A 57,671-nucleotide genomic window follows, 5' to 3' on the forward strand; every position below is an offset into this window, starting at 1 on the left:
AGTGTGCCAGATCACCCAGCTCATCTTTGCTATTGGTATGAATACGGGCGGTTAAATCACCATCCTCTTTTGCCAGGCTTTGCAGCGAGCGAATCATACTGCTCAGGCTATTCTGAATACCGCGTGCTATTGGAAAAGCCGTACCAAATAACACCAGTGTGGTAATAATGCCCATGACAATACCGACAGTGATCAGGGTGCCGGCTTGTTCACTGGCATCATCAATTGATGTGGTAAATTGGCTTAGCTTGGTATTGCTGAATTGGCTTAGTAAGCGGGCGGTATTGTCATAGTCTGAATTCATTGCGGCAGAGCGCTGGGCCAGTGTGCTGAAGTCTGCAGTGTTATTAATCATTTGCTCAGAAACACTGTAAGCAGCCTGATAATAAGCATCAAAACTCTGCTTTATGTTGTTAATGTCACTGGCGTAATCATTATTTAACCGGCTGATGTTGTTCAGTGCTTCGGTCAGTGAGCCACGAAAGGTAGCTGCGCCAGCCAATGCCTCGCTATCTCCGGTTGTTACAGCGCTGGCCAGTGAGTCTTTTACCCGCTCAAGCAGTACCTGCGCATGCTGGGATGCCTGTAACACCGGAAACTGAATGTCACGGGTTTGTTCCAGCGTTTTAACGTTATTGAGCGCAGTTATGCTGGCGAGTATAAGATAGATAACGAAACTGAGAGTACCAATGACAGGGATTAAATAGATTTTTTTCGCGATAGACAGACGTCGTAACACATCCATACAGCATGCCTCTGTAAGTTTGAATAATTATTATGAGAGTATGTTTTGCGCAGTATAGTGCTTTATTAATGTAAATGCTTGTAGTTGTTGGCGTTCATAAGGGTAAAAATAAAAGGCCCGGCTAAGCCGGGCCTTCATGTATGTTATTTCTTCGCACGTTCAAATGAGGTCATGATTTCAGCTTTGGCGGCTTCAGCATCACCCCAACCGTTTACTTTCACCCACTTACCAGCTTCCAATTCTTTATAGCGTTCGAAGAAATGCTGAATTTGCTTTTTCAGCAGTTCGTCTACGTCGTTAATGTCTTTAACATGGTCATACAGTTTAGTCAGTTTGCTTACCGGTACGGCAATGACTTTAGCATCTTCGCCTGACTCATCAGACATAAACAATACACCAACCGGGCGGCATTTGATTACTGCGCCTGGTACCAGCGGGTATGGTGTTGGTACCAGTACGTCTACCGGATCACCATCAAGCGATAATGTCTGGTTAACAAAGCCATAGTTACATGGATAGAACATTGGTGTTGCCATAAAACGGTCAACCCACACGGTGCCGGTGTCTTTATCCACTTCATATTTAATCGGGTCGGCATTGGCCGGGATTTCAATAATGACATTGATTTCTTCTGGCAGGTTCTTACCTGCCGCTACATCACTTAAGCTCATGGCCTGGTCCTTTAGTTCGTTAAAATCGCTTCGAAAAAGTGGCGCTTATTATAGCGCCGCAATTAAAAATGGCTATCGCTGATGATAAGCGACACAGCTTTCTACTTCATGTTTTGAGCCCAGAATGACGGCAATGCGCTGATGTATGTCAACCGGCACGACTTCCATGATACGCTCATAGCCGGTAGAGCTTGCACCACCGGCCTGCTCTACCAGAAAGCTCATTGGGTTGGCTTCATACATTAGCCTCAGTTTATCCGGTTTGTTTGCATCTTTGGTATCGCGCGGGTAAGCAAAGATACCGCCACGGCATAATACACGGTGCACATCACCCACCATGGCGGCTATCCAGCGCATGTTATAGTTTTTACCACGCGGGCCATCTTTACCCAGCAACAGATCACTAATATACGCCTGCATCGGTGCCTGCCAGAAGCGTTGGTTGGACATGTTAATGGCGAACTCGGCGGTATATTTCGGTATGGTGGCTTGCTCTTCGGTTAACAGAAAACCACCATAGGTTTTATCCAGCGTATAAATGCGGGTGCCTTTGCCAGTAGTTAATGCCAGCATAGTTGACGGGCCGTAAAGCACATAACCGGCTGCCAGCTGTGCGGTGCCGGGTTGCAAAAACATGCTGGCATCGGCGGCGTCTTTATCAGCCGGTGCAGGCAGAATCGAAAAAATGGTGCCGATTAAACTGTTGATATCAGTGTTAGACGAGCCATCAAGCGGGTCAAACGTCACCAGGTACTTACCATTTGGATTACCGGCGACGGTGTCATCTTCTTCTTCCGAGCTGATGGCTTTTACCACGCCGGTTTCCAGAATGACTTCTTTTAGCAGTTCATTAGCAATAACATCGAGTTTTTTCTGCGTTTCCCCTTGAATATTCTCGCCAAGGGTAGAACCTAATACACCAGCCAGTTCTCCCTGACTTACGCGGAACGAAATTTCCCGGCAGGCTGCCAGTATGGTCTTAATCAGTGATATCAGGTCGCTGTCGACTCCATCCTGCTGTAGTACTGGCGAGATGCGGCGCATGTGATAGGTTCCTTATCTGTTATTGTGTTACTTAAGCTGCAGAGGCTGGCGTAGTTTAATGAATTTCTGTGTAAATTGCAGTTGTTACTGCCAACAAGTTCGCATTTGCTACAATGGCGGCGGTTAACTTTCAGGATTTGATATGCATATTCATATTCTCGGTATTTGTGGCACCTTTATGGGTGGTATTGCGGCTATTGCCAAGGCGCTGGGGCATAAGGTAACAGGCTCAGATGCAAACGTTTATCCGCCGATGAGCACCCAGCTTGAGCAGCTGGGCATCGAGCTTACACAGGGCTGGGATCCGGCACAGCTGGAGCCGGCTCCCGATCTGGTGATTATTGGTAATGCCTTATCCCGCGGTAATACCGCGGTAGAGCATGTGCTGAATACTAACTTACGCTATACCTCCGGCCCGCAGTGGCTGGCCGAGCAAGTGCTGCATGACCGCTGGGTGCTGGCGGTGTCGGGTACTCATGGCAAAACAACTACCAGTACTATGCTGGCATGGATCCTGGACTATGCCGGGCTCAAGCCCGGTTTTTTAATCGGCGGCATCCCACAGAATTTTGACTGTTCTGCCCGGCTTGGTGAATCGCCATTCTTTGTTATCGAAGCCGATGAATACGATACCGCATTCTTTGATAAACGCTCTAAGTTCGTGCATTACAGGCCACGTACGCTGGTAATTAATAATCTGGAATACGATCATGCAGATATTTTCCCGGATTTAGCGGCGATTCAGCGCCAGTTTCATCATTTGCTGCGGATGGTACCGGCAAATGGTCTGGTGCTGGCACCTGAAGATACACCGGCAATTAAACAGACACTGGATATGGGCTGCTGGAGCGAACGGCAAAGCTACGGTAATGCCTGGACAGCAGAGCTTTTGCAGACTGATGGTAGCCGCTTTGCGCTCTACTATCAGCAGGAAAAACTGGGCGAGCTGAGCTGGCAGTTAAATGGCCAACACAATGTTGATAATGCGGTGATGGCTATCGCCGCGGCAAGGCATGCAGGTGTGCCGGTGGCAATTGCACTGGAAGCCTTGGCGCGTTTTGTCGCGCCGAAACGGCGGATGGAGCTAAAGGCAGATATCGCAGATATCAGGGTATACGACGATTTTGCCCATCATCCTACGGCAATCAGCACCACTTTACAGGGCATCCGCAATAAAGTGGGGGGTAAGCGTGTACTGGCAGTACTTGAACCACGCTCCAACACGATGCGTATGGGCGTACATCAGGCGGCACTGCCACTGGCGCTGGCGTTGGCTGACCAGGTTTATTTGTATGAGCCGGCGAATGCCAATTGGTCGCTGGACGCTCTGGCCAGAGCCCTGGCGCCCAAAGCCAGCTTAAGCCGTGATATTGACGCACTGGTGCAGCTGCTGGCCGAACAAGCTATGCCCGGAGACAGCATTGTAATCATGAGCAACGGCGGCTTTGGCGGTATTCACGACAGGCTTATCGGTGCGCTATCGGCAAAATGGGAGCACAAATGAGGAGCGAAAAACAGATCACGCTGGCATTTAGCGGAGCCTCTGGGGCTCCCTATGGCTGGCGTTTGCTGGAGCTGTTGCTGGCGCAGGGCATAAAAGTACATTTGCTTATATCCAGCGCGGCCAGAGTCGTGTTTGCGACTGAGCACAATATTAAGCTACCTGCAGCACCGGAGAAGTGTACTGAATTTCTACAACAGCATTTTGGCTGTGATAAAACCTTATTAAAGGTGTATGGCAAAGACGACTGGTTCTCACCGGTGGCGTCGGGCTCTGCGGCGCCACGGCAGATGGTGGTATGCCCCTGTTCAACCGGCACAGTGTCGGCCATTGCCACAGGTGCCAGCGATAACTTAATCGAGCGGGCGGCGGATGTGGTAATAAAAGAAAAAGGCCAGTTAATACTGGTACCACGGGAAAGCCCGCTCAGTGCCATTCATTTGGAAAACATGCTGAGTCTGGCCCGGCTTGGCGTCACTATTATGCCAGCAGCGCCTGGTTTTTATCATCAGCCACAGCAAATCAGTGATTTAGTCGATTTTATGGTGGCGCGTATTTTAGATCATTTACAGGTGCCGCATCAGTTACTTAACCGCTGGGGTTACAGCGGTGAAACAACACAGACAGGAGAGTAACATTGAGTTTAGCCTTGGATATTACCGGCCTGCATAAGGTGTATAAAAGCGGAACAGTTGCGCTTAGTGGTATAGATTTACAGGTCAGGCAGGGCGATTTCTTTGCGTTGCTGGGGCCAAACGGCGCTGGTAAAAGTACCACTATTGGTGTGATTAGCTCATTGGTCAATAAAACCCGTGGCAAGGTCAGTGTTTTTGGCTTTGACATCGACAGCCAGCTGGAGCAGGCCAAAAGCCAACTTGGGTTGGTGCCTCAGGAGTTTAACTTCAACCAGTTTGAAACGGTGCTGCAGATAGTGGTGAATCAGGCTGGTTACTATGGTGTACCGAAGAAAATAGCCATTGAGCGTGCAGAAAAGTACCTCGGTCAGCTTGGACTGTGGGAGAAACGTCACGCCAGAGCCCGCGAGCTCTCCGGCGGCATGAAACGGCGGCTAATGATTGCCAGGGCCTTAATGCATGAACCTAAGCTATTGATCCTTGATGAACCTACCGCAGGCGTAGATATTGAGCTTCGCCGCTCGATGTGGGAGTTTTTGCGCACCATCAACCAGCAGGGTGTGACCATCATTCTGACAACGCACTATCTGGAAGAGGCAGAAATGCTGTGTCGCAATATCGCTATTATCGACAAAGGTCAGATCATTGAAAACACCACGATTAAAGCATTGCTGGCCAAGCTGACGGTGGAGACTTTTGTGCTGGATTTAGCTGATGTGCCGGCTGATCTGCGTTTAGATGAGTTCAACTGGCGGGCGCTGGATGACCATAGTATTGAAGTGGATGTACAGAAAAGTCAGGGCTTAAACCCCATTTTTAGCCAACTTAGTGAGCAGGGTATAAAGGTGTTATCAATGCGCAACAAAGCAAACCGGCTGGAAGAATTATTTGTCACCCTGGTTGAACATGGCCGCGGAGGTGCAAAATGATCAAAGCCAATTACATGGTGGCGCTAAAAAGCATTCTCGACAAAGAGACCAACCGTTTCTTGAGAATTTGGGTGCAAACCCTGGTGCCACCTGCTATTACCATGACACTGTACTTTGTGATTTTCGGCAGCCTGATTGGCTCTCGTATCGGCGACATGGGTGGCTTTAGTTACATGGAGTTTATTGTTCCCGGCCTGATTATGATGTCGGTGATTACCAATTCGTATGCTAACGTGGCGTCGTCTTTTTTCAGCGCTAAGTTTCAGCGTAACGTAGAAGAGCTGCTGGTGGCACCGGTACCTAATTACATCATTGTGCTGGGCTTTGTGGGCGGTGGTATGGCGCGTGGCATGCTGGTGGGGCTTATCGTGACAATACTGTCGCTGTTCTTCGTGACTATTCAGATCCATAATCTGGCGGTGATAGTGATTACTGTCACGCTGACATCTATGTTGTTTGCACTGGGCGGCCTGATTAATGCTGTATACGCCAAAACTTTCGACGATATCAGCATTATTCCGACCTTTGTGCTGACACCTCTGACCTACCTCGGTGGCGTGTTTTACTCATTAACACTGCTGCCGGGCTTCTGGCAGCATGTTGCCGCGTTAAACCCGGTGGTGTATATGGTAAATGCGTTCCGCTACGGCTTTTTGGGGGTGTCCGACGTCAGCCTGGCATTGGCGTTGACGGTCGTTGTTGGCTTTATCGTTGTATTATTTAGTTTTGCCATGTATTTAATCAACCGTGGTATAGGTCTGCGCAGCTAACTGGCACTACGTTCAGGTATCACTTGCTTGACTATTTTTTTGCAGACATTTTTCGGCGCTTGCAGTAAAGTGAGCGCCTTTTCCCGGCCGTTTTAGTAACTGCTAAATCAGTTTGCAGAGTAATAACAGCATGACAGAATCGAGTAAAAGACAGGCAACCGCATCAGAAGAGGCGCTATGGCGCATCTTTACTGTACCTGAAGCGCCTGATTCTACGCTGAGTATCATCGAGCAGAATTTATCGCAGAACCTGGCCGGTTTTCTGCGCGAAAGTATTGTTGCGGTTGAAAAGCCATTATGGCAAATCGAACGTGATTTTCAGGCACATCAGATCCCACAGATGCCTAACTTTGTGTCAGATTATGCCGAAAGCCTGATGCAGAAACTGGTCGCGCATTCGGTACATACCGCCGCACCAAGTTTTATTGGCCATATGACATCGGCGCTGCCGTATTTCGTACTTTCACTGTCGAAGATGATGGTGGGGCTGAACCAGAATCTGGTAAAAATTGAAACCTCAAAAGCCTTTACGCCAATGGAACGGCAGGTACTGGGAATGATGCACCATCTGGTGTATGGCGAGGGCGAAGGCTTCTATAAAAAGTGGATGCACAGTGCGAATCATTCGCTGGGGGCTTTTTGCTCCGGCGGCACTATTGCCAATATCACTGCACTTTGGATAGCACGTAACCGCCTGTTAAAAGCCGACGGTGACTTTAAAGGCATTGCCCGCGAGGGCCTGTTTAAAGCGATGAAGCACTATGGCTATGATGGCCTTGCTGTACTGGTGTCTGAACGCGGCCACTATTCGCTGGGTAAAGCGGCTGACGTATTAGGTATAGGCCGCGAGTCGCTGATTTCTGTAAAGACTGATGCCAACAACAAAATTGACACTGCGCTGCTGGCAGAAAAAATGGCTGAGCTTAAAGCGGCGAATATTCGCGTGCTGGCCATTGTCGGTGTGGCGGGTACTACCGAAACCGGTAACGTTGACCCTTTGCATCAGCTGGCCGACTTAGCAGAACAGTATCAGTGCCATTTCCACGTAGATGCAGCCTGGGGCGGTGCGACCTTATTGTCGGACAAATACCGTCACCTGCTAAGTGGTATAGAGAGAGCCGATTCCGTAACTATCGATGCTCACAAACAAATGTATGTGCCGATGGGGGCTGGGATGGTGGTATTTAAACACCCATCAGCAGCACATGTGATTGAGCATCATGCAGAGTATATTCTGCGTAAAGGCTCAAAAGATTTAGGCAGCCAGACGTTAGAGGGCTCGCGCCCGGGTATGGCGATGCTGGTGCATGCCTGTTTGCAGGTTATTGGCCGAGACGGCTATGAAATACTGATTAACCGCAGTCTGGAAAAAGCCCGTTATTTCGCCACGCTTATAGCGCACAATATCGATTTTGAACTGATCACTGAGCCAGAGCTGTGTTTATTGACATACCGCTACGTGCCGGCTCAGGTGCAAAAAGCGATGGCGGCTGCTGATGCGGAGCAACTGCAGCGTTTTAACGAATTGCTCAATGGACTGACCAAGTTTATCCAGAAACGCCAGCGCGAAGAAGGTAAATCTTTTGTCTCCCGCACCCGCCTGACACCTGCTCGCTACAACCGTCAGGAAACAATAGTATTCAGGGTGGTACTTGCTAACCCGCTGACAACAGAGCAAATTCTGCACGATGTATTGGTCGAGCAAGACCAGATAGCGCAACTGGACAAAGAGTTTTACCCCAAGTTGCTGCAACTGGCGAAAGAGCTGGCCGCGTAACGCTATGATAAGCAAAGCACAGCTGTTTTCTGTTGCCGTTGTGCTCTGTGTGGTGTTATCAGGCTGGTTTTGGCATAACAATACCCCGCCTGTCAGTTCAATTGATGCTGACATAGGCAAAGATACCGCTGACCTCACTCTTGATGTTGCCGATGACGTTGCTGAACACGGCGAGGCCCCGGTTACTCCGGCAAATGAAGAACCAGCTCTGGCAAACGACATATCTTCTGACTCTGCGCAACAGTCTGTACAACTGGAATGTGAAGATATCCAGCAGCAGATTAACTCCCACCCGGCAGCAGAAGAGTTTCGGCAGTTTAACCAGAGTTTATCGTCCGAGTTAATTGACAGTTACTACGAGCAGCTGAATATGGACGAGCTTTTGGCAGAAGCCCAGACCGCGAATGTATCGGCCATGCGGATGTTGTCTGAAAAGTATCTTCGGTATGCTCAATTTCAGAGTTATAGCGAACCGGATAAAAATCTCTTTGATGAAAGACTTAAAGACAGATCGGCGCTGGCCCAGTCGCGTTATTGGAATGAGCAGGCCGGGTTACATGGTTACGTCGGTGCTTTTTTCGGCTTTGCTTTCACCTATGGCATTGAAATTTCTGAATTAACACAGCAGCTAAATGAATCACCCGAGCTCGAAAGTGAGCTGGCAGTACAGATAAGGGATTTGGAATATCAATTAGCGGCTTATATGCAGTTAGCTTTTGATGTGATGCCGCAGTTAACCGAAATATTGTTGCCGCTGGAAATGCAAATAAAGCAGTTGCAGGCCGGAGGCGCCAGCGGTCCGCCATTTGAGCCACAGGAATATGAGCAGAGATATCAGGATCTTTATGCGCAGTGGCAGTACAAACGGGCACAGCTTGGCTTACCTCCTCAGTTTGAGTTTTCATTGACGCCGGGTGTCAGGCAACTGATGGCGTTGGAGAAACAGTTGTACAACTGCTATCGCTAGTTTGTTCTGAGCTAAGTAACAGGCTATTATCCAACCACACTGTTACAACAGCGGACTCTTTTTATGCGTAATTTATTGTTTACCCTGCCTTTACTGCTGGCACTGACTGGCTGTCAAAGCGCCTACTATTCAGCAATGGAGAAAGTTGGCGTACATAAACGTGACATTTTGGTCGACCGGGTAGAAGAAGCCCAGCAATCGCAACAGGATGCCCAGCAGCAGTTTAAATCGGCACTGGAGCAATTTAGCAGCCTGATCAAATTTGACGGCGGTGATTTACAGCGTATGTACGAAGCGACCGACAGCGAATATCAGGCATGCAACAAAGCGGCTGAAGACGTCAGCGCCCGCATTGACAGCATAGAAGCGGTAGCGGATGCGCTGTTTGATGAGTGGGAGGATGAGCTTGAGCAATACAGTAATGCTAAGTTAAAGCAAGACAGTGCCAAAAAGCTTGCCGAAACCAAACGACAATATGCCAGCTTGCTAAAAACGATGCGCCGTGCAGAGCAGACGATGCAACCTGTGCTGTCATCACTTAAAGATAATGCTCTGTACTTAAAACATAACCTGAATGCTAAAGCGATAGGGGCGTTAAAAGGGGAGTTTAATTCAGTGCAGAAAGACATTAACCTTCTGATCGCTGAAATGAATAAAGCGATTGCACAGTCGGAGCAATTTGTTGCAACGTTAAAGCAATAGTGAAAGTGATTTGGAATACCGAAAGTAACATAAAAAATGCTGATGGAGGAAAGCTTATGTCAGGTCAGGGGTCAGGGGGCAATGTTATTGCCGCGCTATGTAATGTATTTATTCCGGGTTTAGGACAACTGGTACAGGGCCGTATACTGGCTGCTATCCTGTTCTTTGTAGTTTGTGCTGCAGGTTATGCGTTGTGGTTTCTGGTGGTACCGGCGATCGTTGCCGCTATCGCACACTTATGGGCCATTATTGACGCGGCAAAATTCAGAGCCACCTTATAACAGGTGGCTTTTATTATCTTACAGCGCTGTTGTCTCTGCGGTTAAGGCCGCTGACAGTGCTTGCTGCGCTGCCAACTCGTCCTGTGATAATGCTGTATGCTCAGTGCTGTGATGATTTAATTTCTGCAAAAACTCATTAGCCAGCACCAGGTTAGCGCTCAATAATAATAACGTGGTTAATACTACTTTTTTCATTAGTCTGCCTCCTGCAAAACGCAGTCTCATTGCACTGGTAATACAGTTAGCAGTAGTCGTGCCAAAAATAATAAGTTATAAATATCAATAAGTTGGCGTGTTCTTGCGGATGGCGCAGCGTCTCGGTAGGCTGGCTGCTGTCGCTAATTGGCGTCACTTAGCGACAGATATTTAAGAATGTTATTTATATCAAAAACTTAGGCTGTCACTGTTTAGCGACAACCTACATTGTTTAAACCTCAAGGTTGTCTATCAGACGCGTTGTTCCCAGCCAGGCAGCCGCCAGAATGACTTTTTCCTGCTCTGCTTTAGTGGCCAGCGTTAAATCATGCCGGTCTGAAATATCTATATAGTCCGGAGTAAAGCCAGCCTGTGTCAGTTGTTGTCTGACCTCAAATTCCAGCGCACGGTAATCGTGATTACCGGCCAGAATGGTGTTACGTAGCTGTTGCAACAATTGATACAGCTTCGGTGCCATCGCACGTTGTTCAGCGTTTAAATAACCATTACGCGAACTCAGTGCCAGACCGTCACTGGCACGCTCTGTTGGTACACCGATAATATCAATAGGTAGTGACAAATCCGTCACCATCTGGCGGATAATGGCCAGTTGTTGATAGTCTTTCTGACCAAAACAGGCAACATCAGGCTGTACCAGGTTAAACAGTTTACAAACAATCGTAGAGACGCCTCTGAAGTGGCCGGCCCGGCTTGCACCACAATGCAGATCACCAAGTTTGGGTACTTCAACAAAGGTCTGAGCGTCCAGACCCCGTGGATACATCATTTCCGGGGTAGGGGTAAACACGGCATCTGCACCATGCTGCTGCAAACCAGCACAATCTGCTTCCAGCGTGCGCGGGTAGCTGGCTAAATCTTCGTTTTTGCCAAACTGCATCGGGTTTACAAAAATACTGACAATGACTTTGTCGGCGCGTGTTTTAGCCACATCGACCAGTTGCAGATGGCCGTTATGCAGGTTGCCCATAGTGGGCACGAACGCAATGCGCAGGCCATTTCGACGCCAGCTGTTAATTTGCTGGCGAAGTACATCGATACTGGAAATTAAGTTCATGGGTATTAAAAGCTATGTTCGTTAGCAGGGAAAGCCTGGCTTTTTACTTCGCTGACATAGGCTGCAATGGCACTTCTGATCTCGCCGGTTTGCGCCAGATAGTTCTTCGAGAACTTAGGTATATAGCCGCTGCTGATGCCAAGCAAATCGTGCATCACCAGTACCTGACCATCAGTGACGTTGCCGGCGCCAATACCAATAACAGGTATGTTCAGGGCCTCGGTAATACGTTTAGCCAATGCAGTTGGAATGCACTCAAGAACCAGCAGCTGGGCGCCAGCCTCTTGCAGGGCTTTTGCCTGCGCTACCATAGCATCGGCAGCTGCATCAGTTTTACCCTGTACTTTATAACCACCAAAAACATGCACTGACTGTGGTGTCAGCCCCAGGTGACCGCATACCGGTACGCCACGTTCTGTCAGGGCCTTTACTGTGGGCAGCAGAAAATCTCCGCCTTCCAGTTTAACCATGTTGGCGCCGGCCTGCATCAAAGGTACAACATTCTGCAACGCCTGCTCCAGCGTGCCGTAACTCATAAACGGCATATCGGCAATCACAAAGGCATCCGGTGCACCTGAGCGAACTGCACGGGTATGGTAGGCGATATCGCGCACTGTTACCGGTAACGTATCGCCATGCCCCTGTAGCACCATGCCAAGAGAATCGCCGATTAATAAAACTTCAACGCCTTGCTCGGCAAATAATTTAGCGAAACTGGCATCATAAGCTGTCAGCATGCTGATTTTATTACCTTGTTGTTTCATTTTCTGTAATACAGCAGTGGTGATCTTAGCCATTTTTATCTCATCTGACCATTAACGCAGGTGGCGCAAGATGGCACAAAGTGCCCTCAGCTGCAACTGCTTGGAAGTTTTTGCAAGCCGTTTAACGGAACTTGCGCAAGTAAAGAAGATAGTACAGTACCATCGGGTAACTGAAGTAGTGGTGCAATTTCATAAAGCGGATACAGCACAAATTCACGCTGATGCAAGCCGTAATGAGGCACGGTTAACCGCGAGCTGTTAATTACCAAGGTGCCGTACAGCAGAATGTCTAAATCCAGCGTGCGTGGCCCCCAGCGCTCAGCTTTACGCTGACGGCCGTGCAGTTGCTCTATCTGCTGTAGCGCATCTAACAAAGCTTCGGCTTCAAGCGTAGTATCCAATGCGGCAACAGCGTTGACGTAGTCGGGCTGATCCTGCGGCCCCATCGGTTTAGAACCGTATAAGGAAGATACTGCTATCAACTCAGAGCACGGTAGCTGCTGCAGCGCCCTGATAGCCTGCTGCAGTTGTTGTACCGGTTGGTTCAAATTGGCACCCAGGCCAATATATGCGCGTACTGTATCCATTACTCGGCTGTACGTTTGCGTTTATAGCTGCGCCGGCGCCGCGGGCCTTTATCTATGCCTTCTTTACCTAACTGGCTGATCAGTGCCAGGCGGTCGTTTTCATCCGCAATCTGGAAACGCTCCCACCAGACAGCAAGCTCTGTCAGGCTGCTGTCATCGGCCTGAGCCAGAGCACGTAATTGCAGAAAGTCAAAGGCACCACGAAATTTCGGCTGCTCAAGCAGTTTGAACGCCCTACGGCCAGCACGCTTAGTCAGGCGGTTTTGCAGGGCCCAAATATCACGCATTGACAGCGTAAAACGCTTAGGAATGGCGATAGTGCGTGTAACATCGTCCAGCACTTCTGTCATTGCAATGTTCATGGCGTCTATTTCGCTTAACCCGTCAGTCACCAGTGCCTGGCTACGAAGTTCTACCGGATACCACAGCAAAGCCGCGAAAATAAACGCTGGTGTGACGGGTTTATCTGCGTCGACTCTGGCATCGGTGTCCTGCAGAGCTTTGGTTGCCAGCTGAAATGCTTTGCCTTCGGGTTCTTGTTTTAATAGCTTATCCAGTTGCGGCAGTAATTGCTTTAATACGCGCATATCACGCATCAGCATAAAATTATCAAAGGCTTTACCGGCAAGCAGCAGTTTCACCAGCTCATCAAACAGCCTGGGCGCCGGAATGTTTTTCAGCATTACGGCCAGCTGTGGTATTGGCGCTGCAGTGGGTGGGGCTATATGCATATTCAGCTTGGTAGCAAAACGGATAGCACGTAAAATTCGCACCGGATCTTCACGGTAACGTGTTTCCGGATCGCCAATCAGTTCTATTTTGCGCTCAGCTATAGCCTGGGTACCATTGGCAAAATCGTATACAGCAAAGTCATTTACTGAGTAGTACAGCGCGTTAATGGTAAAGTCACGCCGTTCGGCGTCTTCTTCAATAGTGCCATATACGTTGTCGCGTAAGATCTGGCCATGGTCACTTAAGCTGGCAGTTTTTAGCTTAGGTGCAGTATCTGCTTCGTCATCGGCACCGCTGTGGTGGCCCCGGAAGGTTGCTACTTCTATAATCTCACGGCCAAACACCACATGAGCCAGACGAAAGCGACGGCCAATCAGCCGGCAATTACGAAATACCTGCTTTACCTGTTCCGGGTGGGCATTTGTTACCACATCGAAATCTTTAGGCTTAATACCTAGCAGTAAGTCACGGATACAGCCTCCAACCAGATAAGCATCAAAACCGGCATCTTTGAGGCGATACAGTACTTTTAACGCATTGGGGCTAATATCTTTACGCGAAATAGCATGTTGGTCACGGCTTAAACGCTGCACTGCTGGCAGTAAGCTGGCAGACGGAACCTGACGTGGCGCACGCTGCACTTTGCCGGCAACAGCATTCTGATGTGACTTTACAGTTTTACCTGTTTTGGCCTTACCGCCAAAAGTGCGGCGGCAAAAATCTAACACTCGCGAAATAATGATAATTCTCCTGCACAATGCTGCTGGGTGCAGCATAAAAAAAACGGCTAATAATACCGCAGCCGCAATTAAAAAAGAATGAAACCAACCGGGCTTATTAAAATTCTGTACTGTTTATTTCAAGCCGGGCTGGTACTTTTGCCAGTTGCCAGTGCGTGATAGCCCAGCTAAGCAACTCATCAACTGTTAGCCGGACTAATTCTGCCGGTGGTTGCTGGCCGAGAAATCGCAGTGCCTTATACAACGTTTCGGTAACATGCCACTCGCTAACAGCCGCGGCATGGTTTTGCTTGCTCAGTTTAAAACCCGGCTCTGTCACCGCTAATGGCAGGTGCCCATATGCCGGTGCCCTGGCACCGAGCAGGTTACATAATGCCTGCTGGCGTGGTGTCATCTCTAGCAAGTCGGCGCCACGTATCACTTCTGTTACCGCCTGATCAATATCATCAACCACTACGACCAGCTGATAAGCAAATAAACCGTCGCGCCGCTTGATGATATAGTCTTCATCTGCCAGCGCAGCAGGTATGGTCTGGTGGCCAAATACTAAATCGGTAAATGCGGTGTTAACACCCTGGCTGCGAAGGCGCCAGGCCACAGTGCCTGATTGTTTGTTAAGAGACGCGCAATGGTTGTCATACACACCACCAAGCTCACTGACCCGTTTACGGTTACAACTGCAACCATACAGCAGGTTTAGCTGCTGTAAATGCGCAAATATCTGCTGATATCGCTCCAGGCGCTGGCTTTGATACAACACGTCGCCGTCCCAGTGCAAACCAAATTGCTCCAGCGTGCGTAAGATGTCGCTGTCGGCACCCGGTACCATACGGGGTGTATCGATGTCTTCCATCCGCACCAGCCAGCGGCCTTGTTGGCTTTTTGCCTGCAGATAGCTGCCCAAAGCAGCGATGAGAGAACCGAAGTGAAGCGGGCCGGAAGGCGAGGGCGCAAACCGGCCGGTATAAGCGGGGGAGAGTCCGGGCATACTAGCCGCCCAACTGCTTTTCCTTTATTTCTGCCAGGGTTTTGCAGTCAATACACTGATCTGCTGTTGGCCGGGCTTCCAGACGTCTGATACCAATCTCGATACCGCAGGTATCACAGTAACCGAAATCTTCGTCTTCAATCTTCTGCAGAGTTTTCTCAATTTTTTTCAGCAGCTTGCGTTCACGGTCACGGGCACGCAGTTCTAAGCTGAACTCTTCTTCCTGTGCCGCACGATCGACTGGATCAGGGAAGTTTGCGGCTTCATCAGCCATATGGTTCTTTGTGCGATCAACTTCTTCGCGCAGCTGTTGACGCCAGGCGTCCAGAATGCGGCGGAAATGTTCCAGTTGCTTCGGGTTCATGTATTCTTCCCCGACAGCTTCCTGATATGGCGCTACGCCTGCAAGGGCCAGTAAGCCCAGCGTTTTGGTAGTATTGCCCTCTGGCATAATCATCTCCTGTATAATGCCAAGCAAAAAAATGTGGCGGCTATAGATAGCAGAATATTGCTGGCATCGCAATCAGATTTAAAAGACGCGGAAGTATACAGATTGCTTGCAGCAACGTCATCTTTTTTCATCTGGCTAACATCACTTAGTGTTGGCCGTGCTGCAGAGGCAAAATAACGTAGCGGTGTTTTGTCGCGAAAACCTTGTGGTACACTCAGCAATATTCCTTTAACGACAGTAATAAAAGGGCAGGTTATGTCAGATGTGGTGCAGATCACGCTGCAGCAAGGTGGTGCTGCAGAAAAGTGGGGTAAAGCCTTACTTACTCCGGTAAATGACGGTTTTCAGATCCATTTGAATCAGCAGGACGCCCTGCGCAGTGTGCAAAAAGCCAGCCGTAGTTTAGATAACCTGGGATTAACAGAGGTTAAATTAACCGGCGAGCTGTGGACACAAGAGCTGCAGTGGGCATTCTATCAGGGTTTCTGTTCAGCCAGGAAAAGCGGCACGGTACATTTTTGCGGTGACGACAACACAAAGATGCAGCTCGGGCATTTAATGCGTTGTTTTAGCTGGGCCAAAAAAGTGACTAATCAATCACCAGATGATTTATACCCCGAGCAACTGGCTAAATCTGCTGTGGCATTTATCGAAAGTGTCGCCGCTAAAGGCACAGTAAATAGTGAGATTTTACTGGACCAGCAACTGCTTACAGCAGGCTGGAATGGTTTACATGCCGTTGGCCGTGGCAGCGCCAGAAAACCAGCAATGCTGGTGCTGGATTACAATCCGACCGGGGATACTTCAGCTGTTGTCAGTGCTGCTCTGGTAGGTAAAGGTATCACGTTCGATAGCGGTGGTTATTCTATTAAAGCTACTGAAAGTATGCTGACGATGAAATGCGATATGGGTGGTGCGGCAACGGTAACCGCGGCCTTAGCCCTGGCAATATTGCAAGGTCTGAATAGACGGGTGCGGCTGATTTTATGTTGCGCAGAAAACCTGATCAGCAGCAATGCCTATAAGCTTGGCGATATTATTACCTATAAAAATGGTACTACAGTCGAGATTGTTAATACCGATGCAGAAGGGCGTCTGGTGCTGGCTGACGGATTAATGTGTGCTGCAGAAAGCGGTGCCGGGCTTATTATTGATGCAGCGACCCTGACCGGAGCTGCTGTTACAGCGGTAGGCAGTGAGTACACAGCTTTATTTGCATTGGATAAAGCGCTGGCACAAAAGGCGTTGTCTTATGCTGAAACCGTGCAGGAGCCAACCTGGCAGTTACCGCTTGAGCTTTGGCATCAGCAGCAATGCCCTTCAGCTTACGCCGATACTGCAAACAGCCGGCCGGTGAAAGGTGGTGGTGCTGGTGGCGCCAGCAATGCAGCCGGCTTTTTAAGTCGCTTCGTGCCTAATGAAGGTAAGGGGTGGCTGCATTTTGATTTAGCCGCTGCTTTTAACAATACCAACAATGCCTATTGGGCGGCCGGCGCCACCGGACAGGGTATCCGGACCATCAGTGCAACTTTACTGGCTGAGGCCTGAGTTGGCTGCAATTTGCCGGTTAAACATGATGATGGTCAGCCTTAGTGTGTAAAACGGGTTAAGTTGTGTTACCTGTCACGGAAATACTGCCACAGCTGCTGACTTTACTGCAGCAGCATAATAAGGTTATCGTGTCGGCGCCGCCAGGTGCCGGCAAATCGACCTACCTGCCATTGTATCTGTTACAAGATGCTGCTCTTGCGGGCAAAAAATTACTGATGCTGGAACCGCGCCGCTTAGCAGCGAAAAGCATCGCCAGTTATCTCAGTGCGCAGTTAGGTGAACGGGTCGGTGATACTGTTGGTTATCAGATCCGCCAGGAAAAGCGCAGCAGCAGCCAAACACGTTTACTGATTGTCACTGAGGGCGTGCTGACGCGCAAGTTACAGCAAGATCCAGAGCTTAGTGATATCGATCTCATTTTGTTCGACGAATTTCATGAACGCTCGTTACATGCTGACCTGGCACTGGCGCTTTGTCTGGAAGTACAGCAGTTACGCGATGATCTTAGATTGCTCATCATGTCTGCCACACTGGATATGGCATTGTTGGCAGAAAAGCTCGGTGCGCCCGTGCTGGAAAGTGCCGGCCGCAGCTATCCGGTAGAACAAGCATACGTTACACCTGAAAACCAGCCACTTTCGACACAAATCTCCCGCATGGTGCAGCATGCGCTAAACCGGCACACTGGCAGCGTACTGGTATTTTTACCCGGGCAAAGTGAAATTCAGCAGACATTACAGCTGCTGCAACAGCAGGATTTAGCTGCTGATGTGCAGCTGCATGTATTGCAAGGCAGTCAGTCGCTTGAGCAACAACAGCAAGCCATAGCACCGCCAGCTGCTGGCAAGCGAAAAGTAGTACTGTCGACCAATCTGGCCGAGACCAGTTTGACGATAGAGGGCATCAGTATTGTTATTGACAGTGGCCTGTGCCGGCAAAGCCGGTTTAACCCACGCAGCGGTGTCAGTATGCTGGAAACCTGCGCCATCAGCCAGGCAGCAGCGATACAGCGAGCCGGTAGAGCTGGCCGATTAAGCGCAGGCATCTGTTACCGGTTGGATACGGCAGAAAAATGGCAACGCCGGGCCCGGTTTACAGCGGCAGAAATTGAAACCAGCGATCTGAGCTCGCTGCGGCTGGAGATTGCCGCCTGGGGCTGCAAAGTTGAAGATTTGTTCTGGCTGACTGCGCCGCCCTCAGCACACCTTGTTGTTGCAGAGCAGTTGTTGCAACAGCTGGGTCTGATAGACGATAACCTTAACATAACCAGCCGTGGCCGACAGGCACACAGTCTGGGCACTGCCCCCCGTTTTGCTGCTATGCTGCTGCACAGCCAACAGATGGAGCGACAAGGTCACCAGGGCGCTACAGCACTGGCGTGTTTGCTGGCGGCAGTATTAGAAGACACCCGTGTATTACAAGGCGACATATACAGTTTACTCGGACGGCTAAAACATACGCTGCCGCAACAGTGGCAGCAGGCTTGCAGTTTTGCACGCTTGCTGGATGTTGATTTGGCCGTAGCATTGCCGCTTGAACTTGCGCCGTTACTGGCTTTGCGGGCTTTTCCTGACCGGCTGGCTAAAAGGCGTGGTCAGGGTTACCAACTGGCAAATGGCAGTGGCGCTGTTTTGCAGCATAACCACAGCCTTAGCGGGCAGCCGTGGCTGGTTGTATTGCATTTGCAGCAGTTTGGTCGAGAAAATCAGATTTATCATGCGTTTAGTATTACGCCAGAGCAAATTATGCAAGACTGGCAGGCGCAATTGCACTGGCAAACTAAAACCTTCTGGGATGAGAGAAGTGGCAGCTTTATCAGCGAACAGCAACTGAATTTTGGGCAGTGTGTGCTGGCAAGCAAGCCCGCCGCATTGCAGCTAACGGCAGAGCAGAAACAGCAAGCCTGGCTGCATTATATCCGCAGCAAAGGCCTGGGCTGCTTAACCTGGCCGGAAGCTGCTTTGTCGTTAAAAGCGCGGGTTGCGCTGCTAAGGCAGCATCAGTGTGATGCAGACTGGCCGGATTTTTCTGACCCGGCATTGCTAGATGGCCTGGAAAACTGGCTTGGGTATCAACTGTCGCAAATAAGTAAAAGTGCAGCGCTGGCGCAGTTGCCTCTGTACGATGCATTATTGCAGAAACTCAGTTATCAGCAGCAGCAACAATTACAGCAGTTGCTACCGAGCCACTGGCAGGCACCTACCGGGTCACGTTTGAGTATTGACTATCTGGCAGAGGGCGGGCCGCGGCTTTCAGTGCGTGTTCAGGAAATGTATGGCCAGATGCAGTCTCCGACGGTACTGCAAGGCCAGATTAATATTACTGTCGAGTTATTGTCGCCATCACGCCAGCCGTTGCAGGTGACACAGAATTTAGCCAGCTTCTGGCAAAATGCCTGGCAGGAAGTAAGAAAAGAAATGCGTGGGCGTTATCCGAAACACTATTGGCCGGAAGACCCGGCACAGGCAATGCCAACAACAAAAACAAAAAAGGCGATGCTGAAATGAGTAAAACAAAGAATGCTGGCCAGGCGAAAAAAGGCCGCTCTAAAGCGGCTTCGCAAAACAGCTCTTCCTCTACCGTGATCCGTTTTTTCCGTCAGACAGCAGTACTGCTGCTGAAGGTTCTTTGTGTGCTGGTACTGATCCTGCTGTTTTATCTGGTGTATCTGGATAGCAAAATCAGCAAGAAGTTCAGTGGCCAGAAATGGCAGGTACCGGCACAGATTTATGCCCGCAGTACTGAGTTACTGCCGGGAGCAACGATCAGCCAGCAGCAGCTTATTAACCAGCTTAACAGCCTGCAGTATCAACGTAATGCCGCTTTGTCTGCGCCTGGCCAGTACAGTGTTTCCCGTAATCATGTCACTGTGTATCGCCGGTCTTTTACCTATATAAACGGTTTTGAAGCTGCGCAGTTATTCAGTGTTGAATTTAATCGCGGCGGCATTAACCGGATCACCCAGCGCCAGCAAAAAGAGCCACTAAACTTCGCCAGATTGGAACCGCAGCTGATAGAGCATCTGGTCGCGGCGCAGCAGGAAGACCGCGAGTTGGTCCGCTTGGAGCAGGTGCCAGAGCTATTCAAAGACACGTTATTGCTGGTGGAAGACCGGGACTTTTATCATCACCACGGCGTATCGCCGTTGTCGGTGCTACGTGCTTTGTGGGTCAATGCGCTGGCCGGGCGCACCGTACAGGGTGGCTCAACGCTGACGCAGCAGCTGGCTAAAAATATGTACCTGAGCAGCGACCGCACCCTATGGCGAAAAATAAATGAAGCCATGATTGCGCTGGTACTGGATTACCGTTTCAACAAAGACCAAATTCTGGAAGCCTACCTGAACGAAGTGTTTGTCGGGCAGAATTACGCCAACGCTGTTCATGGTGTTGGGCTTGGCAGCCGGTTTTACTTTGGGAAACCGGTAAGTGAACTACAACCGGCAGAGTATGCGTTGATGATTGGCTTGTTAAAAGGGCCATCTTATTTCGATCCGCGTCGTTACCCCGAGCGCGCCCGGCAGCGGCGAGATCTTGTGCTGAGGTTAATGTTTGAACAACATCTGCTGGACAAAGCGCAATATGAAAGTGCGGTAACTCAACCGGTTTCTGTTATTCCGCGGGCTCAGTACCTCAACAGCGGTTATGCCGCTTACATTGACGCAGTAAAAAAAGAGCTACGTCAGCTGAATATTGATGCCGCCGACAAAGAGCAGGGCATAAAGGTATTCACTTATCTGGATACGCAGGCACAATATGCTGTAGAAACGGCCGTAAAAAGCCAGCTAGCAAAACTAGACCCGGAGCTGCAGGCGGCAGTTGTAATGACGAATTATCAGCATGGCGAAATAACAGCCATGCTGGGCAGCAAAGATGCGGTTCAGGGCGGTTTCAACCGGGCGATAGATGCTAAACGCCAGATTGGCAGTATTATAAAGCCGGTTATTTATCTTGAAGCGTTGGCCCAGCGCGGCCGTTATACGTTGGCATCAATATTGGAAGATGTGCCAATCAGACTGCGCAGCAATGACCAGGACTGGCAGCCACAGAACTTTGACAAGCAGTTCCGTGGGCCTGTTATGTTGATAGATGCACTGGCTAACTCACTGAATGTTCCAACGGTGCGCCTTGGGCTGCAACTGGGCTTGCCTGCCATCAGTGACGGGTTGCGCAGGCTTGGCCTCAGACGAAAAGTAAAACTGCATCCAGCGGCCTTATTAGGTGCAGTTGAGTTAAGCCCGCTTGAAGTCACTCAGCTGTACCAGACTATTGCCAACAATGGTTTGCATCAGCAGCTGGCAACCATTCATGCTGTAGCAGGCTATGACGGCCATGCTTTGTATTTACGCGAAGATGAATTAACGCGGCGTTACAACGAGCAGGAAGTTTATCTGTTGCAATATGCATTGATGCAGGCGACAAAAACAGGTACCGGCAAAGTACTGCAATCAACCTTCCCCGGGCTTAGCATTGCGGGTAAAACCGGCACCTCCAGTGATTACCGTGATAGCTGGTTCAGTGGTTTTGATCAGAACACCCTAACAACGATTTGGTTAGGGCGGGATGATAATAAAGCCATCGGGCTGACAGGCTCTACCGGTGCTCTGAGCGTTTTTAGCCGTTTATACAGTCAGTTAGGTGTAAGCTCACTACTGCGGCCTATGCCTGAACAGGTATCTTTACAGGCATTTTCGTTAAAAACAGGTTATGCCCAACCACAAAATTGCTTTAACGTATTGTTATTACCAGCGATTTCGGTTGAAATGCCTGTAATGTCCGAATGTACAGAAGAATAACAGCACTTGTCTGACACTATGGCGATAAAACTAGATAAACCATTGCAGGTTGGCGATTGGCAATATGTACCAGAGCAGGACAAGCTGGTGCAGCTGGCTGCCGATGGTAAAATTGCCGTTACCGCTGATCTGGATAACCTGTCGCAGAAAGTAGCGAATTATTTTATTGCTAATGCGGGCAAGCTGATTACTAAAGACGAACTGCTGCATGATGTCTGGGGTATCCGGGATGTATCAGACGGGCGTGTTACCCGGGTAATTAGAGTGCTACGTGTAGCGCTTGGGGACGATACCCGCGAGCCTCGTTACATTGAAACTATTCCTAAACGAGGTTACCGTTTTATTGCCCCTGTAACGGTGCTGGAGCCTCAGGTTACGTTTGATAAAAATGACCCACCAGCTCAGGTGGGGATTAACCGCTCTGAACAGAAAAAAGTACACTGGCCTTGGTATCTTGGCTTTGCGTTCATTTTTATTGCGGCTATTACCTGGTGGTTATGGCCGGCGACGCCTGATCTGCAGGATAAAGCGGCGTCAGATATTCCCATGTTGCGGTATAAGCCTGTCACTGCACTTGATGGTCTGGAGTTTTATCATAATGTGTCTGAGGATGAGCGGTATCTGGTATACAGCTACGCCAGCCCGGAACAGGAAAACGTAACAGTGCTGATGTTACAGGACTTAGCTGAGCACAAACGAATAAAATTAACCGAGTCGTCCTATAACAGTTTTGGTGCGGTGTTCAGCCCGGATGGGAAGCAAATTGCTTATCACCGTATGTACGAAAATGGGAATTGCGAGATACGGCTTATTTCGTTGAATTTGTCCTCGTTCTCCGCTGAGAGCGATGACTTGCTGACGGTATGCGGTACCAACTCGGTCTCATCACGTATTTCATGGTCACCGGATGGAAATTATGTAGTCTATCCGACCATGAGTGCGCAGAAGCAGATGGTCATAATGTTAACGTCATTGAACGGCGAGCTGACTGAGCAGCTTGCCGTGCCACCACCGAGTAGCTTTGGCGATTATGTCGCGCGGTTTTCAAACAGTGGCTCTAAAATACTCTTTTTAAGAGATGCGGCGGGGTCTTCCCAGCTCTGGGTGCTGGATTTATCCAGTCGGGAAACTAAAATGCTGGTCAATATCACTGACAATATTCCGGGCAATGTGGATTGGACCCCTGACGACAGCTCTATCATCTATCCTTCAACACCAACAACGTTAAGCAAGGTAAATGTTTCCACAGGACAAACAGCCATTATTGCCTATACGGATTACGCTGCATTTGAGGTTCAGGTTGCTAACAGTGGTAAGGCCTATGCCAGTGTGGGGAGTTTTTCCCACGTGAATATCCGAAAGGTACCTAATATTTTACGAAATAAGACAGGTACTGCTGAAACGGTATTCAGTTCAAACCGCAATGAAACTATGGCTGAGGTCAGCTCTATACCCGGCAAGCCCATAGCTGTTGTTTCCAGGCGCTCAGGCTTGCCACAGGTATGGTTGTTTTATCCGGATGGAAATCAGAAGCAAATTACTTTTTTCCCAGGCAGCGAGCGCTTTCGCAGCCTAAGCTTTTCGCCAGATGGCCAGTTTTTGATTACTCAGGTCAATAATGACATCTGGTTATTATCTGCAGATGAGCCGGCAAGAAAGATTGCTGGTGGTGCTGATAATTTAATTTCATATCCGGTTTGGAGCAGTGATGGCCAGGCCATTTACTACGCTGAGTCCAAAAATGCGCGCTGGAATATTATTCGCTTAGCGCTGAAAGACAGCGCACCAACAGCACAGGTAGCTTTTGAAAACCGTGAGTTATATATCGAGAGCTATGACGGTGAATATAATATATGGCGCGATGCAAACACGAAGAAATTCTATATTAAATGGCGCGACAAACCTGGAGCGGAAGAGTTACCCATTCAGCTGCCTGAAAATCAGGTTTGGCTCAAGTTTCAGCTGAAAAAAGATGGGCTTTATTTTACTTACCTATTGGATGATATTCATTACAGGCTGAAGTATTACGATTTTTCAAAAGGAACCCTGACAGATGCTGTAGCGTCAACTCTGTATCACAGCAGGTTTAGCCTGTCACCTGACGAAAAGTCTGTTTATATTCTGGAATCAGTAAGAGGGGATCTTGATATTGCGCAGCTCGAACTGCCGTAGAGGTTTTATAAAGATTTTATAATGAATTCATAGAGATAAATCAAGAGCTTGCACCTAGTGTTGATGGCGAATCGTTATCAACTTCTAAGGTGAAAACATGAAAGTAAATTTACTCGTTGCGGCAGTAATGACAGTATGTGTGTTTGCAGTATCAAAAGCGGATTCAAGCAACATACTCGAGCAAAACGCTTCCGGAGACTTGTTAGCATGTGGCTGGTATCCATTCTGTGGCGATCCGGATGTTTATAGCCCATTAGCAACGCCCAAAGATTCAAAATCTAAAACAGAAACTCAGGATACCAAAAACGAAAAACTAGCCTGAAATACTGTCTTACAAATAGAAACGCTAAACATTTCCAATAGTTAAGGTATACTCCGCCCAGATACTTTGAAGTCGGGCGGACCTTAATGTCAAATCTGGACCCTGTGGTACAAATTGGCGACTGGTACTATCAGGTGATCTATGGTCAGCTGTGGCCTGCTGGTGCACCGCCATCTGCAGAGAATATGATCCGACTTGAACCCCGCTTGCACAGTTTACTGAATTTCTTTCTGCAAAATCCTGATGTATTGCTGGCAAAAGATACCCTGATAGAGAAAGTCTGGCCAGCTGATGAAGGCACAGATGCGGCTGTGATGCGTGCAGTCGGCGCACTGCGTAAATTACTTGGTGATGATGTCAGGACGCCCAGTTATATCGCCACAGTGTCCAAAAAGGGATACTGCTGGCTAGCGAACATTCAGCCTGTTTCTTTGCCTGTTTCGTTGCCTGCCACTACCGGCTTACCTGCGGATGAACAGCAACAGTTAGCAGCTGTCGATGACAATGTTACCCAGCAGCGACCTTGGCGGTTCATTGCAGTGACTGCTTTATCAATACTGGTTGGCTGTGCAAGCCTGGCATTTATTCTGGCAAAGTATACCGCTGCACCTTTGGTTAAATTGCCGGATACCATTGCGCCGATTAGTGCGTTGAGTGGCCAGGAATACTGGCCGGTGCTTAATGCCGCCCAAACTCAGGTGATATATCAGCACAAGGCTCCCGACAGCAAACTGTCGAACTGGAGCATACAAGACTTGACCGATTTGCGTGTGACACATCTACCACAGCTGTATCAGCAGATTTCTCAGGCTTTATGGCAGGACGAGCAGCGCATTTTGTTCAGGGCCAATAAGCCGGGGCAGGGTTGTTTTTTTTATAGCCAACAATTGCTGCCGGTTGTTTCTGAGCCTATATCATTGTGGCCTTGTCATAAGGTGCTGCCGCAAGCGACTGTTCGTTGGCAGGATAGCTGGTTATGGCTCGATACTGACCTGAAAAACCAGGTTCAACTGTGGCTTGCTAAGCCTGGCTCTGAAGCACAATTATTGCAAACCTTGTCAGGCGGATGGCGTGCGGTGCAGCACATACTGATATCTGATGACACGCTTTATCTGTTAGCGCAGGAAACTCAGAATAACAGTATCTTGCTGAAACTGGCATTACCTGATGGTGCGCTTGAACAGGTTATGCGCTTCCCCTTTATTGTTAGTCATTTTTCCTGGTGGGATGAGACGCAGTTGTTGTTGGCCCCACAAAGCCAAGAGCTGCAGATCCTTGATATAAACAGCCTGAACTGGCAGGGGCTTGGTGCGCTGACACGTGATTTAACTCAGACCGTAAGGTACCCGGGACAAGTGCTGGCAACGCAGTTTCTCGACTACACAACAGATATATTTCAGCTTAAGCCTAAAGCCTCTGATGACAGTAATGCGATTTTTACGCCCTGGCATGTCAGCAACCGCAGTGAGCGCTTACTGGCGGTGGCCGAACAACAAACGGCTTTTGTATCGGAACGGGCAGGACACAGCCAGATTTGGCTGGAGCAGGGCCGGGACAGTGTACAACTGACGCGTTTGAACGAAGATCAGCAGGTGCAGCAGCTGTTATGGCATGGTAAATCATTGTTGGTACTGATTAACAGTGAACTGTACCGGCTTGAGCCGCAAAGTAGTGCCCTGACACTGTACCCGCTGCAGCCTGATAACCCGGGCCGTTATGCCAGCTGTCAGGGAAGGTTGTACTGGACCGAACTTACAGCTGATGGTTGGCAGTTGTTTACCGAAACCGACAATAAAAAGCAGCTTATACACCAAGGGGCCGTTGATGTACGCTGTGCACCACAGCAAGCGTTGGTATTGCAGCTAAATGAGAGTGATAACCTGTTGCTGCGCAGTGCAGACGGTACTGTGACAACACTACCTGTATTAATTGACTGGCGTAAGCAAACCGCTGAGCAATGGTTTGTTGATGACACCGGTATTTACTGGCAAGACAATGAAAACAGAACAGTAAATGCGTACTCCTGGCCGGAAGGTATGATAATGCGAGAGGCCTGGACATCGGCATGGCCGGTCGCTATATATTCTGGCGGTCATGGTATCGGCTATGTCGTGCGGCCGAGGCCACACGACACAGATATCGTTTGGTTGCAGAACCGTCGTTAAAGCTGTTTAAAGCTCTGTTCTGCCGCCTGTAAAGTGTATGCCAGGTCTTCGGCGCTGTGGGCGAGTGACAAAAAGCCTGCTTCATAAGCTGATGGCGCAAGATATACGCCCTGATCCAGCATCAGGTGGAAAAAGCGTTTGAAAGCATCAATATTGCATTGTGTCGCCTGAGCAAAGTTACTGACATGTTTCTCGGTGGTAAAGAAGACCCCAAACATGCCACCGACCTGATTTGTCGTTAATGGAATGCCATGCCTGGCGGCGGCAGTACAGAAGCCGTTAAGCAACTCTGTGGTTTTTGCCGTCAGCGCCTGATAAACCCCTGGTTTACTGATTTCAGTCAGGGCAGCTAAACCCGCCGCCATAGCAATAGGGTTACCTGACAAGGTGCCTGCCTGATATACCGCACCCAGTGGTGCTATATGCTGCATGATTTCACGTTTACCACCGAAGGCGCCTACCGGCATACCACCACCGATAATTTTACCTAAAGTCGTTAAATCAGGTGTGACATTGTATACCGCCTGAGCACCGCCGAGGGCAACACGAAAGCCGGTCATGACTTCATCAAAAATCAGCACTGCACCATACTGATCACACAACTGACGCAGGCCTTGTAAAAAGCCCGGTGCAGGTGGAATACAGTTCATATTGCCCGCTACCGGCTCGACGATAATACAGGCTATATCATCGCCATGCTGCGTAAACAGCTGTTGTAACTGCGGCAGGTTATTAAACTCGCTTGTCAGCGTGTACTTGGCAAAATCAGCCGGCACACCGGGGGAGTTAGGTACGCCCAGTGTTAAGGCGCCAGAGCCGGCCTTTACCAGCAGCGAATCAGCATGGCCATGGTAGCAGCCTTCAAATTTTACTATGGTGTTACGGCCGGTATAGCCGCGGGCTAAACGGATAGCGCTCATGGTAGCTTCGGTGCCTGAGCTGACCATACGCACCATTTCCATACTGGGTACCAGTTTGCTCACCAACTCTGCCATCGTCACTTCAGCCGGGCAGGGCGCACCAAAACTCAAGCCTTTTTGCGCCGCTTCAATAACAGCATTGCGGATAGTTGGGTGATTGTGCCCCAGCAACATCGGTCCCCAGGAACCTACATAGTCGATATAACGCTTGCCATCGACATCAAACAAATAAGCACCATCAGCACGGTCGATGAAGACTGGTGTACCACCGACACTTTTAAACGCCCGCACTGGCGAGTTCACGCCGCCGGGAATGGTGTGCTGAGCCCGTTGAAATAATTCTGCAGATAAAGACATAAATCAAATTCCGGTTGTTAAGGAAACACAGGTCAATGAAAGATTAACCGCTGTGTTTATTGCTGTACCATGGCACAGCGCATTCATAATCGCTGACGATGTTCTCTACCCCCAGCGTAAGTGCAAACAGGGCCATCCTGACCAGAATGCCATTATCAGCCTGGCGAAATATCGCCAGATTAGGGTTTAAGTTGAGATCGTTGTCGAGCTCGTTCGCTTCCATTCGAGAGTCCCGTGGCAGCGGGTGCATAATGACGGTGTTCGACTTGCAATAACGGGTGTAAATTTCCTGATTAAGCCGGAATTTACCGCGGTATAAATTGGCCTCTGCCTTGGAAGGGAAACGCTCTTCCTGTATGCGGGTTTGGTACACAATATCCGCGTTCAGGTGGCCCTCAAGTACGTCGGTAACGGTTACCTGATGCCCTGCATTTTCAATAGCGCTGACGATATCATCTGGCATTGCCAGTTCACGTGGCGAAATAAGCGTGAAGCGCAGGTTTTTATAAAGCTTTAGTAGCTTAGATAATGAGTGTACTGTTCTGCCAAATTTTAAATCACCCACCATCGCGATATGCATGCCATCGATAGTCTGCCCAGACGCGGCCAGCTCCCGCTCAATAGTAAACAGATCAAGTAGTGCCTGAGTTGGGTGTTCATTTGCACCATCACCGCCGTTTAATACCGGTACGCGGCTGCCTACTGCGAACTCGGCGACAGAACCTGCCTGTGGGTGGCGCATCGCAATAACATCACTGTAGCTGCTGATTACACGTGCCGTATCGAACAGTGACTCGCCTTTTGACAGTGCTGATGACTCCATACCGGTAGTCTCGCGCACTTCACCACCAAGCAAATTAAAGGCACAACCAAAACTGACACGGGTGCGGGTGCTGGGTTCAAAAAACAGGTTACCCAAAATAGCGCCCTCTAATACTTTAGTTCGTTTTTGCCGGCTGGCGTAAGGCTGCATATTGCGTGCTATCTGAAAGATCTGCTGAATGGTGTCGCGATCAAACTGGTTTACCGAGAGGATGTGTTCGCCTTTAAAGCTCATAGTCTGTGCTCTTTACGCTGAGATTAACAGAGGCCGGAACCGGCTGTGGACCGGCGTATTATATGCTAATTCAACGTATAAAAGCGAATACCACACTACATAGGTTTAAGATAGGCCAGTAAAATGATGGTTAGCAAAACCAGTACAGGCAGCTCATTGAAAATACGATAAAAACGGGGGCTACGCCGGTTACGGTTGTGTTTAAAATCCGCCAGTAATTTGAAACAATAACCATGATAAACGTACAGTAGGCTAACTAACGCCAGTTTGTAATGCAGCCAGCTGCTCACGTTAAACCAGCTACTGCCGTAGCTATAAATCAGCAGCAAACCAAATACTAATGTCAGGGCGGCAAAGGGCGTGACGAAATACAATAAGCGCCGTTCCATCACTTTAAATTCTTCATGACACTCGGTACTCTGGCTGCTGGCGTGATACACAAATAACCGGGGGAGATAAAAGATGCCAGCAAACCAGGCAACCATAAAAAATACGTGTAACGCTTTAAAAACGAGTAAAGTTGTCATAATAGGTTGTTCTGTTTAACTAATAAACTACGCACTTGATCCCAGCGGATAATGCCTATCAGCTGGGCAGGATCCTGCTCCCGGAAAACATACACTGCACCTTCACGCTTATCTTCCAGAATCGCAAACACTTCCGCCATCGTCGCCTGATGATTTACCCCTTGTAGTGGCAGATATTGCACTGCACTGGCACCGGTCATTGACAGCTGCACGTCGTAGCTGGCCAACAGATACTCATGCCCTGTTTCAGACTGGCGTTTTACCAACAGTTGCTGCGGTGGTTCAAGTTTGTCGAGTGCCTGTAGCACCTGCGGCTCATCCGGGGCATCCAGTAATTGATATTGATTGTCCAGCAGTGCCAACACTCCGACTTTCTGTAGCACATCGTCGGCAGGCGACAGTTTGTATGGCATCTGCAGAAAATCAAGCTGTAGCAGGAAAATCGATTTGTTATTGAAAAACTGTACGCCGGTAATATAGGCGGTAGCGATTACCAGCATAGCCGGAACAATAATACCCGGGTTATGCGCCAGTTCCATTACCGCCACCAGTGCAGCCAGTGGAGCATGCATAGTCGCTGCCATTAATCCCGCCATGCCCAGCACGGCGTAGGTGCCGGCTATGCTGCTATCACCCATCACAGCTGACGGAATAATTGCCAGCAGAGTACCCAAAACGATGCCGATACCAAACACCGGGCCTATAACACCGCCTGGTACCCCCAGCCCTAACGCAAATAGCGTCAGCAACATTTTACCTATAAAGATGGTTAGCAGCAGCGCGACATCATTCGGTGCGTTAACGGCATAGAAAATGGCGCCCGTTTCAGCCCCCATCGCATGTGGTATCAGATAGCCAACTGCAGCGGTTACCACACCCGCCAAAGCTAATCTGAGTATCAGTGGCCAGTTTTTAAACAACCGGATCAGCCGCATCATATTTTTGTTAAAGACAAAAGCAATTGCACCAAACACAATACCGCAAAGCACCAGATAAGGTAGGTGCCAACCACTTATCGGGTTAATGTTCAGCAGGGCCAGCTCATTTACATTACCAAACACACTCTGAGTCACCAGAGCACCAACAACTGAAGACAGCATAATGGGAATAAAAACATGCACCCGATATTCCCGCAGCACCACTTCCATTACAAAAATTACAGCGGCCAACGGCGTGTTAAATGATGCTGAAATACCTGCAGCAATGCCACAGCCTGCCAATATGCGAATACTGTTGAAAGGTAACTGCAGATATTTACCAATAGTACTGGCTCCATAAGCCCCAAGGTGAACTGACGGGCCTTCGCGTCCTACTGAAAAGCCGCTGGCAAGCGCCAGAATACCGCCAAAAAACTGGTTCAGCGTATTGCGGGTTGGCATGGTGCCGTATTTCAGTTTAATACGGTGGATAACGAAAGGGATGCCCAGACGATAATGTCTGTAGCCAGTTATCCAGGCGATTAAGCCAACCAGTGCCGCACCGCATAATGGTAACAACCAGCGGATATCAGCTGCAACGGTTGAAAAATCATCTGTGCGTTCAAGAAAAAACAGTTGCAGACCTATAATTGCCAGGCGGAACAAAATAATCAAAATGGCAGCGGCAAGGCCGCCTAGCATACCTAAGATACAAAGTTGCAATGAAGTTTGTGGTAACGCCAGACGGCGTTGTAACGACGGAAGCCAGATTTGCCAGCGCTGCATAAGCCATAACACCCGTAATATGTACACCAGAGTTTAACATAAGTTGCTGACTATTCAGCTTTAATATCTGGCTATTTAATGATAAAGCGGCATTACGGTCTAATACTTGAATAAATTAGTCAGGTATTAGATAATTTGCGCCTTAGCGAAACCTGTGGAGTTGTTATGTCAGAACCAGCTGTACCAATAGAATTTACTGAAGCGGCGGCACGTAAGGTCGCGCTGTTAGTAAGTGAAGAGGAAAACCCAGAGCTGAAATTGCGGGTTTATATCACTGGCGGTGGTTGTTCAGGTTTTCAGTATGGTTTCACCTTCGATGAAAAAGTGAACGAAGGCGACTTTGTTGTTGAGAAGCAAGGTGTGTCGATGGTTGTAGACCCAATGAGCTTGCAGTACCTGATGGGTGGCGTGGTCGATTACACTGAGGGGCTGCAGGGCAGTCGTTTTATTGTACAAAACCCCAATGCAACCACCACCTGCGGTTGTGGTTCATCGTTTTCGGTGTAACTATTTAGATTTTTATGTAAAATTTTTGATACAAATATGCTGCTGACGGCACATTAACGCTGTGTCAGCAGCATAATTATCCATAGACATATGGCTATGGTCAGGTTAAAACCAATGATGTAACCAAAGCCTTTGCGGCCTTGTTTTATGCTCCAGCCGTTTTGCTGCAAATACCAGTACCAGACAGCACACATAACGACAGGTAGCAGAAACAGTAGCTTTATCATGATCTTTTTCTCATCCGGGCAACTGAAGTTGCAACACTCAAAACCGACGTCTAAGCATTTTTTTTCTAAGCCAGCGTAAATTGTAAAGGCCTTTTACAGTTTTTAACGCTTGTAGCTGTACGCTTGTCGCATCCTGTGGTTTAATTAACCGATTTTTATTGCTTATTGCGTTTGCAATAGGGTTTGAGTTTTGCAGGAAGTATATTTAAATAATAAAAGCGTAACACGCTGGGAGAAGAAAAAACATGAAAGGTACAAAAAGCGTTATTTCTGATGAAAACAAGCGCCTGTGTGTTTGGCTGAAGCGACAGCGTCAGGAAAAAGGCCACACTATGCGTAGTCTTTCTGAAATTTTAGGTACACCTCATTCTTTTATTGGTAAAGTAGAGAATCAGGAAAGAAGGCTGGACGTAATTGAATATGTCCGTTATTGCCAGGCACTGGATGTCGATCCTAAAGAAGGTCTGAAGCAGGTATTATCAGCCTGATTATTAACAAAACGCCGCTAACCAGCGGCGTTTTGTTTTATACAGGATTATGATTGATGCGTACGCCAGCGTTCAATTAGTACAATCAATATCAACGCAGGTATACCTAATAAGGCTGTCATAGTGAAAAACTGGCTGTAGCCTAACTGTTCCACCCAGCTACCCGAAAAGCCGCCAACAAATTTCGGCAATAGCAGCATCAAAGAACTGAATATTGCGTATTGGGTTGCCGTAAATGCCAGGTTTACCAGTGAAGATAAGTATGCCAGAAATGCGCTGGTGGCTATACCGGCACTAAGGTTATCGGCAGAGATAATCAGGGTAAGCCAGGCAAGGTCATAGCCAATTTGGCTAAGCGCGGCAAACAACAGATTGGTTGCTGCGCTTAGCAAAGCACCCAGAAACAAAATCCGGGCTGTACCAAACTGATTGATCAGTACCCCGCCTAAACCGGCCCCGGCAAGGGTCATGATGACACCATATAGTTTAGATATGCTGGCAACTTCTTCTTTGCTGTATCCCATATCGACATAAAATGCGTTAGCCATCACGCCCATCACGATATCGGTTAAACGATAACAGGCTATCAGTGCCAGGATCAGCAGTGCTTGCCATTTATAGCGCTGAAAAAAATCAATAAAAGGGGCTACAACGGCTTGCTTTAGCCACTGGTAAAAACGGCTTAATGCACTGCCGGTGCTTGTCTGATGTTGTTGTAGCAGACTGACCGGTTCTTTACTTAATAAGGTGGTCAGAATGCCCGGCAGCATACAACACGCCATACACATATAGGCGGTTTGCCAGCCGGATAAATCGTAACTGCTGTCGGAAGCACTATTGCTACCTGAAAATACGGCAGCCAGCCAGAGTGTACCGGCTGATGCCAGAATCATGGCCAGCCTGTATCCTGCAAGGTAAGCGGCAGCAAGTGCGGCTTGCAGTTTTTCCGGAGCACTTTCAATTCTAAACGCGTCAACATTGATGTCCTGAGTCGCTGACGCAAAAGCCAGTAAAATGGCAAAAGCGGCCATGACAGCCAGGTCCTTTTGCGGGTCCATCATTGCCATGCACACTATCGCCAGCACAACTGCCAGTTGCGACGACAATAACCAGCTGCGGCGTCGGCCTAGTTTATGATGCAAATAAGGAATTTGCAGGTGATCGGCCAGCGGCGACCAAAGCCATTTAATCGCATAGGCAAGGGCTACCCAACTGAAATAGCCGATATCTGCTCGCGATACGCCTGCTTCTCTTAGCCAGAAGGATAAAACGCCAAATACCAGCATCAGCGGCAAACCGCTGGAAAAGCCCAGTGCAAAAATAGCCAGAACTCTGCGCTGGAAATAAATATTAAGGCTTTTTAGCCAGTTCAGATAATTAGGCAACAGCAACACCGGATGACTACAACAAGTTGATGTAGCTTACCTGTCACCGCAGAGGGGTCAAGTATTGTAGCTCAGTTATTTATGGTCTTACGCCAACGCAGTCCAAAGGCACGATTCCGCGGCCTTTAAGGTAACAGATGCAATCCTGGATGTTTCTGCGTAGCGTTTTGTTCTCGCGCAAAGTGGTATCAGGCCAGCATTCCAGTTGATGGATCAGATGCCAGAAAACCCGTTCTCTGTTGGTGTAGGGAAGATGTACTGTATGATTAAGATGAGCCCACTCCTCGAGCGTATCCCAGACAAACAGGTGTAGCTCACTGTGCGGCAAACGTCCGCGTAAGTAACGTGAGATATAAAAAATCAGCTGTTGTGATTTCTGCTCGATAAATTGGTTTGGCATACCTGGCTTTTCAGCATCCTGTCAATCATGCGTCAAAGCCAAGTATAGCCGGTTTTACTGCTCTGGCAGCACGATAGCCGTTTTTAATATAACCTTTTCTACCGGCACATTCGGCCAGCCTAGCTCGACCGACGTATCTGTCTGAACTGCACGTATTTTCTCAAGGACTTCCATGCCTTCGGTGATGTAACCAAATACCGCATAGCCCCAGTTCCGACCCGGATCGAGGTGGCTATTATCTGCCAGATTAAAGTAAAACTGACTGGTGGCACTGTGTGGATCATTTAGCCTGGCCATGGCAATAGTGCCCAGCTGATTTTTCATGCCATTGCCTGATTCATTGAAAATAGCTTTGGCTTCTTCGATAGGTTTGTAATTTATATTGTAGCCACCGCCTTGCAGCACAAATTCAGGCTCCAGACGATGAAACAGCGTGCCGTCATAGCTCTTGTTCTTTACATAACTGAGAAAATTATTCACGGTAATTGGGGCTTTACTGCGGTCCAATTCAACGACTATGTCGCCAAAGGATGTCATCAGCTTTACTTTAGGGTACAAATTGTTCGGTTGAATAAACTGACCGGCATCTGCCATAGTGTTAAAGGCAGCCAGCATCAGCAGCAAACTGAAAAGCACATTGCGCATCTTACCCCCTGACAGCCTGTTGCCAGCTGTTATCCTGCAGTAATTGTGTCAATACCTGTTCTGTCAGCAGCCGCAACTCGCGTTCAACAGCAGCAACATCCATTTTAAACGGCGCCGTAAAGCTGCTGTCGCCGGAATAAGTCTTACTGAATGTGCCTTGCGCATTTTGCACATACACTTTAAATGCCACCTGGTTTGTTACCACGTGCTCAAGTGTACGTTGATCCACTAACGCCTGCAGCTGCGCTATCTTAACAGTCATCTGGGTATTACTGTTGATATCCAGCACAGCCCCCTGTTCTGTCAATGCCTGAGAAAGCGTCTGCTCCAGCTGGCCGCGAACATCATTACTGGTCATGATTTGTTGTACTTTATCACCGTCTTTCAAACGTAATGTGTAGGCTATGCCTCTTTCATCACTGACGGCAAAAGCAAACCTGGCCTGACTCAACTGATTGGATGCGACAGGATACACCTGAGGGGCAAGGATAAAGTTTGGTACCTGACTGCTGCAGCCTGCCAGTAGCAAGGCGGCGAATAGCACATAGCGCATAATTAACTCCTTTTTATCACTTCTAAAATAACAAATTTGGGATCTGCAGCCAGTTGCCGACAGTTACCGAAAAGCCGTTGCAACATCTGAGGATAATCCAGATGCCTGTTCGCGACTATCCGTAAACGGCCACTCTGTTTCAATACCCGTTTGGCATCCTGAAACATCTGGTGGGCAATATGACTGGTAACGGCATGTTGCTGGTGAAAAGGGGGGTTGCACAGAATATAATCGGCAGTTTTGTCTGGCTGACGGCTCAGGCAATCGTCTGCATAAAACTGACACCGGGACAGTCGCTCCGGCAGGTTTTCTGCAATAGTCAGTCGGGCCGATTCCACTGCCATATAGGATTCATCGGCGCAAATAAGCTGAATATCATTATTTTGGCTAAGCAGAGCAAGGCTCAACACGCCGTTGCCGCAGCCCAAATCTATGACCAGATCGCCATGTTGGGTTTCGGGCAAATGCTGCAAAAAGAAACGTGCGCCCTGATCAAGTTTTTCCCGGGAGAACACGTTGGCATGATTAACCAGCATATAAGGCGTCTGCTCCAGCGGCCAGCGTAGAGGAAAGTCAGATACCTCATGTCGCTGCGTACCAACAACACAGCGTATCAGGCGACATTTTTTGACGGCCAAAGATGCACTGGCCTGACCGATAGCCCGCTCAAATATCGCCAGAACATTTCGGTTAATGTCTTTGGCTTTGGCGCTGGCCAATACAACAGTATCCGTCGTTACGACTGTCGCCAGCTGCTGCAGAATGTATTGCAGGTAGCTGTGGTTATTGGGCAGTTTAAGCAGCACGATATCGGCATGCTGTGGATAAGGCTGCAAACTTGTTTGCTGCTGCAAATTATCAAACCCCACGCCATTGAGCTGGCGGTTATAGCGGGTACCTTGTTCTGCCACGTAGGAATCATTTATCTGCACTTGAGGATAAGTTGCCAAAGCACAGGACAGCGCACCAAAGCTGTCATTAATAATCAGCAGTGAAGGTTGCTTGTTATGCTGATTTTGAAATTCGCTGATGGCTGTCTGAACATGTTGCAATAATAATTCGTCAGCGGCATCCCATGCCTGTAAACTGGTGTTCGGCTGTTCTAACGGCCAGCGATGTAGTTGTAAGCTGCCGCCGGCAAAACTAAAAGTGGTATTCATAATGACATTATCGGTGAAGTAAGATGAGCATTTTGACACGGCAGCCAGGCAGCGACAACCGGCAAACGGCTGCTGAGCGCTTTAGTGTGCCCAATGCTGATATTCAGTTATGGCCTGGCTGGTTATCACATTCAAACAGTGATGCTTTACAGCAGCAGCTGGAGCGTCAGTTAAACTGGTCGCAGGACAGTATCATGATGTTTGGTAAGCCGGTTAAAATACCTCGTCAGCAAGTCTGGATGGGGGAGCCGCATTGTCACTATCGATATTCTGGTATGACATTTTCTCCCCAGCCCTGGCATCCGGTGGTAAAACAGCTGACAGACGACATAAGCGGCTTTACCGGGTACCAATTTAATTGTGTGCTGTTGAATTTATATCAAAACGGGCAGCAACACATGGGATGGCATGCAGACAATGAGCGGGAGCTGGGGATCGACCCTGTTATCGCATCACTTAGTCTCGGTAGTACCAGGCGATTTGAATTGAAACACCGGCACCAACCCTGGCAGCTGGCGTGGGATTTGCCATCAGGCAGTTTATTGCTGATGGCCGGTGCCTGCCAGCAGCACTGGTTGCATCGTTTGCCAAAACAAAGCCGGATAACACAAAGCAGAGTGAATCTGACTTTTCGTTATATCGCGGCTCAAACTTAGACAAATTTATTTTTAGTAGGCCGGCCAGCCCGTTACTTCTGATTAATTAACTTGACAGCGAACTGCGCTGGCAAGTTGACTGCCGCCATCTAGAGTTAATGTGAAGGAATAAAAAAGGATTAGAACTATGTTGATTCATACTGCTATTGAACAGAAGTTACTTAGTGCGTTTGATCCTGTGTTCCTTGAGGTGGTTAATGAAAGCCATCTGCATAATGTGCCATCGGGATCTGAGTCGCATTTTAAAGTGGTTATTGTTACTCCGGCATTTGACGGCATGCGTCTGCTGCAACGGCATCGTGCCGTTAATGCGGTTGTTGCTGAAGAGCTGGCTGAGAAAATCCATGCTTTAGCTTTGCATACCTATACTCCGTCGGAATGGTATGAGTATTATGCAGAGAAGCCACCTGCATCGCCCCGTTGCTACGGTGGTAGCAAATTGGAAAACAACGAAAAAGCGTCGGTATGACGCTTTTTTTCTGTCAAAGCTAAAGCAGGCATTTATTCCGCGAAAATGGCTGATCAGACCTGTTTTCTGCGGTAAAGTTTTACACTAGCGTCAATTTTGTCGATACAACAGCAGGAGCTGTCATGGTTATTCAACCGAAAATTCGTGGTTTTATTTGTACAAACGCTCATCCTGTCGGCTGTGCCGAGCACGTAAAAGAACAAATTGAGTATGTTAAAGCGCTGGGGCCGGTCGCTAACGGGCCTAAAAATGTCCTGGTTATAGGGTCTTCAACCGGTTATGGCCTGGCTTCACGTATTACTGCGGCTTTTGGCTCAGGAGCTAAAACATTAGGTATTTTCTTTGAAAAAGAGCCGACAGAAAGCAAAACGGCTTCTGCCGGCTGGTATAACACGGCGGCTTTTGAGCAGGCGGCAAATGCTGCAGGTTTATGGAATAAACACCTCAATGGTGATGCCTTTACAGATGAGCTTAAAAGTCAGGCAATCGATATTATCAGCAAAGAAATGGGCAAGATTGATCTGGTGGTGTATAGCCTGGCCGCGCCTCGTCGTAAAGACCCGGTAAGCGGTGAAATATTCAGTTCAGTGTTAAAACCCATCGGTCAGTCATATACAGCCCGGACACTGAACACCAGCAAGCGTGAAATTGAAGAAGTATCCGTAGAGCCAGCAAACGACGATGAAATTTATCAGACAGTGAAAGTGATGGGCGGAGAAGACTGGGAGCGCTGGCTGGATCAGCTAAATGCTGCCGGTGTGTTAGCGGACAACTGCCAGACCGTTGCTTATACCTATATAGGTAAAGAGCTGACCTGGCCAATATACGGTAAAGCTACTATTGGTAAAGCGAAAGAAGATCTGGACCGGGCCGCCGCTGCCATTACGGATAAGCTAAACGCAAAAAAAGGTAAAGCTTACGTGGCATCGCTAAAAGCGCTGGTTACTCAGGCCAGTTCCGCGATTCCTATTATGCCGTTGTATATCTCTCTACTTTATCGGGTAATGAAAGAAGAGGGTACGCACGAAGGTTGTATTGAGCAGATTAATGGTTTGTTCCGTCAGGGCTTATACAGCGATGCACCGCTAATGGACGAAGCGGGTCGGTTACGGATGGACGGCAAAGAATTAAGTGAGCATATCCAGCAAGCTGTGAAAGATCTTTGGGGCCAGGTAACCACTGACACTATCGATACGCTGACAGATTACAAAGGCTATCACAATGAATTTCTGAGATTATTTGGCTTTGGTTATAGCCATGTTGATTATGATGCAGACGTATCGCCTATGGTGCCACTGAATAATATCGCCAGTTAAAATATTAAAGCCGCCATTAGGCGGCTTTTGTTTATCTGGAAATGGACTAAAGTTGACTAGAATTTGCGTTGGTAACACGCTAAAGTCGCCGCGCTGTCAGGTTAGACCAATGGCGGAATTGCCCAGCCGGATTGCTGGAAAATTTATCTAATAGCATAGATAGGCTGCGGTAATGATGATAGAATCCGCGACTTTAATACGTGTATCTGGCGCAAAAATAAACAGTGTTTGATGCTGAATAAAAAACGCCGGATGCGCTGCGCTCAGAGCAGCTGAAAAACTAGGCCCTGTTTCTTCCCAAAATAGTAGTGCAAGTACGTATGATAAAACTCAAAAAAGGCTTGGACATTCCCCTGGCGGGCAGTCCTAAACAAGAGATCAGTACGGGCAATGCCATTACCACTGTCGCTGTATTAGGCGAAGAGTATATTGGTATGCGTCCGACGATGGCGGTTGAAGTTGGTGATACGGTAAAAAAAGGCCAGGTACTTTTTGAAGACAAAAAGACACCAGGTGTGAAGTTTACTGCACCGCTGGCGGGTACGGTCACAGAAATCAATCGTGGTGCGAAGCGGGTGTTGCAGTCGGTGGTGATTGAAGCCTCTGGCAATGATGCTGTTCAGTTCGCCAAGTATACCGCTGATCAGTTAGCATCATTAAACCGCGAACAGGTTGTACAGAACCTGGTTGACTCAGGGCTTTGGGTGGCATTTCGTACCCGTCCTTTCAGCCAGACTCCGGCAATTGACAGCACACCGCGTGCGATTTTCGTCAATGCAATGGATACCAATCCGCTGGCTGCAGACCCGGCTGTCGTTATCGCGGCTGACAGCGAAGCCTTTACTCAGGGCCTGACGGTTCTGACGGCACTGACGGATGGTAAGCTTTATTTATCGAAAAAAGCTGGCGCAAATGTACCGACAGTGAACAAAGCAGAAGTTGCAGAGTTTGATGGTCCGCATCCGGCTGGTCTGGTTGGTACTCATATTCATTTGCTTGATCCTGTCAGTGCGAAGAAAGTGGTCTGGCATATTGGCTATCAGGATGTCATTGCTATCGGTAAGCTGTTTACTACCGGCGAGCTGCATAGCGAACGTGTTATTTCTCTGGGTGGCCCGGCTGTCAAGAATCCTCGTTTGGTTAAAACTGTACAGGGCGCCTCTGTTGCTCAACTGACGGCAGGTGAACTGGCCGACGGTCAGAATCGTATCATCTCTGGCTCAGTGTTGTCCGGCGTAGCTGCTCATGGTGTACATGGCTATATTGGCCGTTTCCATACTCAGTTGTCGGTATTGGCTGAAGGCTTCGAGAAAGAGTTTTTAGGCTGGATTGCGCCAGGTGCAACCAAGTTCTCCGTAACGCGTGCCTATCTGTCTCATTTGAGCCCCAAGCGGTTATTTAACATGACCACGACAACCAACGGCTCTTCCCGTGCCATGGTGCCTATTGGTAACTATGAGCGTGTTATGCCGCTGGATATGTTGCCAACATTATTGCTGCGGGATCTGATTTCGGGTGATACCGACAGTGCTCAGTCATTGGGCTGTCTCGAATTAGACGAAGAAGATCTGGCACTATGTACCTTTGTGTGCCCTGGCAAATACGATTACGGCACCATTTTACGTAACTGCCTGACGATCATTCAGAAGGAAGGCTAATCATGAGTTTGAAGCATTTTTTAGAGCGCATTGAGCCGTCTTTTGAAAAAGGCGGTAAATATGAGAAGTGGTATGCGCTGTATGAAGCTGTTGCCACTATTCTTTATACTCCGGGTCTGGTTACGAAGAACGGTACGCACGTACGTGACAGTATCGATCTGAAACGGATCATGATTTTTGTCTGGTTAGCACTGTTCCCAGCTCTGTTTTTTGGTATGTACAACGTAGGTCACCAGGCTGTTATTGCACTGCAGGCCGGTTTTGGTACACCAGACACCTGGCAGGTTGCACTTTTCCATGCTTTAGGTGGAGACCTAAGCGCGGCGTCGGGCTGGGGCAGTAAAATGTGGTACGGTGCTGTATGGTTCCTGCCTATTTATGCTGTCACTTTCGTTGTTGGTGGCTTTTGGGAAGTCGTGTTTGCCTCTGTACGTAAGCATGAAGTCAACGAAGGTTTCTTCGTGAGTTCTATTCTGTTTGCGTTGATTCTGCCAGCCACTATTCCGCTGTGGCAGGTTGCCTTAGGTATTACCTTCGGTGTGGTTATTGCCAAGGAAGTGTTTGGCGGCACAGGCCGTAACTTCTTAAACCCGGCGCTGGCTGGTCGTGCATTTTTGTTCTTCGCTTACCCGGCACAAATTTCCGGCGACGCAGTCTGGACTGTCGCTGACGGCTATTCAGGTGCAACCTGGTTAAGTAAAGCTGCCGCGGGCGATTTAGATTACGCCTCTAACATGCAACTGTGGTGGGATGCGTTTTATGGTTTTATCCCGGGTTCAGTTGGTGAAACGTCAGTATTGGCGCTGTTAGTTGGCGGCCTTGCACTGATTTACTTCCGTATCGCATCCTGGCGTATTGTTGCCGGTGTCATGGTGGGTATGGTGCTGACATCTTATCTGTTCAACGCCATCGGTTCAGAATCTAATGCTATGTTTGCCATGCCTTGGCACTGGCATCTGGTATTAGGTGGTTTTGCCATCGGTATGTTCTTCATGGCGACTGACCCGGTATCTGCTTCTTTCACTGACAAAGGTAAATGGGCTTACGGTATTCTTATCGGTTTCATGGTTGTAATGATTCGTGTGGTTAACCCTGCATACCCGGAAGGTATGATGTTAGCAATACTGTTTGCAAACCTGTTTGCACCATTATTTGATTTCTTCGTGGCTCAGGCCAATATCAAGCGGAGGCTGGCACGTAATGTCTAGTAATAACGATAGCATCAGCAAAACGCTGATTGTAGTCATCTCTTTATGTCTGGTGTGTGCAGTTATCGTATCTACTGCTGCCGTACAACTGCGCCCACAGCAAACTGCGAATAAGTTGCTGGATTCCCAGAAAAACGTGCTGGCTGTAACAGGCTTACTGTCAGGTTCAGACATTGCTGCGCTGTACAGCAAGCATATTGAAGAACGTTTTGTCGATTTAGACAGCGGTGAGCTGGTTGATAAGCCAAAAGATTATGACTACCGTAAAGCCATGAAAGATCCGGCTACCAGCGAGCGTTTATCGGGAGATGAGGATATCGCCTCAATTAAAACCCGTGCTAACGTGGCACCGGTTTACTTTGCTTATGAAAACGGTGTTGAGTCTGGTGAATTGTCTGCAATAGTACTGCCAATTCACGGTTATGGTCTGTGGTCTACCATGCATGCTTTCCTGGCGCTGGGTCCGGATGGTACTACCATTCAGGGACTAAACTACTATGAGCAAGGTGAAACTGCTGGCTTAGGTGGTGAAGTACAGAACCCGAAATGGTCTGCGCAATTCGTTGGTAAGAAACTGCTTGATCAGTCAGGTCAGCCAGCGATTAAAGTAGTTAAGCCTGGTAATGCCAGTGCAGATTCTGCTTTTGAAGTAGACGGCTTATCTGGTGCGACATTAACCAGTAACGGTGTACAGCATACTTTCGATTTCTGGGCAGGTGCTAAGGGCTTTGCCCCGTTCCTGGCCAAAGTTCGCGATGGAGCATTAAACAATGGCTAACGCAAAAGAGATTAAAACGGTTCTTTTCGGGCCGGTTTTTGCCAATAACCCTATTGCATTACAGGTACTTGGTATTTGTTCTGCATTGGCGGTAACGACGAAAATGGATAAAGCCCTGGTAATGTGTATTGCACTTACTTTGGTAACGGCCTTTTCAAACTTCTTTATTTCTTTGATCCGTAATCATATTCCATCAAGCGTGCGGATTATTGTGCAGATGACAATTATCGCATCTTTGGTAATCGTCGTTGACCAGTTACTGAAAGCCTTTGCTTATGATGTGGCAAAAGAACTGTCGGTATTCGTTGGTCTGATTATTACCAACTGTATCGTAATGGGTCGTGCAGAAGCTTATGCTATGAAGAGTGCCCCGGGTATCAGTTTCCTCGATGGTATCGGTAACGGTTTAGGTTACAGCGTTGTATTGATGACGGTTGCATTTATCCGTGAGCTGGGTGGTTCAGGCACTGTATTTGGTGTCGAAATTTTACCTCTGGTAAAAGATGGTGGCTGGTATCAGCCTATGGGCTTACTGTTAATGCCACCTAGCGCATTCATCATCATCGCCTGCTTTATCTGGATACTGCGCACCTTCCGTACCGAACAGGTAGAGAAGGCCTAAGGAGCATTAGATGGAACATTATATTAGTTTATTCGTTCGCGCGGTTTTCATTGAAAACCTGGCACTGTCATTTTTCCTTGGGATGTGTACCTTTATTGCTGTATCGAAAAAAATCACCACGGCTTTTGGTCTGGGTGTTGCGGTAACAGTGGTATTAGGTATTTCGGTACCAGTGAACAATCTGGTATACCAAAACTTATTGGCGCCAGGTGCGCTGGACTGGGCCGGTTTCCCGGAAGCTGACCTGAGCTTTTTGGGTTTCTTAACCTACATCGGCGTTATTGCTGCGTTAGTACAAATCCTGGAGATGATTTTAGACAAGTTCTTCCCGGCGCTGTACAACGCTTTAGGTATCTTCCTACCGCTTATCACTGTTAACTGTGCAATTTTCGGTGCAGTTGCCTTTATGGTTGAGCGTGACTACAACTTTGGTGAAAGTGTGGTATTCGGTATCGGCAGTGGTATCGGCTGGATGCTGGCCATTACGTTACTGGCAGGTATTCGTGAGAAGTTAAAATACGCAGATATTCCACACGGTTTACGTGGACTGGGTATTACCTTCTTGATGGTAGGCTTAATGGGGTTAGGCTTTATGTCTTTCTCTGGTGTTTCACTGTAAGGGGTAAAGGCAGACAAGATGGAAAATTTAGACATATTTCTTGGCGTTGGCATGTTTACCCTGGTGGTTCTGGCGTTAGTCGTTATCATTTTAGCGGCTAAATCTAAGCTGGTTGCCTCAGGTGACGTTACCATCGGCATTAATGGTGACCCGAGCAAAGCCATTAAAACCAAAGCCGGCGGCAAACTATTAGGCGCGCTTGCTGATAAAGGTATCTTCTTATCATCAGCTTGTGGCGGCGGTGGTTCATGTGGTCAGTGTCGTGTGCACGTTAAATCAGGTGGCGGTGAAATTCTGCCAACTGAATTAGGCCATATTACCAAAGGTGAAGCGCGTGAAGGCTGCCGTTTGTCATGTCAGGTTAACGTGAAAACTGATATGGAAATTGAAGTTGAAGAGGAAATCTTCGGCATCAAAAAATGGGAATGTACTGTTATCTCTAACGATAACAAAGCAACGTTCATCAAAGAGCTGAAGCTGCAAATCCCTGATGGCGAATCTGTTCCGTTCCGTGCCGGTGGTTATATTCAGATTGAAGCACCTGCACACCATGTGAAGTACAAAGACTTTGATATTCCACAGCAGTTCCGTGGTGACTGGGAGCGTTTTAACTTCTTTAGCCTGGAGTCAAAAGTAGACGAGGAAACTATCCGCGCCTACTCAATGGCAAACTATCCGGAAGAAGAAGGCATTATCATGCTGAACGTGCGTATCGCTACGCCGCCACCAAATAATTTGACGTTGCCTTGCGGTAAGATGTCATCCTTTATCTGGAGCCTGAAAGAAGGCGATAAAGTGACGATTTCCGGCCCGTTTGGTGAGTTCTTCGCTAAGGAAACCGAAGCTGAAATGGTATTTATCGGTGGTGGTGCTGGTATGGCGCCAATGCGGTCACACATTTTTGATCAGCTGCGCCGGTTGAAATCTAAGCGTAAGATCACTTTCTGGTATGGTGCCCGCTCTAAGCGCGAGATGTTCTATGTAGAAGATTTTGACATGTTGGCAGCAGAGAATGACAACTTCGAATGGCACGTTGCTTTGTCTGATCCGCAACCGGAAGACAACTGGAGCGGTTACACAGGTTTTATTCATAACGTAATTTATGAGAACTACCTGAAAAACCATAAAGCACCTGAAGACTGCGAATTCTACATGTGTGGTCCTCCGATGATGAACAAAGCCGTGATCAATATGCTTAAAGATCTTGGCGTTGAAGATGAAAACATCCTGTTAGACGACTTCGGCGGCTAATATTTAATGTGACAACAAAAGGGGCGACCGTAAGGCTGCCCCTTCTGCTATCTGGAACTGCTATGCATACAATTTCTTCCGTTAAACTCTGCTTTATTTGCATCATCATAAGCGTTATCGCAGCGTGCAGCCCGGCTAAGCCAGCTAATGAACAAGTGCAGCTTAACGGCAGCACGATGGGAACCTATTACGTCGTCAAACTATATAGTGGACAGGCTCTGGATACTACCGCACTGCAACAGCAAATTGATACCGAGTTAGAACTGGTCAATGATTTGATGTCAACTTACCGACCGGAGTCTGAGCTAATGCGCTTCAACCGTTTCGACTCTGGCAAGGCATTTCCTTTATCAGAACAGACACGGGTAGTAGTGGCCGAAGCATTGCGTCTTGCTGAGCAAACTGATGGTGTATTAGATGTTACTGTTGGGCCCTTAGTTGAGCTGTGGGGGTTTGGTGCTCATGGCCGTATCGAGCATGCGCCGGAGCAGGCTGATATTGATAACGCACGCTCAGTGGTAGGTTACCAGAAGCTGACGTTAACGGCTGACGGTCTGACTAAATCAGTGCCGCAGTTGGCCGTCGATTTATCGACCATCGCTAAAGGGTATGGGGTAGACAGAGTCGCTGAGATTCTGGAGCATAATGGTATCGATAATTATCTGGTTGAAATCGGCGGTGAGATGCGTATTAAGGGCAGTAAGCCGGACTCACAACCATGGAAGATTGCGATAGAGAAACCAGTTAATGCTGAACGCTCAGTACAGCGCATTTTGCAAACTGGCGATATGGGCGTGGCTACGTCGGGTGATTACCGTAACTACTTTGAAGAAGATGGCATCCGTTATTCACATCTTATCGATCCCCGCAGCGGGCAGCCGATACAACATAAGACTGTGTCTGCGACGGTACTGCATCCTTCGTGCATGACAGCAGATGGTTACGCGACAGCACTAAATGTTATGCCGTCAGAGGAAGCAATTGCTTTTGCAAACCGGTATAATATCGCTGCATTATTGGTAGTGAAAACCGAAGATGGCTTTACTGAACTGGCATCGGACGCATTTAAACCTTTTCTGACCGAGTAAGCGGAGGCAGATATGACCCTATTTTTACTGACTTTTGGCCTGTTTTTGCTGGTAGTTGTAGCAATGGCTTCTGGCTTTCTGCTGCAGCGTAAAACTATTGCAGGCAGCTGCGGTGGCCTTGGCGAAATCGGCATCGAAAAGGCGTGCGATTGCGATAAGCCCTGTGAGAAAAGACAAAAACGCATGGAAAAGGAAAAATTCTGGCAACAGAATAAAATTGTCTGATTGTTCGGTTTTAGTAAAATGAAAGGCTGGCGCATTGCCAGCTTTTTGTTTTTCGGGGAAAGGCTTTTGTTGAATAAATTCTTTTTGCTGACTGAACGCAGTACGACAGTGAAGCGGGAAGTGGTCGCCGGTATTACCACCTTCATGGCGATGTCTTACGTACTGTTTGTTAATCCATCGATGTTGGCTCAGGCTGGAATGGACCACGGTGCGGTGTTTGTCGCCACGTGTCTGGCCGCAGCTCTGGGGTGTCTTGTGATGGGGCTGCTGGCAAATTTGCCGGTTGCGCTGGCGCCGGGTATGGGGCTGAACGCTTTTTTTACTTATGTGATAGTGCTGGAACAAGGGCATAGCTGGCAGACCGCATTGGCAGCTGTCTTCTTCTCCGGCTGCCTGTTTCTGTTGCTGAGTATTTTTAGGATACGTGAGTGGATTATCAACAGCATTCCATTGCCATTAAAGATGGGGATTGCTGCAGGGATTGGTATGTTTCTGGCGCTTATCGCCTTGAAAACTGCCAATATTATTGTCGCCAGTCCGGCAACGCTGGTGAAGCTGGGTGATCTGCACAACCCTCAGGTTCTGGTCGCCGTTGCAGGTTTTTTTGTGATTTTTGCGCTGGCACACCGGGGCTGGCACAGTGCAGTACTTATCAGTATCTTGCTGGTAACTGTGGCTGCTTTGTTGATGGGCGATACAAAATTTGACGGTGTGATATCTGTGCCACCTTCACTGGTGCCGACTTTTATGCAGCTGGATTTTGCCAGCGCGTTACAGCTTAGTATGCTGCCCGTCATTCTCAGCCTGTTATTTCTGGATTTGTTTGATACCTCAGGCACCCTGGTTGCGGTTACTCACAAAGCAGGCCTGATGCAGAAAGACGGAACAGTCCCTGATCTGAGTAAAGCGCTGATAGCCGACAGTTCAGCCAGTATCGCAGGAGCATTGCTGGGAACCTCTACGACGACCAGTTATGTTGAGAGCACGAGTGGCGTTGCAGCGGGTGGACGCACAGGCGTGATGGCTGTCGTTACGGCAGGCCTGTTTCTGGCAGCGCTCTGGTTCGCGCCATTGGCGGCTATGGTGCCCGCCTACGCAACTGCCGGCGCTCTGCTGTATGTTGCCACGCTGATGTTAAGCAGTTTGCAGCACGTAAAATGGGACGATGTTATTCAGGCCGTGCCGGTATCAGTCGTTCTGATCATGATGCCGCTGACATTTTCTATCTCCGATGGCATAGGTATGGGCTTTATTACTTATGCACTGTTATGTTTGCTGACCGGTAAATTGCGGCAAACAACGCTCAGTGTTTGGGTACTGGCGCTGGTATTTCTTAGCAAATTTATCTGGGGATAAGATCTGGGGAGTATTGCTGCTGGTGTTTAAACTAGTACTTGTCGCAGTGATGTATGCTGGTTATGCTGTAGCAGTACATTAACGTGCTAAGCATCGCTCAGCAGACACGTCAGGACAAGGATGAAATTACGTGAGACCCTAGTAGCTTATATGTTGCCGTTGCTGGTGCTGCCGGTAATGGCATTTGGCTATCTGGCGTACCAGTTTAGTAAAGAGTATCTTCAGCAACAGGCCTATTTTCAGGCGGAGAAGGCGTTAACAGCACAGCAATTGCAGTTAAGTGATTTTTTACAGCAGCAGCAAATCCGTCTGGCAATGTTGGCACAAAGCCCCTTGCTACAGCAGTATATTAAGCAGTCCTCTTCAGATACTCTTAGTGGCGTTGAACAACAGTTTAAGCAATTTGTCAGTGCCGATCGCAGAATAGTTTCACTGAAATTGATCAATCTCAACGGTGACTATGAGTTGCAGTTACCAGCCAGAACGGAATATTCCACCTTACCCAACCGGTTTCGTAATGAGTACTTTTCTTCACTGCAAGCGCAGGTCGATAAAGAAGGGTACTTTCTGGCTGAAGACATTGACAGTAAAAAGCTGCAGTTATTCTTTGCCCATAAGCTGTATGGCAGTTCGGTCACGGAGTCCAGACGGTTATGGGGGTATCTGGTGGTGGTGGTAAACCCCGATATTTTTGCCGAAGTTGTCAGCTATCGCCATACGCCTAACAGTGTCACTTTACTTATCAGTAAAGCGGCGACTATTACTTATGCTGATAATCCGGCGCTGATTGGCAGTGCTTTTGCACCGACCAACTTCAGAGCCATACAACGTAGTATCGATGCAGATACCTTTTCATCAGAGCTGTTGCTGGGGCAGCAACGTATGCTGCTTGGCAAGAGTTTGCCGGGAAGTTACCAGCTGTTATATGGCTTAGATGAAAACGAGATATCCCGTCAACAGCGCACGTTATCGCTGGTACTGATTTTGCTGACCGTGATGGTGAGCTTGATTTTGCCTTTGCTGGTGTACTGGTTGCTGATCCGTAACATTTTTGAACCCATCAAGCAGCTGACGGCTGCGAAAACAGCAGTGGGTCGTGGAGACTTATCCACCTTGCTGGAAGTGAAAAAGCAGGATGAACTTGGCGATATGTTTGCCGCGTTTAATGTGATGGTTCGTCAGCTTAGGGTTTATCGCGAGCGTGAACGGGCGTATAAGCAACAATTGGAGGACAAGGTGTTGCGCCGTACGCAGGATTTAGCAAGGGCCAACGACGATCTCGCGGCAGCGAACCAGGAACTTATTCTGGCCCGGGAAGCGGCTGAACAGGCGAACCGGCTCAAGAGTGTGTTTCTGGCCAATATGAGCCATGAAATCCGCACACCACTGACCGCGATTATCGGCTTTTCTGAGCAGGCACAAGGTGAGCGTGATAGCAGTAAACTGCAGGATTATCTGCAGCGTGTACTGAAAAGCGGGGATCATCTGCTGAATCTGATCAATGATATTCTCGACTTATCAAAAATTGAAGCCGAAAAACTGGAGCTGAATTATGAACCGTTCGATTGTCTGGCGCTAATCGAAGATGTGTTTCTACTGACCAGAAGCCAGGCCGAAAGTAAGGGGTTACAGTGCTTACTGAATTTACATTTCCCTTTACCTGCAAAACTGTATAACGATGCACTGCGATTTCGGCAGGTACTATTAAACCTGACCAGCAACTCTGTCAAATTCACACAAAAAGGCAAGATTATTATTGATGTTTCCTTTGACGTGTTAACCAACCAATTGTCCATCAAAGTTAAAGACAGTGGGATCGGCATGACTGCCGATGAGCTCAGCCGTATTTTTCAGCCCTTTGTCCAGGCTGATGCCACAGTAACCCGCAATTTTGGCGGTACAGGGCTTGGCTTATGTATATCGAAAAAGCTGATGCAGCAGATGAACGGTGACATTAGGGTTGAGAGCGTTAAAGGTATTGGCAGCTGTTTTGAGCTGGTGTTTGATTGCAGCTCGGCTCAGACGTTATTGTTGGATAGTTATGTTAAAGAGACGACACCAAGCGGGAAAGATAAACAGCACGCTGTAGCACAGCATCAGCTGCATATTCTGGTCGCTGAAGATAACCCGGATAATCAATTGCTGCTGCAGCTGATGCTGGAGAAAGCTAATGCCAGTGCTGAATTGGTTGATAATGGCCACAAAGCGGTTGAGAGAGCGCTGGCGGAAGACTTTGACCTGATTTTTATGGATATGCAGATGCCGTTAATGGGAGGCGAAGAAGCTACCCGTCTTATCCGCCATGCCGGTATAGATACACCCGTTATTGCGGTAACAGCTAATGTGATGTCTGAAGATTTAGAGCGTTACCGTCGGGCCGGTTGTCAGGGACTTTTACCTAAACCTGTGATACAGGCCGATTTGTTGGCTATATTGACCAAGTATGGCTCAGGTTTAACTTTACAGGCAGATACACTGGCTCAGCAGCTCGCCTCTGATCCACAAATGTTGGCGTTAAAACAGCAATTCACCGCTCAGTTACCACAACTGTTGACTGAATTGGAACAGCATTTTGACGCTTTGCGCTGGCGAGATCTCGCTTATGCAGCACACAGTCTTAAAGGTAGTGCAGGCAGCATGGGATACCCTGAACTGACTGAATTGGCGGGTAAGCTGGAGCGCAGTGCCAACAAGCAGTTGCGTGGCGAATCTGAAATATTACTCGGTGCTATGGCGCAGATCATCAGCCGGCATGTGCCTGCAGCTCAATGATTCTGACGTGCTAAGGAGATAGAATGACCGCACAGCAGCAGTTACTGCAGATCCTGCAGCATAAAATCCAACACGATGAATTGGTACTACCAACACTGCCGGATATAGCACTGAAGGTCAGACAACGGTCTGCTGATCCAAACGTCAGCTTAATTGAAATGGCCGATATTATTGCCCAGGACCCGGCACTGGCAGCCAGGATGATTAAAGTTGCCAACAGTGCTTTTATGGGGCGGTCTATCAAAGTCAATACACTGAATCAGGCCGTCACACGCATTGGTCTTAGCCAGATCCGTAATATAGCTGTGGCAATGGCGCTGGAGCAGGTATTTGTATCAAAACACAAACAAGTGCAGCAGCAATTGGATATGTTGTGGCAAAGCAGCATAGATGTGGCCTGTATTGCAGCGGCATGCCTGGCCTATTACAACGGACGGGTTGCAAGAACGGGGTTAAATAAAGATGTGCTGACATTAATGGCACTGGTGCACAATATTGGCGCTTTGCCCCTTATTACCGAAGCTGAGCGGCAGCAAGACTTATTAGGCGATTCGCGCTTCTTATTATTTGTAGCTACCCGTTTGGCAACAGATGTCAGTGTCAGAATTCTATATGCCTGGAGTTTTGATGAGCCTTTTCATCAGGTTGCACTGAACTGGCAGAAGCTGCAGCCTGAAAAGCCAGGCCCGGGTTACACAGATTTTATCAGACTGGCCGTCATAGCCCGGGATGGATACAGTGACAAGGATTTACAGCAGCGTTTGTTGGCCTACTATGTGAATTTGCAATTGGTGCCGCAGGCGGACTTTATGCAACATCCTGACATACAAACGGTATATCAGGATGTCCGGGCAATGTTCAGTTAAACTGCTGCTTTACTCTGCAGCGCCAACCTGTTGGCTGATACTGAGTAAGGCCTGGTTTAGCGCAGATGCCATCAGCATTAAATCGGCATCAAGGCGGGCGGTTAAATCTTCCCAGCCGAGTTCATCATTCTGGCCGGTAAGTACATCATGAAACTTAATGCGTTTAATAGCGCCATCGTCAGTTATAGCCAGAGAAATGGCGTCAGCCTGTTCCAGGCTTATGCTGGTAACCAGTTTATCCTGTAAATGGCTTTGCACTTCATCAGCACTTAACAAATGGTTGCTGAACTTGACTTTAGCGCCTTCGTCATCCGGCGCTTTTAGCTCAGCATCACTACCAAGCACAAACCCTTGTGGCAGCGCTTGATTCTGCAGCCATAACTGCAGGTGTGTATTGAGTTTATGGTTGTCCAGCCAGGGCAGGGCTGGCAAAGAGCCGAGCGCTTTGCGCAGCAACGCCAAGACGTCTTCAGCTTTAGAAGCACTGCCGCTGTTAATGACCAGCCACTGATTTTCTGGATCGTAGTAACCCTGTGTCAGAGTGGAACGGCTGAAGGCGCGGGGAAGTAAACTCAGCTGCAGTTCTTCCTTCAGGCTTTGTTTCTCTTTACGGCTCAGCGGGCGGCCCTTTTCCTGCTCCATTGCCTCCAGTTTCGGCTGCATTTCTTCGTTAATCACGGCAGCAGGCAATATTTTTTCCTGTCGTTTCAGCGCGAAAAACAACAAATGCTGACAAGCATGGCAATACTGTTTAATGCTGACATGCAGTGGAAAGCTAAAACCGCTTCTGACCGCTTCCTGTGCAGTGAGCGGGGTGAATTTGAATTCTGTCAGCGCCTGCTCCCAAACGGCGGGATCTGTGCTTAACGGCGCGCTGAGTTTGTAAACCCGGATATTTTTAAACCACATAATTTAACCTACACAAAAAAACTCGGCAGGCAGTATAACGTGGTTTAGCTCTGGATTTTCAGGTTTTTTGGAAAGCAAATATGGTAATGCAGGCCCTTACCGGGTTCGCTGCTTACCTGAATGCTGCCGCCTAACGTCTGGCGCACCAGGTTATAGGTAATGTGCGTACCCAGGCCGCTGCCACCCTGATCACGTTTGGTGGTGAAGAAAGGATGAAACAGTTTCTCCAGCTGATCCGGGCTTAAGCCTTTACCATTGTCGCTGTATTTAATGTCAACATTATCGTCTTCATCTAACACGGTAATGCGCACCAAACCATCTTCCATGTCTTCAAAACCATGAATTAAGGAATTCATCAGCAAATTGGTAAAAATCTGTGAGATAGCACCGGCAGGGCAACTTAGCACGATATTGTCCGGGCAATTAACTTCAATCTGGTGGTGAGTCTTTTTAAAGTTAGGTTGCAATGAACGGATAACTTCATGCAGGTAATCCGCCAGATTAATAGTACGCACGGCTTCACTGGTCTGATCCACTGCTATTTGTTTAAAGCTGGCGATCAGCTCAGAAGCCCGTATGAGGTTAGATTGCAGCAGCTCCGTGCCCTGGCTTGCTTCTTCGATAAAGTGCTCCAGCATTTTAGGTGTCAGAGTTTTGTCTGCGTAGGCTACTGACAATGCTTGTAATTTTTCAGCCAGAAAACTGGTTGCTGTTACGCCAATACCAACCGGGGTGTTCACTTCATGGGTTATGCCGGCAACCAGACCGCCCAGGGCCGCCATTTTTTCCGATTGCACTAAGCGATCCTGCGCTTGTTTTAAATCGTCGACAATTTTTTCCAACTCAGTCTGCTTGCCACGCAGCGCACCTTCTGTATGACGGCGACGTTCAATTTCTTCACGTAAGCTCTGTTGTTTAACTTCAAGCTCTTGTTTTTGCTGCTGCAGATCCATCATTGCCTGGCTTAAACCTGATGTTTTGCGCGCAACCTCCTGCTCCAGCATCAGATTTTGTTGATCCAGTTTTTCATTCGATAGTAGTAGCTGCTTTTGTGTCGTCTCAAGCTGATTTTTATAATCCTGTACCCGGCCAATCAGCCGGTTAAAAGCGTCGGCCATTACGCTCAGCTCAGAGGTGTCATCGTGCTGAATTTCCACTTTGGCGCCATCCAGCTGATCCAGCTCTAAATCTTCAATCTGTTGCGTCAGTTCGGTCAGGGGTAATGTCAGCTGTTTGCGAAATGCCATTAAAAACAAAATGATCAAAAAGGTGGTTTTGAGCATCGCGTTACCGACCAAAAAGTATATGCCCACCTTTATCCGGTCTATAACTACCGCCCGGCTTGAAAACAGCGTGACATCGCCTACCTGGGTGGCCCGGCCTGAAAATTCGAAAATAAGCGGAAAGGTGTAACCAAAAATGCCTGATTGTTGCTCAGTCAGCCTTACACCTTCACGTACCAGCTGTGTGCTGAATCTTTCCTGGATATTGATATAACGGCCAAGCTGCGTAATGACGGCACCGCTGTCATCGCGAACGATAATGCCTTCTATCGCGGGAATGGCCAGCAGGCCATCAGCGATAATCATTGCCTGTTGGGTGTTAAGCTCCCATATGGCACGGGTCAGGCTGCCGGAAAACGTCTGCTGCAGTGTTTCAAGTTCGCCGTTGATATGATCTTTAGTATTAAAGTACTCAGCAACAATTTGCCCCAGAGTAACCACAAATGTCAGAATGAAGTAGACCGACAATACTTTGGTTAATAGCTTACGGGATAAGCTTTTATGCTGCATGAAGGTACCTTGTGGCGAATTAAAATTGCTTTTATGGCTCTACGATAACCAATAACCGGCTGTTTGCAAATAGCCCATGTTGATCTGGGCTATTTATAGCGCAGATATTGCTTTATAGTGGCGTAATGTATATATTTTTTGACCAGATATTGCCAAGAACCACTATAACAAACAGGCAGCAGACATGGCTTTAAACGCGTTAATATGTGATGACTCTTTACTCGCCCGTAACCAATTAAAGAAGTCCCTTCCCGCAGAGTTCGATGCCAATATTGTGACAGCCAGCAATGGTGTTGAAGCATTGGACACGTTACGCTCACAGGAAATAGGGCTGGTGTTTCTCGACTTAACGATGCCGGAACTGGACGGTATCGGTGTGCTGGAAGCGATCAAAGCAGACGCTATGGATTGTTTGGTGATAGTCGTGTCAGCGGATATTCAGCCCGAAATGCAAAAAAGAGTAATGGAGCTGGGGGCGCTGGCGTTTATCCAGAAACCTGCCAGTGCAGCCAAGTTAGCCGATGTGATGCATAAGTACGGTTTAATATGACAGATTTCCAATTTAGCGAAGAGCAGCGCGACTGCCTGCAAGAGTTGGTTAATGTTGCTATGGGGTTAGCCAGTGACAAGCTGGCGCGCTACCTGAATACGCTGGTGCATTTGCAGGTGCCTGCTATTAAACTGGTGAAGACGGAGCAGCTACCTGAGCATTTTGCCGACCGGCATCAGCAGCAAAGTGTCACCATGATTAGTCTGGGCTTTTTTGGCGATCAGGGGCTGCGTGGTGAAACCATCATGCTGTATCAGCTGGAGAATGTAGGGGTAATCGCTAAGTTGCTGGGCTATAGCGACGATGACAGCTCAGAAGCTGAAATGCTAACGGATATCAGCTCAGTTTTAACGACGACGTTTCTTAATGGTTTGGCAGAACAGCTCGATAATAGTTTCTCCTACGCGGCGCCACGTATTTTATCCAGCCGGGACAAGCACTTTGCGGAAAAACTTGCCTCTACAGCAGAGCAATGGCAGCTGGCGCTACAGGTTGATATCCGTTATCAGCTGACCGACTATAGCTTTAATTGCGACATGATTTTACTGATCCCAGGTGAAGCAGTACTGCGACTGCGTTTAATACTGGATCAAATTCTGGCTAGCTTCTGATGCAGTTAGACTGGTTATTGCAACCGTTACTCGCCCAATTGAATACCGGAGTGCTGGTGCTTAATGACCAGCACCAGATAGTGTTTTTTAATCAATTTATTGCCCGACGGGCGGACAAGCGGCTTGAGCATACCCAGGGTCAATTGGTATACGATGTGTTTGATGATTTGCCCCGAGCCTGGTTACACCGTAAATTAGATGGCGTGTTGTCATTACAGGCTCCGGCATTTAGTAGCTGGGAACAACGGCAATATATTTTGAAATTGCCGCACTTACGCCCGCTTAGCAGTGACAGCCTCTATATGGCGCAGAACTGCACTATGCTGCCGCTTACCGCGCCGGATGGCGTTTCACATTATGTCTGCATGCTGATTGAAGACGCAACAGATGCTTATGTATATCAGCTTCAGTTGCAGCAAAGCATGGCGCAATTGGAACAGGCCAATCGTACTGATGGCTTAACCGGTGTCTATAACCGCCGTTACTGGCAGCAACAGCTGGGCTATGAAGTCGCAAGGGCTGTTCGTTATCAGCATTCTTTAGCGTTGTTACTGTTTGATCTTGATAAATTTAAGCAGCTGAATGATCAATACGGTCACCAGGGAGGTGATGCGGTGTTGGTTGAGCTCTCTGCCATTATAGGTGCTTTACTGCGCGACACTGACTTACTTGGCCGTTACGGCGGAGAAGAATTTGGTGTGGTATTGCCAGAAACAGATTTGCAGGGGGCCGTTCTGGTGGCAAACCGCATTTGTAAAGCGGTGGCAGAACATCAGCTGCTTTTTAATGGCCAAACCCTCAGCGTAACGGTAAGCATAGGTGTCAGCAGCTTTAAAGGTCAGACAGCTGACGAACTTATTCAGCAAGCTGACATGGCGTTGTACAACGCCAAACGGCAGGGGCGTAACAGAGTTATAGCCTGGCAGGAGCCTGCTGAAGTTTATCTGAAACAGGTAAAATAGCCGGTTGCAAGAATTAGCCATTGACAGACGTCTAAAAGTCTGTGCATAGTGAAAGCCATGAAAATAAAAACGACTGTACTCACCACCATTATTATTACCACCACCCCTTCGGGGTAGGAGGTCGGCGGTGTGTTGTCTTTAAAAAAGACCCGTGACCTCAAATGTCACGGGTCTTTTTTTTGGCTTCGGCATACGGAGCTATTGTTGCTTAACCAGGTAGTACGATAACGGACAATAACAATTAATTATGCGCAAGGAGTTTAAAATGAGAGTGCTCAAGTTTGGTGGATCGTCGCTGGCGTCAGTTCAGCGTTTTGCCGAGGTTGCAAAAATTGTCCAGCAACTGACTACTACGGATCGTATATGTCTGGTGTTATCTGCACCGCAAGGTGTCACCAATACCCTGGTTGAGTTGACAGATTTAGCCTATCTTGGTTCTGATTTCAGGCCTGTACTGCAGCAGCTTAAGCAACGTTATCAGCAGTTAGCTGATGATGCGGCGGCGGCCTTTCCCACAGCAACATTAGAGCAGGCGCAACAAATTGCGCTACAGCAGTTAGCGCAGCTGGACGCTCAGCTAACCGGTATTTCACTGCTGAAACACTGCCCGGATCATATTAAAGCGCAGATCCTTGGGCTTGGAGAGCAGTTTAGCGTGGCACTGATGACATCGATGCTAAACGCCAGTCAGGTACAAACAGTGGCGTTAGATGCTGTCTCGTTGGTTAAAAGTAGTGGTGACTATTTAAATGCCACTGCCGATGTTGCTGCCTCTGAGGTGACACTGTCTCAGGCCATCGCAGCCCAGAATGCGCAGGTATATGTTATTGCGGGTTTTGTTTCCAGTAATGCCCAGGGCGAAACCTGCCTGTTGGGGCGCAATGGTTCTGATTATTCCGGCGCGGTAGTGGCAGCCAGTATCCGTGCTGAGGCTTGCGAGATCTGGACTGACGTTGATGGTGTTTACAGTGCAGATCCGCGGCAGGTTAAGAATGCTAAATTGATTGACCGTTTATCTTATGATGAAGCGATGGAGCTGTCATATTTTGGTGCCAAGGTACTGCACCCTAAAACCATAGGCCCGCTGGCCCGGTACAATATTCCCTGTTATATCAAAAATACTCTTAATCCATCGGCTCCGGGTACTTGTATTGATAACGCCGGCGAAGGTGATGCCCTGGTTAAAGGTATTTCCAGCTTAGAGCATCTGGCGCTGATAACGGTATCCGGCCCCGGGTTAAAGGGGGTGGTAGGTATGGCTAGCCGGGTGTTTGCCTCTATGGCGCGCTCGCAAATATCAGTCAGTCTGATTACCCAATCCTCTTCAGAGTTCAGTATCAGTTTTTGTGTGCCGCAACTGCACCTGAGCGCTGCTAAAAAAGCACTGCAGCAGGAGTTTGAGCTTGAGCTGCAAACCGGCTTGCTGCGGCCGCTGAATATTTTATCTGACATGGCTATTGTAAGCCTGGTCGGC

General features: G+C 48.4%; 55 protein-coding genes (2 of these 55 cut by a window edge). 34 read left to right on the plus strand and 21 right to left on the minus strand.

Annotation, left to right across the window (positions count from 1 at the left end):
- The 3 genes from AC5SV9_RS14890 to AC5SV9_RS14900 all read right to left on the minus strand — a co-directional run.
- Positions 1-745, minus strand: the 5' end (the start) of a protein-coding gene (locus tag AC5SV9_RS14890; RefSeq protein ID WP_475151023.1) for a methyl-accepting chemotaxis protein. The gene continues 875 nt to the left of window position 1, outside the view; 745 of the gene's 1,620 nt are visible here — the first part of the coding sequence; it begins with the start codon at positions 743-745; its stop codon lies off the left edge, out of view.
- A gap of 143 nt (positions 746-888) precedes the next feature.
- Complete coding sequence (ppa, locus tag AC5SV9_RS14895; protein ID WP_475151022.1) at positions 889-1,416, minus strand: inorganic diphosphatase; 528 nt, start codon at positions 1,414-1,416, stop codon at positions 889-891.
- Between the two features lie 72 nt (positions 1,417-1,488).
- Positions 1,489-2,460: a class 1 fructose-bisphosphatase gene (locus AC5SV9_RS14900; RefSeq protein ID WP_475151019.1), complete on the minus strand. Its 972-nt coding sequence runs from the start codon at positions 2,458-2,460 to the stop codon at positions 1,489-1,491.
- A gap of 142 nt (positions 2,461-2,602) precedes the next feature.
- Here AC5SV9_RS14900 and mpl point away from each other — a divergent pair, with 142 nt between their 5' ends.
- From mpl to AC5SV9_RS14940, 8 genes are all read left to right on the plus strand, one after another.
- The gene (mpl, locus tag AC5SV9_RS14905) at positions 2,603-3,964 is read left to right on the plus strand and encodes a UDP-N-acetylmuramate:L-alanyl-gamma-D-glutamyl-meso-diaminopimelate ligase (RefSeq protein ID WP_475151017.1); all 1,362 of its coding nucleotides are present in this window, start codon (positions 2,603-2,605) and stop codon (positions 3,962-3,964) included.
- A complete protein-coding gene (locus AC5SV9_RS14910) occupies positions 3,961-4,596 on the plus strand; it encodes a flavin prenyltransferase UbiX (protein WP_475151016.1) in 636 nt (211 codons plus the stop codon). Before mpl ends, AC5SV9_RS14910 begins: the two co-directional genes overlap by 4 nt.
- 2 nt (positions 4,597-4,598) lie before the next feature.
- Entirely contained in the window at positions 4,599-5,525 is a 927-nt protein-coding gene (locus AC5SV9_RS14915) for an ABC transporter ATP-binding protein (protein WP_475151013.1), read from the plus strand.
- Positions 5,522-6,295, plus strand: a complete 774-nt coding sequence (locus AC5SV9_RS14920) for an ABC transporter permease (RefSeq protein WP_475151011.1) — start codon at positions 5,522-5,524, stop codon at positions 6,293-6,295. The genes AC5SV9_RS14915 and AC5SV9_RS14920 overlap by 4 nt, the downstream gene beginning before the upstream one ends.
- Positions 6,296-6,425: 130 nt before the next feature.
- Positions 6,426-8,072 (plus strand): pyridoxal-dependent aspartate 1-decarboxylase PanP, encoded by a 1,647-nt coding sequence (panP, locus tag AC5SV9_RS14925; RefSeq protein ID WP_475151010.1) that lies wholly within the window; start codon positions 6,426-6,428, stop codon positions 8,070-8,072.
- 4 nt (positions 8,073-8,076) lie between these two features.
- Positions 8,077-9,039, plus strand: a complete 963-nt coding sequence (locus AC5SV9_RS14930; RefSeq protein ID WP_475151009.1) for a hypothetical protein — start codon at positions 8,077-8,079, stop codon at positions 9,037-9,039.
- Positions 9,040-9,102: 63 nt separating this feature from the next.
- The gene (locus tag AC5SV9_RS14935; protein ID WP_475151007.1) at positions 9,103-9,741 is read left to right on the plus strand and encodes a DUF2959 domain-containing protein; all 639 of its coding nucleotides are present in this window, start codon (positions 9,103-9,105) and stop codon (positions 9,739-9,741) included.
- 56 nt (positions 9,742-9,797) lie between these two features.
- Positions 9,798-10,022, plus strand: a complete 225-nt coding sequence (locus AC5SV9_RS14940; protein ID WP_134051875.1) for a hypothetical protein — start codon at positions 9,798-9,800, stop codon at positions 10,020-10,022.
- 18 nt (positions 10,023-10,040) lie between these two features.
- Here the strand turns inward: AC5SV9_RS14940 and AC5SV9_RS14945 are convergent, their stop codons facing one another.
- The 7 genes from AC5SV9_RS14945 to dksA form a co-directional block, all read right to left on the minus strand.
- Positions 10,041-10,217, minus strand: a complete 177-nt coding sequence (locus tag AC5SV9_RS14945; RefSeq protein ID WP_226767234.1) for a hypothetical protein — start codon at positions 10,215-10,217, stop codon at positions 10,041-10,043.
- A 232-nt stretch (positions 10,218-10,449) separates the two neighbouring features.
- Complete coding sequence (gene panC, locus AC5SV9_RS14950; protein WP_475151004.1) at positions 10,450-11,292, minus strand: pantoate--beta-alanine ligase; 843 nt, start codon at positions 11,290-11,292, stop codon at positions 10,450-10,452.
- Positions 11,293-11,297: 5 nt separating this feature from the next.
- The gene (panB, locus tag AC5SV9_RS14955) at positions 11,298-12,089 is read right to left on the minus strand and encodes a 3-methyl-2-oxobutanoate hydroxymethyltransferase (RefSeq protein WP_475151001.1); all 792 of its coding nucleotides are present in this window, start codon (positions 12,087-12,089) and stop codon (positions 11,298-11,300) included.
- Positions 12,090-12,142: 53 nt separating this feature from the next.
- The gene (gene folK / locus AC5SV9_RS14960; protein ID WP_475150999.1) at positions 12,143-12,643 is read right to left on the minus strand and encodes a 2-amino-4-hydroxy-6-hydroxymethyldihydropteridine diphosphokinase; all 501 of its coding nucleotides are present in this window, start codon (positions 12,641-12,643) and stop codon (positions 12,143-12,145) included.
- Positions 12,643-14,151, minus strand: coding sequence for a polynucleotide adenylyltransferase PcnB (gene pcnB / locus AC5SV9_RS14965; protein WP_475150997.1), 1,509 nt, complete (start codon positions 14,149-14,151; stop codon positions 12,643-12,645). The genes folK and pcnB overlap by 1 nt, the downstream gene beginning before the upstream one ends.
- 61 nt (positions 14,152-14,212) lie before the next feature.
- Entirely contained in the window at positions 14,213-15,103 is an 891-nt protein-coding gene (gluQRS, locus tag AC5SV9_RS14970) for a tRNA glutamyl-Q(34) synthetase GluQRS (RefSeq protein WP_475150995.1), read from the minus strand.
- 1 nt (position 15,104) lies between these two features.
- Complete coding sequence (gene dksA / locus AC5SV9_RS14975; RefSeq protein ID WP_134051863.1) at positions 15,105-15,554, minus strand: RNA polymerase-binding protein DksA; 450 nt, start codon at positions 15,552-15,554, stop codon at positions 15,105-15,107.
- Positions 15,555-15,809: 255 nt separating this feature from the next.
- Between dksA and pepB the strand changes: the two genes are divergently transcribed.
- From pepB to AC5SV9_RS15005, 6 genes are all read left to right on the plus strand, one after another.
- Entirely contained in the window at positions 15,810-17,102 is a 1,293-nt protein-coding gene (gene pepB, locus AC5SV9_RS14980; RefSeq protein ID WP_475150992.1) for an aminopeptidase PepB, read from the plus strand.
- Between the two features lie 65 nt (positions 17,103-17,167).
- Positions 17,168-19,612 carry an ATP-dependent helicase HrpB gene (gene hrpB / locus AC5SV9_RS14985; RefSeq protein ID WP_475150990.1) on the plus strand — a complete coding sequence of 815 codons (2,445 nt, stop codon included), beginning with the start codon at positions 17,168-17,170 and terminating at the stop codon, positions 19,610-19,612.
- Positions 19,609-21,900 (plus strand): penicillin-binding protein 1B, encoded by a 2,292-nt coding sequence (mrcB, locus tag AC5SV9_RS14990; protein WP_475150988.1) that lies wholly within the window; start codon positions 19,609-19,611, stop codon positions 21,898-21,900. Before hrpB ends, mrcB begins: the two co-directional genes overlap by 4 nt.
- Before the next feature lie 18 nt (positions 21,901-21,918).
- Positions 21,919-24,072: a winged helix-turn-helix domain-containing protein gene (locus AC5SV9_RS14995; RefSeq protein WP_475150986.1), complete on the plus strand. Its 2,154-nt coding sequence runs from the start codon at positions 21,919-21,921 to the stop codon at positions 24,070-24,072.
- Between the two features lie 97 nt (positions 24,073-24,169).
- The gene (locus tag AC5SV9_RS15000) at positions 24,170-24,394 is read left to right on the plus strand and encodes a hypothetical protein (RefSeq protein WP_475150983.1); all 225 of its coding nucleotides are present in this window, start codon (positions 24,170-24,172) and stop codon (positions 24,392-24,394) included.
- Between the two features lie 86 nt (positions 24,395-24,480).
- Entirely contained in the window at positions 24,481-26,559 is a 2,079-nt protein-coding gene (locus AC5SV9_RS15005; protein ID WP_475150981.1) for a winged helix-turn-helix domain-containing protein, read from the plus strand.
- Here AC5SV9_RS15005 and hemL read toward each other — a convergent pair.
- The 4 genes from hemL to AC5SV9_RS15025 all read right to left on the minus strand — a co-directional run bounded on the left by hemL (position 26,556) and on the right by AC5SV9_RS15025 (position 31,123).
- The gene (gene hemL, locus AC5SV9_RS15010) at positions 26,556-27,836 is read right to left on the minus strand and encodes a glutamate-1-semialdehyde 2,1-aminomutase (protein WP_475150979.1); all 1,281 of its coding nucleotides are present in this window, start codon (positions 27,834-27,836) and stop codon (positions 26,556-26,558) included. The genes AC5SV9_RS15005 and hemL overlap by 4 nt on opposite strands.
- Before the next feature lie 43 nt (positions 27,837-27,879).
- A complete protein-coding gene (locus tag AC5SV9_RS15015; RefSeq protein ID WP_331925111.1) occupies positions 27,880-28,893 on the minus strand; it encodes an aspartate carbamoyltransferase in 1,014 nt (337 codons plus the stop codon).
- A 95-nt stretch (positions 28,894-28,988) separates the two neighbouring features.
- Positions 28,989-29,420, minus strand: coding sequence for a CopD family protein (locus AC5SV9_RS15020; protein ID WP_475150976.1), 432 nt, complete (start codon positions 29,418-29,420; stop codon positions 28,989-28,991).
- Positions 29,417-31,123, minus strand: a complete 1,707-nt coding sequence (locus AC5SV9_RS15025) for a chloride channel protein (RefSeq protein ID WP_475150974.1) — start codon at positions 31,121-31,123, stop codon at positions 29,417-29,419. Before AC5SV9_RS15025 ends, AC5SV9_RS15020 begins: the two co-directional genes overlap by 4 nt.
- Positions 31,124-31,288: 165 nt before the next feature.
- On the opposite strand from AC5SV9_RS15025, the gene erpA reads away from it, so the two are divergent.
- The gene (gene erpA, locus AC5SV9_RS15030) at positions 31,289-31,630 is read left to right on the plus strand and encodes an iron-sulfur cluster insertion protein ErpA (RefSeq protein WP_134051841.1); all 342 of its coding nucleotides are present in this window, start codon (positions 31,289-31,291) and stop codon (positions 31,628-31,630) included.
- Positions 31,631-31,683: 53 nt separating this feature from the next.
- On the opposite strand, the gene AC5SV9_RS15035 is transcribed toward erpA, so the two are convergent.
- On the minus strand, positions 31,684-31,857 hold the full coding sequence (locus AC5SV9_RS15035; protein WP_226767220.1) for a hypothetical protein: 174 nt from the start codon (positions 31,855-31,857) through the stop codon (positions 31,684-31,686).
- 245 nt (positions 31,858-32,102) lie between these two features.
- On the opposite strand from AC5SV9_RS15035, the gene AC5SV9_RS15040 reads away from it, so the two are divergent.
- Positions 32,103-32,345, plus strand: coding sequence for a helix-turn-helix domain-containing protein (locus AC5SV9_RS15040; protein WP_134051839.1), 243 nt, complete (start codon positions 32,103-32,105; stop codon positions 32,343-32,345).
- A gap of 47 nt (positions 32,346-32,392) precedes the next feature.
- Here AC5SV9_RS15040 and AC5SV9_RS15045 read toward each other — a convergent pair whose 3' ends face one another.
- The 4 genes from AC5SV9_RS15045 to AC5SV9_RS15060 all read right to left on the minus strand — a co-directional run bounded on the left by AC5SV9_RS15045 (position 32,393) and on the right by AC5SV9_RS15060 (position 36,488).
- Positions 32,393-33,730, minus strand: a complete 1,338-nt coding sequence (locus tag AC5SV9_RS15045; protein ID WP_475150970.1) for an AmpG family muropeptide MFS transporter — start codon at positions 33,728-33,730, stop codon at positions 32,393-32,395.
- A gap of 454 nt (positions 33,731-34,184) precedes the next feature.
- Positions 34,185-34,775 carry a peptidylprolyl isomerase gene (locus AC5SV9_RS15050; RefSeq protein WP_475150968.1) on the minus strand — a complete coding sequence of 197 codons (591 nt, stop codon included), beginning with the start codon at positions 34,773-34,775 and terminating at the stop codon, positions 34,185-34,187.
- A gap of 1 nt (position 34,776) precedes the next feature.
- Positions 34,777-35,328: a YajG family lipoprotein gene (locus AC5SV9_RS15055; protein ID WP_475150967.1), complete on the minus strand. Its 552-nt coding sequence runs from the start codon at positions 35,326-35,328 to the stop codon at positions 34,777-34,779.
- Positions 35,329-35,330: 2 nt separating this feature from the next.
- Positions 35,331-36,488, minus strand: a complete 1,158-nt coding sequence (locus AC5SV9_RS15060) for a methyltransferase (RefSeq protein ID WP_475150965.1) — start codon at positions 36,486-36,488, stop codon at positions 35,331-35,333.
- A 23-nt stretch (positions 36,489-36,511) separates the two neighbouring features.
- Between AC5SV9_RS15060 and AC5SV9_RS15065 the strand changes: the two genes are divergently transcribed.
- The 14 genes from AC5SV9_RS15065 (at position 36,512) to AC5SV9_RS15130 (ending at position 51,372) form a co-directional block, all read left to right on the plus strand.
- Positions 36,512-37,144, plus strand: a complete 633-nt coding sequence (locus tag AC5SV9_RS15065) for an alpha-ketoglutarate-dependent dioxygenase AlkB family protein (protein WP_475150962.1) — start codon at positions 36,512-36,514, stop codon at positions 37,142-37,144.
- A 127-nt stretch (positions 37,145-37,271) separates the two neighbouring features.
- Entirely contained in the window at positions 37,272-37,613 is a 342-nt protein-coding gene (locus tag AC5SV9_RS15070; protein WP_134051821.1) for a BolA family protein, read from the plus strand.
- A gap of 122 nt (positions 37,614-37,735) precedes the next feature.
- Entirely contained in the window at positions 37,736-38,929 is a 1,194-nt protein-coding gene (gene fabV, locus AC5SV9_RS15075) for an enoyl-ACP reductase FabV (protein ID WP_475150960.1), read from the plus strand.
- A gap of 320 nt (positions 38,930-39,249) precedes the next feature.
- Positions 39,250-40,587: a Na(+)-translocating NADH-quinone reductase subunit A gene (locus AC5SV9_RS15080; protein ID WP_475150959.1), complete on the plus strand. Its 1,338-nt coding sequence runs from the start codon at positions 39,250-39,252 to the stop codon at positions 40,585-40,587.
- A gap of 2 nt (positions 40,588-40,589) precedes the next feature.
- Positions 40,590-41,795, plus strand: coding sequence for an NADH:ubiquinone reductase (Na(+)-transporting) subunit B (locus AC5SV9_RS15085; RefSeq protein WP_475150956.1), 1,206 nt, complete (start codon positions 40,590-40,592; stop codon positions 41,793-41,795).
- Complete coding sequence (locus AC5SV9_RS15090; protein WP_134051812.1) at positions 41,788-42,573, plus strand: Na(+)-translocating NADH-quinone reductase subunit C; 786 nt, start codon at positions 41,788-41,790, stop codon at positions 42,571-42,573. Before AC5SV9_RS15085 ends, AC5SV9_RS15090 begins: the two co-directional genes overlap by 8 nt.
- Positions 42,566-43,195, plus strand: coding sequence for an NADH:ubiquinone reductase (Na(+)-transporting) subunit D (locus tag AC5SV9_RS15095; RefSeq protein WP_134051810.1), 630 nt, complete (start codon positions 42,566-42,568; stop codon positions 43,193-43,195). The genes AC5SV9_RS15090 and AC5SV9_RS15095 overlap by 8 nt, the downstream gene beginning before the upstream one ends.
- A 10-nt stretch (positions 43,196-43,205) precedes the next feature.
- Positions 43,206-43,814: an NADH:ubiquinone reductase (Na(+)-transporting) subunit E gene (gene nqrE / locus AC5SV9_RS15100; RefSeq protein WP_134051808.1), complete on the plus strand. Its 609-nt coding sequence runs from the start codon at positions 43,206-43,208 to the stop codon at positions 43,812-43,814.
- A gap of 18 nt (positions 43,815-43,832) precedes the next feature.
- Positions 43,833-45,065 (plus strand): NADH:ubiquinone reductase (Na(+)-transporting) subunit F, encoded by a 1,233-nt coding sequence (gene nqrF, locus AC5SV9_RS15105; RefSeq protein WP_134051806.1) that lies wholly within the window; start codon positions 43,833-43,835, stop codon positions 45,063-45,065.
- A 62-nt stretch (positions 45,066-45,127) separates the two neighbouring features.
- Positions 45,128-46,153, plus strand: coding sequence for an FAD:protein FMN transferase (locus AC5SV9_RS15110; protein ID WP_475150952.1), 1,026 nt, complete (start codon positions 45,128-45,130; stop codon positions 46,151-46,153).
- Between the two features lie 12 nt (positions 46,154-46,165).
- Positions 46,166-46,378 carry a (Na+)-NQR maturation NqrM gene (nqrM, locus tag AC5SV9_RS15115; RefSeq protein WP_134051802.1) on the plus strand — a complete coding sequence of 71 codons (213 nt, stop codon included), beginning with the start codon at positions 46,166-46,168 and terminating at the stop codon, positions 46,376-46,378.
- 66 nt (positions 46,379-46,444) lie between these two features.
- Positions 46,445-47,734 (plus strand): NCS2 family permease, encoded by a 1,290-nt coding sequence (locus AC5SV9_RS15120; RefSeq protein ID WP_475150948.1) that lies wholly within the window; start codon positions 46,445-46,447, stop codon positions 47,732-47,734.
- Between the two features lie 120 nt (positions 47,735-47,854).
- Positions 47,855-50,506, plus strand: coding sequence for a hybrid sensor histidine kinase/response regulator (locus AC5SV9_RS15125; RefSeq protein WP_475150946.1), 2,652 nt, complete (start codon positions 47,855-47,857; stop codon positions 50,504-50,506).
- Positions 50,507-50,529: 23 nt separating this feature from the next.
- Positions 50,530-51,372 (plus strand): HDOD domain-containing protein, encoded by an 843-nt coding sequence (locus tag AC5SV9_RS15130; protein ID WP_475150944.1) that lies wholly within the window; start codon positions 50,530-50,532, stop codon positions 51,370-51,372.
- 9 nt (positions 51,373-51,381) lie between these two features.
- On the opposite strand, the gene AC5SV9_RS15135 is transcribed toward AC5SV9_RS15130, so the two are convergent.
- Together AC5SV9_RS15135 and AC5SV9_RS15140 are read right to left on the minus strand one after the other, a co-directional pair.
- Entirely contained in the window at positions 51,382-52,281 is a 900-nt protein-coding gene (locus AC5SV9_RS15135) for a recombination-associated protein RdgC (RefSeq protein WP_475150942.1), read from the minus strand.
- Positions 52,282-52,325: 44 nt separating this feature from the next.
- Entirely contained in the window at positions 52,326-54,074 is a 1,749-nt protein-coding gene (locus AC5SV9_RS15140; protein ID WP_134051786.1) for a sensor histidine kinase, read from the minus strand.
- 184 nt (positions 54,075-54,258) lie between these two features.
- Here AC5SV9_RS15140 and AC5SV9_RS15145 point away from each other — a divergent pair, with 184 nt between their 5' ends.
- The 4 genes from AC5SV9_RS15145 to thrA all read left to right on the plus strand — a co-directional run.
- Positions 54,259-54,624 carry a response regulator gene (locus AC5SV9_RS15145; RefSeq protein WP_475150940.1) on the plus strand — a complete coding sequence of 122 codons (366 nt, stop codon included), beginning with the start codon at positions 54,259-54,261 and terminating at the stop codon, positions 54,622-54,624.
- A complete protein-coding gene (locus AC5SV9_RS15150; protein WP_134051779.1) occupies positions 54,621-55,235 on the plus strand; it encodes a chemotaxis protein in 615 nt (204 codons plus the stop codon). Before AC5SV9_RS15145 ends, AC5SV9_RS15150 begins: the two co-directional genes overlap by 4 nt.
- Entirely contained in the window at positions 55,235-56,197 is a 963-nt protein-coding gene (locus tag AC5SV9_RS15155) for a GGDEF domain-containing protein (RefSeq protein ID WP_475150936.1), read from the plus strand. Before AC5SV9_RS15150 ends, AC5SV9_RS15155 begins: the two co-directional genes overlap by 1 nt.
- A 265-nt stretch (positions 56,198-56,462) precedes the next feature.
- Positions 56,463-57,671: the 5' portion of a bifunctional aspartate kinase/homoserine dehydrogenase I gene (gene thrA, locus AC5SV9_RS15160; protein ID WP_475150934.1), read on the plus strand. Its footprint extends 1,251 nt past the window's final position; the window shows 1,209 of its 2,460 coding nt (coding positions 1-1,209); the start codon lies at positions 56,463-56,465; the stop codon falls past the right edge of the window.

This window comes from Rheinheimera sp. ATLC3 (assembly GCF_059429535.1).

Bases quoted from the DNA above. Each gene is read 5' to 3' on its own strand.
- AC5SV9_RS15150 (WP_134051779.1), top strand. From the start codon at position 54,621: ATGACAGATTTCCAATTTAGCGAAGAGCAGCGCGACTGCCTGCAAGAG.
- AC5SV9_RS15140 (WP_134051786.1), bottom strand. From the start codon at position 54,074: ATGCAGCATAAAAGCTTATCCCGTAAGCTATTAACCAAAGTATTGTCG.
- AC5SV9_RS15005 (WP_475150981.1), top strand. From the start codon at position 24,481: ATGTCAAATCTGGACCCTGTGGTACAAATTGGCGACTGGTACTATCAG.
- AC5SV9_RS15125 (WP_475150946.1), top strand. From the start codon at position 47,855: ATGAAATTACGTGAGACCCTAGTAGCTTATATGTTGCCGTTGCTGGTG.
- AC5SV9_RS15155 (WP_475150936.1), top strand. From the start codon at position 55,235: ATGCAGTTAGACTGGTTATTGCAACCGTTACTCGCCCAATTGAATACC.
- nqrF (WP_134051806.1), top strand. From the start codon at position 43,833: ATGGAAAATTTAGACATATTTCTTGGCGTTGGCATGTTTACCCTGGTG.
- ppa (WP_475151022.1), bottom strand. From the start codon at position 1,416: ATGAGCTTAAGTGATGTAGCGGCAGGTAAGAACCTGCCAGAAGAAATC.
- AC5SV9_RS15015 (WP_331925111.1), bottom strand. From the start codon at position 28,893: ATGAGCTTTAAAGGCGAACACATCCTCTCGGTAAACCAGTTTGATCGC.
- AC5SV9_RS15050 (WP_475150968.1), bottom strand. From the start codon at position 34,775: ATGCGCAATGTGCTTTTCAGTTTGCTGCTGATGCTGGCTGCCTTTAAC.
- AC5SV9_RS14910 (WP_475151016.1), top strand. From the start codon at position 3,961: ATGAGGAGCGAAAAACAGATCACGCTGGCATTTAGCGGAGCCTCTGGG.
- AC5SV9_RS15040 (WP_134051839.1), top strand. From the start codon at position 32,103: ATGAAAGGTACAAAAAGCGTTATTTCTGATGAAAACAAGCGCCTGTGT.
- AC5SV9_RS15035 (WP_226767220.1), bottom strand. From the start codon at position 31,857: ATGATAAAGCTACTGTTTCTGCTACCTGTCGTTATGTGTGCTGTCTGG.
- AC5SV9_RS15090 (WP_134051812.1), top strand. From the start codon at position 41,788: ATGTCTAGTAATAACGATAGCATCAGCAAAACGCTGATTGTAGTCATC.
- AC5SV9_RS15070 (WP_134051821.1), top strand. From the start codon at position 37,272: ATGTTGATTCATACTGCTATTGAACAGAAGTTACTTAGTGCGTTTGAT.
- AC5SV9_RS14900 (WP_475151019.1), bottom strand. From the start codon at position 2,460: ATGCGCCGCATCTCGCCAGTACTACAGCAGGATGGAGTCGACAGCGAC.
- pcnB (WP_475150997.1), bottom strand. From the start codon at position 14,151: ATGCTGCACCCAGCAGCATTGTGCAGGAGAATTATCATTATTTCGCGA.
- AC5SV9_RS15135 (WP_475150942.1), bottom strand. From the start codon at position 52,281: ATGTGGTTTAAAAATATCCGGGTTTACAAACTCAGCGCGCCGTTAAGC.
- panB (WP_475151001.1), bottom strand. From the start codon at position 12,089: ATGGCTAAGATCACCACTGCTGTATTACAGAAAATGAAACAACAAGGT.
- hemL (WP_475150979.1), bottom strand. From the start codon at position 27,836: ATGTCTTTATCTGCAGAATTATTTCAACGGGCTCAGCACACCATTCCC.
- AC5SV9_RS14995 (WP_475150986.1), top strand. From the start codon at position 21,919: ATGGCGATAAAACTAGATAAACCATTGCAGGTTGGCGATTGGCAATAT.
- AC5SV9_RS15085 (WP_475150956.1), top strand. From the start codon at position 40,590: ATGAGTTTGAAGCATTTTTTAGAGCGCATTGAGCCGTCTTTTGAAAAA.
- AC5SV9_RS15110 (WP_475150952.1), top strand. From the start codon at position 45,128: ATGCATACAATTTCTTCCGTTAAACTCTGCTTTATTTGCATCATCATA.
- mpl (WP_475151017.1), top strand. From the start codon at position 2,603: ATGCATATTCATATTCTCGGTATTTGTGGCACCTTTATGGGTGGTATT.
- AC5SV9_RS15020 (WP_475150976.1), bottom strand. From the start codon at position 29,420: ATGACAACTTTACTCGTTTTTAAAGCGTTACACGTATTTTTTATGGTT.
- AC5SV9_RS15095 (WP_134051810.1), top strand. From the start codon at position 42,566: ATGGCTAACGCAAAAGAGATTAAAACGGTTCTTTTCGGGCCGGTTTTT.
- fabV (WP_475150960.1), top strand. From the start codon at position 37,736: ATGGTTATTCAACCGAAAATTCGTGGTTTTATTTGTACAAACGCTCAT.
- AC5SV9_RS15025 (WP_475150974.1), bottom strand. From the start codon at position 31,123: ATGCAGCGCTGGCAAATCTGGCTTCCGTCGTTACAACGCCGTCTGGCG.
- AC5SV9_RS15060 (WP_475150965.1), bottom strand. From the start codon at position 36,488: ATGAATACCACTTTTAGTTTTGCCGGCGGCAGCTTACAACTACATCGC.
- mrcB (WP_475150988.1), top strand. From the start codon at position 19,609: ATGAGTAAAACAAAGAATGCTGGCCAGGCGAAAAAAGGCCGCTCTAAA.
- erpA (WP_134051841.1), top strand. From the start codon at position 31,289: ATGTCAGAACCAGCTGTACCAATAGAATTTACTGAAGCGGCGGCACGT.
- AC5SV9_RS15065 (WP_475150962.1), top strand. From the start codon at position 36,512: ATGAGCATTTTGACACGGCAGCCAGGCAGCGACAACCGGCAAACGGCT.
- AC5SV9_RS14930 (WP_475151009.1), top strand. From the start codon at position 8,077: ATGATAAGCAAAGCACAGCTGTTTTCTGTTGCCGTTGTGCTCTGTGTG.
- nqrE (WP_134051808.1), top strand. From the start codon at position 43,206: ATGGAACATTATATTAGTTTATTCGTTCGCGCGGTTTTCATTGAAAAC.
- AC5SV9_RS14920 (WP_475151011.1), top strand. From the start codon at position 5,522: ATGATCAAAGCCAATTACATGGTGGCGCTAAAAAGCATTCTCGACAAA.
- AC5SV9_RS15000 (WP_475150983.1), top strand. From the start codon at position 24,170: ATGAAAGTAAATTTACTCGTTGCGGCAGTAATGACAGTATGTGTGTTT.
- AC5SV9_RS15130 (WP_475150944.1), top strand. From the start codon at position 50,530: ATGACCGCACAGCAGCAGTTACTGCAGATCCTGCAGCATAAAATCCAA.
- AC5SV9_RS14935 (WP_475151007.1), top strand. From the start codon at position 9,103: ATGCGTAATTTATTGTTTACCCTGCCTTTACTGCTGGCACTGACTGGC.
- dksA (WP_134051863.1), bottom strand. From the start codon at position 15,554: ATGCCAGAGGGCAATACTACCAAAACGCTGGGCTTACTGGCCCTTGCA.
- AC5SV9_RS14940 (WP_134051875.1), top strand. From the start codon at position 9,798: ATGTCAGGTCAGGGGTCAGGGGGCAATGTTATTGCCGCGCTATGTAAT.
- nqrM (WP_134051802.1), top strand. From the start codon at position 46,166: ATGACCCTATTTTTACTGACTTTTGGCCTGTTTTTGCTGGTAGTTGTA.
- AC5SV9_RS15145 (WP_475150940.1), top strand. From the start codon at position 54,259: ATGGCTTTAAACGCGTTAATATGTGATGACTCTTTACTCGCCCGTAAC.
- pepB (WP_475150992.1), top strand. From the start codon at position 15,810: ATGTCAGATGTGGTGCAGATCACGCTGCAGCAAGGTGGTGCTGCAGAA.
- panC (WP_475151004.1), bottom strand. From the start codon at position 11,292: ATGAACTTAATTTCCAGTATCGATGTACTTCGCCAGCAAATTAACAGC.
- AC5SV9_RS15080 (WP_475150959.1), top strand. From the start codon at position 39,250: ATGATAAAACTCAAAAAAGGCTTGGACATTCCCCTGGCGGGCAGTCCT.
- AC5SV9_RS14945 (WP_226767234.1), bottom strand. From the start codon at position 10,217: ATGAAAAAAGTAGTATTAACCACGTTATTATTATTGAGCGCTAACCTG.
- folK (WP_475150999.1), bottom strand. From the start codon at position 12,643: ATGGATACAGTACGCGCATATATTGGCCTGGGTGCCAATTTGAACCAA.
- panP (WP_475151010.1), top strand. From the start codon at position 6,426: ATGACAGAATCGAGTAAAAGACAGGCAACCGCATCAGAAGAGGCGCTA.
- gluQRS (WP_475150995.1), bottom strand. From the start codon at position 15,103: ATGCCCGGACTCTCCCCCGCTTATACCGGCCGGTTTGCGCCCTCGCCT.
- AC5SV9_RS15055 (WP_475150967.1), bottom strand. From the start codon at position 35,328: ATGCGCTATGTGCTATTCGCCGCCTTGCTACTGGCAGGCTGCAGCAGT.